The organism is Pseudomonas asiatica (genome assembly GCF_040214835.1).
Classification (GTDB): Bacteria; Pseudomonadota; Gammaproteobacteria; order Pseudomonadales; family Pseudomonadaceae; genus Aquipseudomonas; species Aquipseudomonas putida_Z.
Window position 1 is genome coordinate 4,482,441 of sequence record NZ_CP157874.1, and the last position, 57,671, is coordinate 4,540,111.

General features: G+C 64.5%; 47 protein-coding genes (2 of these 47 cut by a window edge). 23 read left to right on the forward strand and 24 right to left on the reverse strand.

From position 1 onward, the window contains the following. From ABNP31_RS20020 to tsaA, 4 genes are all read left to right on the forward strand, one after another. Nucleotides 1–141 carry the final stretch of a GNAT family N-acetyltransferase gene (locus ABNP31_RS20020; RefSeq protein ID WP_023663473.1) on the forward strand. The gene continues 312 nt to the left of window position 1, outside the view, so the window shows 141 of its 453 coding nt (coding positions 313–453); its start codon lies beyond the left edge, outside the window; it ends in the stop codon at nt 139–141. 77 nt (nt 142–218) lie between these two features. Next, on the forward strand, nt 219–929 hold the full coding sequence (locus ABNP31_RS20025) for an rRNA pseudouridine synthase (protein ID WP_085665248.1): 711 nt from the start codon (nt 219–221) through the stop codon (nt 927–929). A 48-nt stretch (nt 930–977) separates the two neighbouring features. Then, nucleotides 978–1,439, forward strand: coding sequence for a DUF1456 family protein (locus tag ABNP31_RS20030; protein ID WP_013973832.1), 462 nt, complete (start codon nt 978–980; stop codon nt 1,437–1,439). A 6-nt stretch (nt 1,440–1,445) separates the two neighbouring features. After that, nucleotides 1,446–2,138, forward strand: coding sequence for a tRNA (N6-threonylcarbamoyladenosine(37)-N6)-methyltransferase TrmO (tsaA, locus tag ABNP31_RS20035; RefSeq protein ID WP_350012690.1), 693 nt, complete (start codon nt 1,446–1,448; stop codon nt 2,136–2,138). Between the two features lie 204 nt (nt 2,139–2,342). On the opposite strand, the gene ABNP31_RS20040 is transcribed toward tsaA, so the two are convergent. From ABNP31_RS20040 to ABNP31_RS20055, 4 genes are all read right to left on the reverse strand, one after another. After that, the gene (locus tag ABNP31_RS20040; protein WP_025340279.1) at nt 2,343–3,665 is read right to left on the reverse strand and encodes a dicarboxylate/amino acid:cation symporter; all 1,323 of its coding nucleotides are present in this window, start codon (nt 3,663–3,665) and stop codon (nt 2,343–2,345) included. Nucleotides 3,666–4,074: 409 nt separating this feature from the next. Next, nucleotides 4,075–5,421, reverse strand: coding sequence for an ATP-binding protein (locus tag ABNP31_RS20045; protein ID WP_085665245.1), 1,347 nt, complete (start codon nt 5,419–5,421; stop codon nt 4,075–4,077). After that, the gene (locus tag ABNP31_RS20050) at nt 5,418–6,095 is read right to left on the reverse strand and encodes a response regulator (protein WP_025340281.1); all 678 of its coding nucleotides are present in this window, start codon (nt 6,093–6,095) and stop codon (nt 5,418–5,420) included. Before ABNP31_RS20050 ends, ABNP31_RS20045 begins: the two co-directional genes overlap by 4 nt. Nucleotides 6,096–6,245: 150 nt before the next feature. Continuing rightward, nucleotides 6,246–6,851 (reverse strand): outer membrane beta-barrel protein, encoded by a 606-nt coding sequence (locus ABNP31_RS20055; RefSeq protein ID WP_013973837.1) that lies wholly within the window; start codon nt 6,849–6,851, stop codon nt 6,246–6,248. Nucleotides 6,852–6,980: 129 nt separating this feature from the next. On the opposite strand from ABNP31_RS20055, the gene ABNP31_RS20060 reads away from it, so the two are divergent. Further along, nucleotides 6,981–7,772, forward strand: a complete 792-nt coding sequence (locus ABNP31_RS20060; protein ID WP_085665244.1) for a dienelactone hydrolase family protein — start codon at nt 6,981–6,983, stop codon at nt 7,770–7,772. 190 nt (nt 7,773–7,962) lie between these two features. Next, entirely contained in the window at nt 7,963–8,664 is a 702-nt protein-coding gene (locus tag ABNP31_RS20065) for a 4'-phosphopantetheinyl transferase family protein (protein ID WP_085619118.1), read from the forward strand. 3 nt (nt 8,665–8,667) lie between these two features. On the opposite strand, the gene ABNP31_RS20070 is transcribed toward ABNP31_RS20065, so the two are convergent. Together ABNP31_RS20070 and ABNP31_RS20075 are read right to left on the reverse strand one after the other, a co-directional pair. Further along, nucleotides 8,668–10,275 carry an ATP-binding protein gene (locus ABNP31_RS20070; protein ID WP_085590717.1) on the reverse strand — a complete coding sequence of 536 codons (1,608 nt, stop codon included), beginning with the start codon at nt 10,273–10,275 and terminating at the stop codon, nt 8,668–8,670. Continuing rightward, entirely contained in the window at nt 10,272–10,970 is a 699-nt protein-coding gene (locus ABNP31_RS20075; RefSeq protein WP_085590720.1) for a response regulator transcription factor, read from the reverse strand. The genes ABNP31_RS20070 and ABNP31_RS20075 overlap by 4 nt, the downstream gene beginning before the upstream one ends. 829 nt (nt 10,971–11,799) lie before the next feature. Here ABNP31_RS20075 and ABNP31_RS20080 point away from each other — a divergent pair. Both ABNP31_RS20080 and ABNP31_RS20085 read left to right on the forward strand, forming a co-directional pair. Continuing rightward, the gene (locus ABNP31_RS20080; protein ID WP_025340287.1) at nt 11,800–14,679 is read left to right on the forward strand and encodes a ribonucleoside-diphosphate reductase subunit alpha; all 2,880 of its coding nucleotides are present in this window, start codon (nt 11,800–11,802) and stop codon (nt 14,677–14,679) included. Nucleotides 14,680–14,925: 246 nt separating this feature from the next. Then, nucleotides 14,926–16,176 (forward strand): ribonucleotide-diphosphate reductase subunit beta, encoded by a 1,251-nt coding sequence (locus ABNP31_RS20085; RefSeq protein WP_024087598.1) that lies wholly within the window; start codon nt 14,926–14,928, stop codon nt 16,174–16,176. A 77-nt stretch (nt 16,177–16,253) separates the two neighbouring features. Here the strand turns inward: ABNP31_RS20085 and ABNP31_RS20090 are convergent, their stop codons facing one another. Both ABNP31_RS20090 and ABNP31_RS20095 read right to left on the reverse strand, forming a co-directional pair. Continuing rightward, nucleotides 16,254–16,934, reverse strand: a complete 681-nt coding sequence (locus tag ABNP31_RS20090) for a RelA/SpoT domain-containing protein (protein ID WP_350012691.1) — start codon at nt 16,932–16,934, stop codon at nt 16,254–16,256. Between the two features lie 10 nt (nt 16,935–16,944). After that, a complete protein-coding gene (locus ABNP31_RS20095) occupies nt 16,945–18,156 on the reverse strand; it encodes a ParA family protein (protein ID WP_350012692.1) in 1,212 nt (403 codons plus the stop codon). 357 nt (nt 18,157–18,513) lie between these two features. Between ABNP31_RS20095 and ABNP31_RS20100 the strand changes: the two genes are divergently transcribed. Continuing rightward, the gene (locus ABNP31_RS20100; protein ID WP_350012693.1) at nt 18,514–19,050 is read left to right on the forward strand and encodes a BRO-N domain-containing protein; all 537 of its coding nucleotides are present in this window, start codon (nt 18,514–18,516) and stop codon (nt 19,048–19,050) included. Between the two features lie 577 nt (nt 19,051–19,627). Here ABNP31_RS20100 and ABNP31_RS20105 read toward each other — a convergent pair. From ABNP31_RS20105 to tagH, 15 genes are all read right to left on the reverse strand, one after another. Next, the gene (locus tag ABNP31_RS20105; protein ID WP_350012694.1) at nt 19,628–20,089 is read right to left on the reverse strand and encodes a hypothetical protein; all 462 of its coding nucleotides are present in this window, start codon (nt 20,087–20,089) and stop codon (nt 19,628–19,630) included. 30 nt (nt 20,090–20,119) lie between these two features. After that, on the reverse strand, nt 20,120–20,560 hold the full coding sequence (locus ABNP31_RS20110) for a hypothetical protein (RefSeq protein ID WP_075046084.1): 441 nt from the start codon (nt 20,558–20,560) through the stop codon (nt 20,120–20,122). Continuing rightward, nucleotides 20,557–21,450 carry a hypothetical protein gene (locus tag ABNP31_RS20115; RefSeq protein ID WP_038408275.1) on the reverse strand — a complete coding sequence of 298 codons (894 nt, stop codon included), beginning with the start codon at nt 21,448–21,450 and terminating at the stop codon, nt 20,557–20,559. Before ABNP31_RS20115 ends, ABNP31_RS20110 begins: the two co-directional genes overlap by 4 nt. Before the next feature lie 125 nt (nt 21,451–21,575). Then, entirely contained in the window at nt 21,576–22,481 is a 906-nt protein-coding gene (gene tagQ / locus ABNP31_RS20120) for a type VI secretion system-associated lipoprotein TagQ (RefSeq protein ID WP_085665237.1), read from the reverse strand. Between the two features lie 71 nt (nt 22,482–22,552). Beyond that, nucleotides 22,553–24,349, reverse strand: a complete 1,797-nt coding sequence (locus ABNP31_RS20125; protein ID WP_238066839.1) for a formylglycine-generating enzyme family protein — start codon at nt 24,347–24,349, stop codon at nt 22,553–22,555. Next, entirely contained in the window at nt 24,342–25,544 is a 1,203-nt protein-coding gene (locus tag ABNP31_RS20130) for an FtsX-like permease family protein (protein ID WP_025340303.1), read from the reverse strand. Before ABNP31_RS20130 ends, ABNP31_RS20125 begins: the two co-directional genes overlap by 8 nt. Then, the gene (locus ABNP31_RS20135; RefSeq protein ID WP_085665234.1) at nt 25,544–26,248 is read right to left on the reverse strand and encodes an ATP-binding cassette domain-containing protein; all 705 of its coding nucleotides are present in this window, start codon (nt 26,246–26,248) and stop codon (nt 25,544–25,546) included. Before ABNP31_RS20135 ends, ABNP31_RS20130 begins: the two co-directional genes overlap by 1 nt. Further along, a complete protein-coding gene (locus tag ABNP31_RS20140; RefSeq protein WP_350012695.1) occupies nt 26,248–29,247 on the reverse strand; it encodes a serine/threonine-protein kinase in 3,000 nt (999 codons plus the stop codon). Before ABNP31_RS20140 ends, ABNP31_RS20135 begins: the two co-directional genes overlap by 1 nt. 14 nt (nt 29,248–29,261) lie before the next feature. After that, nucleotides 29,262–29,981, reverse strand: coding sequence for a PP2C family protein-serine/threonine phosphatase (locus ABNP31_RS20145; RefSeq protein WP_085665232.1), 720 nt, complete (start codon nt 29,979–29,981; stop codon nt 29,262–29,264). Continuing rightward, nucleotides 29,978–30,634 (reverse strand): type VI secretion system-associated protein TagF, encoded by a 657-nt coding sequence (tagF, locus tag ABNP31_RS20150; protein ID WP_350012696.1) that lies wholly within the window; start codon nt 30,632–30,634, stop codon nt 29,978–29,980. Before tagF ends, ABNP31_RS20145 begins: the two co-directional genes overlap by 4 nt. Next, nucleotides 30,631–34,140 carry a type VI secretion system membrane subunit TssM gene (gene tssM / locus ABNP31_RS20155; RefSeq protein ID WP_350012697.1) on the reverse strand — a complete coding sequence of 1,170 codons (3,510 nt, stop codon included), beginning with the start codon at nt 34,138–34,140 and terminating at the stop codon, nt 30,631–30,633. Before tssM ends, tagF begins: the two co-directional genes overlap by 4 nt. Further along, nucleotides 34,137–35,444, reverse strand: a complete 1,308-nt coding sequence (locus ABNP31_RS20160) for a DotU family type VI secretion system protein (RefSeq protein WP_085619145.1) — start codon at nt 35,442–35,444, stop codon at nt 34,137–34,139. Before ABNP31_RS20160 ends, tssM begins: the two co-directional genes overlap by 4 nt. Nucleotides 35,445–35,450: 6 nt before the next feature. Beyond that, a complete protein-coding gene (gene tssK / locus ABNP31_RS20165) occupies nt 35,451–36,785 on the reverse strand; it encodes a type VI secretion system baseplate subunit TssK (protein ID WP_025340310.1) in 1,335 nt (444 codons plus the stop codon). 15 nt (nt 36,786–36,800) lie between these two features. Then, on the reverse strand, nt 36,801–37,298 hold the full coding sequence (gene tssJ, locus ABNP31_RS20170) for a type VI secretion system lipoprotein TssJ (protein ID WP_350012698.1): 498 nt from the start codon (nt 37,296–37,298) through the stop codon (nt 36,801–36,803). Between the two features lie 39 nt (nt 37,299–37,337). Then, nucleotides 37,338–38,690 carry a type VI secretion system-associated FHA domain protein TagH gene (gene tagH, locus ABNP31_RS20175; RefSeq protein WP_350012699.1) on the reverse strand — a complete coding sequence of 451 codons (1,353 nt, stop codon included), beginning with the start codon at nt 38,688–38,690 and terminating at the stop codon, nt 37,338–37,340. Nucleotides 38,691–39,086: 396 nt separating this feature from the next. Here tagH and tssA point away from each other — a divergent pair, with 396 nt between their 5' ends. From tssA to ABNP31_RS20245, 14 genes are all read left to right on the forward strand, one after another. Next, nucleotides 39,087–40,124 carry a type VI secretion system protein TssA gene (gene tssA / locus ABNP31_RS20180; RefSeq protein WP_075046096.1) on the forward strand — a complete coding sequence of 346 codons (1,038 nt, stop codon included), beginning with the start codon at nt 39,087–39,089 and terminating at the stop codon, nt 40,122–40,124. Between the two features lie 72 nt (nt 40,125–40,196). Then, the gene (gene tssB, locus ABNP31_RS20185; protein ID WP_025340314.1) at nt 40,197–40,712 is read left to right on the forward strand and encodes a type VI secretion system contractile sheath small subunit; all 516 of its coding nucleotides are present in this window, start codon (nt 40,197–40,199) and stop codon (nt 40,710–40,712) included. Between the two features lie 11 nt (nt 40,713–40,723). Beyond that, the gene (gene tssC / locus ABNP31_RS20190; protein ID WP_025340315.1) at nt 40,724–42,220 is read left to right on the forward strand and encodes a type VI secretion system contractile sheath large subunit; all 1,497 of its coding nucleotides are present in this window, start codon (nt 40,724–40,726) and stop codon (nt 42,218–42,220) included. Between the two features lie 185 nt (nt 42,221–42,405). Further along, on the forward strand, nt 42,406–42,894 hold the full coding sequence (locus tag ABNP31_RS20195; RefSeq protein WP_025340316.1) for an Hcp family type VI secretion system effector: 489 nt from the start codon (nt 42,406–42,408) through the stop codon (nt 42,892–42,894). Between the two features lie 70 nt (nt 42,895–42,964). Then, entirely contained in the window at nt 42,965–43,405 is a 441-nt protein-coding gene (locus ABNP31_RS20200) for a type VI secretion system amidase effector protein Tae4 (RefSeq protein ID WP_025340317.1), read from the forward strand. Further along, complete coding sequence (locus tag ABNP31_RS20205) at nt 43,402–43,842, forward strand: hypothetical protein (RefSeq protein ID WP_075046098.1); 441 nt, start codon at nt 43,402–43,404, stop codon at nt 43,840–43,842. The genes ABNP31_RS20200 and ABNP31_RS20205 overlap by 4 nt, the downstream gene beginning before the upstream one ends. Then, nucleotides 43,836–44,351 (forward strand): type VI secretion system baseplate subunit TssE, encoded by a 516-nt coding sequence (gene tssE, locus ABNP31_RS20210; RefSeq protein ID WP_025340319.1) that lies wholly within the window; start codon nt 43,836–43,838, stop codon nt 44,349–44,351. Before ABNP31_RS20205 ends, tssE begins: the two co-directional genes overlap by 7 nt. Next, nucleotides 44,348–46,210: a type VI secretion system baseplate subunit TssF gene (gene tssF, locus ABNP31_RS20215; protein ID WP_025340320.1), complete on the forward strand. Its 1,863-nt coding sequence runs from the start codon at nt 44,348–44,350 to the stop codon at nt 46,208–46,210. The genes tssE and tssF overlap by 4 nt, the downstream gene beginning before the upstream one ends. Then, entirely contained in the window at nt 46,207–47,223 is a 1,017-nt protein-coding gene (gene tssG, locus ABNP31_RS20220) for a type VI secretion system baseplate subunit TssG (RefSeq protein WP_085706381.1), read from the forward strand. The genes tssF and tssG overlap by 4 nt, the downstream gene beginning before the upstream one ends. Further along, a complete protein-coding gene (gene tssH / locus ABNP31_RS20225) occupies nt 47,216–49,891 on the forward strand; it encodes a type VI secretion system ATPase TssH (RefSeq protein ID WP_317410298.1) in 2,676 nt (891 codons plus the stop codon). The genes tssG and tssH overlap by 8 nt, the downstream gene beginning before the upstream one ends. A gap of 11 nt (nt 49,892–49,902) precedes the next feature. Continuing rightward, complete coding sequence (locus ABNP31_RS20230) at nt 49,903–51,840, forward strand: type VI secretion system tip protein VgrG (RefSeq protein WP_085665227.1); 1,938 nt, start codon at nt 49,903–49,905, stop codon at nt 51,838–51,840. A gap of 11 nt (nt 51,841–51,851) precedes the next feature. Next, entirely contained in the window at nt 51,852–52,286 is a 435-nt protein-coding gene (locus ABNP31_RS20235; protein WP_238066845.1) for a DcrB-related protein, read from the forward strand. Nucleotides 52,287–52,295: 9 nt separating this feature from the next. Next, entirely contained in the window at nt 52,296–56,696 is a 4,401-nt protein-coding gene (locus ABNP31_RS20240; protein WP_350012700.1) for an RHS repeat-associated core domain-containing protein, read from the forward strand. Nucleotide 56,697: 1 nt separating this feature from the next. Further along, nucleotides 56,698–57,288 carry a hypothetical protein gene (locus tag ABNP31_RS20245; RefSeq protein ID WP_176240906.1) on the forward strand — a complete coding sequence of 197 codons (591 nt, stop codon included), beginning with the start codon at nt 56,698–56,700 and terminating at the stop codon, nt 57,286–57,288. A 1-nt stretch (nt 57,289) separates the two neighbouring features. On the opposite strand, the gene ABNP31_RS20250 is transcribed toward ABNP31_RS20245, so the two are convergent. Continuing rightward, nucleotides 57,290–57,671, reverse strand: partial view of a LysR family transcriptional regulator gene (locus tag ABNP31_RS20250; protein WP_350012701.1) — the 3' end only. The gene runs 515 nt beyond the window's last position; 382 of the gene's 897 nt are visible here — the last part of the coding sequence; its start codon lies off the right edge, out of view — the gene reads right to left on this strand; it ends in the stop codon at nt 57,290–57,292.

Sequence of the window (57,671 nt, forward strand, 5' to 3'; positions counted from 1 at the left end):
CGCCTGGACGTCAACGAACAGAACCCGCAAGCCTTGGGCTTCTACCTGCATGAGGGCTTCGAGGTGATCGGCCGTTCGGAAACCGACGGCCTGGGGCAACCCTACCCGCTGCTGCACATGCGCCTGCGCAAAACGGCGTAAATGACACAGATTCCCAGCCCCTCTGCCGCGCGGGCAGGTACAATGCAGGTCTTTCCCTGCCTTTGCGAATTGCCGTCATGTCCGAACCCGTCCGCCTGTCCAAACGCCTTATCGAGCAGCTTGGCTGCTCCCGCCGCGAGGCCGAGCTGTATATCGAGGGCGGCTGGGTCACGGTCGATGGCGTGGTGGTCGAGCAACCGCAGTTCAAGGTCGAGCAGCAGCGCGTCGAACTGCTGCCGGGTGCCCGTGCCGAAACGCTGGAACCGGTAACCCTGCTGCTGAACCAGCCGGCCAGCGTGGACAGCGAAACCGCCCGCGCCAGCATGAACATGAGCAGCCTCAGCGAAGCCCACCGCGAAGGCGTGCGCGCACTGCACGGGCATTTTGCCCGGCAGGCCTGCGTGGCGCCGCTGGAGCGCGGTGCCAGCGGCCTGCAGGTATTCACCCAGGACTGGCGGGTAACCCGCAAGATCGACGCCGACCTGCGCCGCCTGGAACAGGAATTCATCGTTGAAGTGCGCGGCGAGACCACGCCCCAGGCGCTGGAACGCCTGGCGCGTGGTGCCACCCGCAATGACCGCGAGCTGCCTAAAGCCAAGGCCAGCTGGCAGAACGAAACCCACCTGCGCATGGCCCTGAAAAACCCGCAGCCAGGGCAGATCGCCGAGCTGTGCGCCTACCTGCGCCTGGAGCTGGTAGGCATGCGCCGCATTCGCCTGGGTGGCGTGTCGATGGGCAAGCTGCCCCTGGGCCAGTGGCGCTACCTGGCCACTACCGAACGTTTCTAAGCAATACGCCGCGCCACAGGTGCGGCACCTGAACAGGATTCTGCAACAATGAACCACAACGACGTCCTGCGCAGCCTGCGCTACATGCTCAAGGTGAATGACGCCAAGATGGCCGAAATCATCGGGCTATCCGGCCTCGACGTGCATCCCCTGGTGCTGGCCACCTACCTGAAGAAGGAAGACGAGGAAGGCTTCGTGCGGTGCCCGGAACGGGTCATGGCGCACTTTCTCGACGGCCTGGTGATCCACCGCCGCGGCAAGGATGACAGCCGCCCGCCGCAGCCGATCGAGCTGCCGGTAACCAACAACCTCATCCTCAAGAAGCTGCGGGTGGCCTTCGAGCTCAAGGAAGATGACCTGCATGCGATCCTCAAGTCGGTCAACTTCCCGGTCAGCAAACCCGAGCTCAGCGCGCTGTTCCGCAAGGCCGGCCATGACAACTACCGCCCTTGCGGCGACCAGCTGCTGCGCAACTTCCTCAAGGGCCTGACCCTGCGCGTGCGCGGCTGATTGGCCATGCAGCATACGGTTACCCCGGTCGGCATCATCCGCTCCTGTTTCAAGGAGAAGTTCGCCATCCCGCGCCAGCCGCAACTGGCGCCCGCCGCACGCGGCGTGCTCGAGCTGCTGCCACCGTTCGACCAGAGCGATGCGGTCGAGGGGCTGGAGCAGGTCAGCCATGTCTGGCTGCTGTTCCTGTTCCACCAGGCACTGGAAGACAAACCCCGCCTGAAAGTGCGGCCACCGCGCCTGGGTGGCAACAAGAGCATGGGTGTGTTCGCTACCCGCGCCACTCACCGGCCCAATGGCATCGGCCAGTCGGTGGTACGCCTGGAAGGCGTGGAGCCAGGGCGCCTGCTGTTGTCTGGCATCGACCTGCTCGACGGTACGCCGGTGCTGGACATCAAGCCGTATGTGCCATACGCCGATAGCATCGCTGGCGCCAGCAACCAGATGGCCAGCCAAGCGCCCGCCGCGATCGCCGTGCAGTGGGGCGACAATGCCCTGCCCCAGGCTCGCGAACATGCACTGCGCCTGGGTGAACCGCTGGTGGAGCTGATCGAGCAGTGCCTGGCGCAGGACCCACGGCCGGCCTACCAGGTGCCGCCGGCCGAGCGGGTGTATGGGGTGAAGTTCTGGGATGTCCAGGTGCGCTGGCACTACCCGCAACCGGACGTGATCCGGGTGCTGGAGGTGGTGCTGGCCTGAAGGCTGCGCACTGGCCTTGTGGGAGCGGCCTTGCGTCGCGAAAGGGCTGCGCAGCAGCCCCGGCAACCTTGCAGGATGGCTGAGATCCTGGGGCCGCTACGCGCCCCTTTCGCGACACAAGGCCGCTCCCACAAGGAACCGTGCGCCGCACAGTCATGAAAAAGGCGACCCTGAGGTCGCCTTTTTCTTTTCACCATCCCGCGATCAGCGAGCCGGGCCTTCAGCCACGCCCAGGTCGTCGGTCGGACGGGTATCGACCAGCGGCGCACCACCGGAGGCCAGCTCCGATGCCAGCTTGTCGTTGTCCATTTCCTTCACCCACTTGGCCACGACCACGGTGGCAACGGCATTGCCAACCAGGTTGGTCAGGGCGCGGGCTTCGGACATGAAGCGGTCGATGCCGAGGATCAGCGCCAGGCCGGCAACCGGCAGGTGGCCAACGGCCGACAGGGTGGCGGCCAGTACGATGAAGCCCGAACCGGTAACACCGGCAGCACCCTTGGAGGCCACCAGCAGCACCAGCAGCAAGGTGATCTGGTGAGTGATGTCCATGGTGGTGTCGGTGGCCTGGGCAATGAACACCGCAGCCATGGTCAGGTAGATCGAGGTGCCATCGAGGTTGAACGAGTAACCGGTCGGGATCACCAGACCAACCACCGACTTCTTCGCACCCAGGCGCTCCATCTTGGCCAGCATGCGTGGCAGGGCCGACTCCGAGGAGGAAGTACCCAGCACGATCAGCAGTTCTTCACGGATGTAGCGGATCAGCTTGAGGACACTGAAACCGTGGGCGCGGCAGATACCGCCCAGCACCACCAGCACGAACAGCAGGCAGGTGATGTAGAAGCAGGCCATCAGGTAGCCCAGTTGCACCAGCGAGCCAACGCCGTACTGGCCGATGGTGAAGGCCATTGCACCGAAGGCACCGACCGGGGCCAGTTTCATGATCATGTTGATGATGTTGAACATGACATGGGCGAAGCGGTCGATCATGTCCAGCACCGGCTTGCCGTAGCTGCCCAGGCGGTGCAGGGCGAAGCCGAACAGCACGGAGAACATCAGCACTTGCAGGATGTCGCCGTTGGCGAAGGCGCCGACCACGGTGTTGGGGATGACGTTGAGCAGGAAGCCGACAGTGGTCTGCTGCGCGCCGGCGGCCGCGTAGGCAGCCACGCTGCTGGCGTTCAGGGTGCTGACGTCGATGTGCATGCCAGCGCCCGGCTTGACCACGTTGACGACGACGAGGCCGATGATCAGGGCGATGGTGGAGACGATTTCAAAGTACAGCAGCGCGTAGCCGCCGGTCTTGCCGACCGACTTCATGCTCTGCATGCCGGCGATGCCGCTGACCACGGTACAGAAGATGATCGGGGCGATGACCATCTTGATCAGTTTGACGAAGCCGTCACCCAAGGGTTTGAGGGCGACGCCGGTCTCTGGGTAGTAGTGGCCGAGCAGGATGCCGATGGTGATGGCGACCAACACCTGGACATACAGGGATTTGTACAGCGGCTGACGTGTCGTCATGGCTAATTTTCCTCAAGTGTGCCGGTTCACCCTTCCCAGGGCGATGGGGCACCTGAATCGCTAACCCTCCTGCACCTGGAGGGATTTGTCGTTGTGTTCGAGCTGCCTGGGCAGGCCTCTGCGAGGATCAATAGCAAGGGTGGTGCCAAAATGCCCACCAAGGGTGCAAAGGCTGTATTTGCGAGGGATAAACGCCCAACGACGGGGCGGTTTGCCTGAGGAAGGCTGGCGGATTTCCGCCCGATGGCGGGATTTGTACAGGGGCATTGGCGGGAATCCGCCCATTGTAGTTGCCTGTGCCGGCCTCTTCGCGGGTAAACCCGCTCCCACAGGAACCGCACAGGGTCGAGTGCAGTGCGCCCCCTGTGGGAGCGGGTTTACCCGCGAAGAGGCCGGCCAAGCCAGCAAATCACTCGAGGTTGAAGGTGATCCTGAACGCAGCGCCCCCCAGAGGAGAATCCCCCAGGCTCAGCTCGGCGTCATAGCTGTCGACGATATCCTTGACCACCGCCAGCCCGATCCCCTGCCCCGGGTGCTGGCTGTCCAGCCGCTCCCCACGCTCCAGAATCCGCTCACGCTGGTCCGCCGGCACCCCCGGCCCGTCGTCCTCGATGCACAAGGTCAACTGCCCAGGCGCCTGCTCCAGGCTTACGCGCACCTGGCCCAGGCTCAGGCGGTAGGCGTTCTCCAGCAGGTTGCCCAGCAGCTCCAGCAACGCGCCCTGCTCCATCGGCACCTGCGCCGCATCGGGCAGTTGCAGCGTCACATCCACCCGCTTGTCCCGGTACACCTTGGCCAAGGTGCTGCACAGGCTTTCGAGCAACGGCCGCAGCAACACGCTGTGGCGTACCAGGCCGCTCTTGCGCAGGCTGGCGCGTTGCAGCTGGTAGTCGATCTGCTGGCTCATGCGCTCGATCTGGCTCTGCAGCACGCGCGCCTGCTCGCGCTCGCCGCTACGCTGCTGCAGGCTTTCGCCCACCCCCTGCAACACCGCCAGCGGCGTCTTCAGGCTGTGCGCCAGGTCATCGAGCGAATCACGGTAGCGCTGACGCTGCTCGCGCTCGCTGCGCAACAGGCGGTTCAGCGAGCCGGTCAGGCGCAGCAGCTCCCGTGGGTGTTCGCCACTCAGGCCATCCCGCACGCCCGACTCCACGTCGTCCAGCTCGCGGCTGAGCCGGCGCAACGAACGCAGGCCCCAGGTCAGGCCGGCCCACAGCAGCACCAGCAGCGCCAGCAAGGCCGCGCCAAAACCCAGGTAGAGCTTTTCGCGCAGGCCATCGAGGGTGTGCTGGTATTCGCGCACCGGTTGCAGGGCAACGATGCTGTAGGCGGCGCTCTGGCCACCCAGCAGCTTGATCTCGACGTCATAGACGAAGAACTCTTCGCCATCGGCCTGGTGAATGCGGGCGAATTCGTTGCCTCGGCCGTCGTAGCGCGGGCGGTAGTTGACGTTCTGCGCGGCGGTTGCCCGCGACTGCCAGACCAGCTTGCCGTCGCGGTCGAAGATATAGCCGAGCAGGCCGGTGTACGGCAGGTTGTAACGCTCGTCCGGCAGCAGCGTAGGCATCTGCAGTTGGCCGTGCTCGATGCGCGCAGCGGAAATCAGCGTGGTCACATCCGAGGCCAGGCGTTGTTCGATCGACTCCTGCAGGGCCAGGCTGAAGGCCTTCTGCAAGGCCGGCAGCAGCGCCAGCATGAACAGCAGCGCCAGCACCGCGGCCGCCAGCATCAGGCGCACCCGCAGCGAACGGATCATCGGCAGCGCTCGGTGAACAGGTAGCCCAGGCCGCGCACGGTGTCGATCGGTTTGAAGCCGTGCTCGCCCTCGAGCTTGCGCCGCAGGCGGCCGACCAGCACTTCGATGACATTGGGGTCGCGTTCCTCGTCACCCGGGTACAGCTGCTCCATCAGGCGGTCCTTGGCCACCACCTGCTGGTGATGGCGCATGAGGTATTCGAGGATGCGGTATTCGTAGGCGGTCAGGGCCAGGGGCTGCTCGTCCAGCGTCGCCTGCTTGCGGTTGAGGTCGAGCACCAGCGGGCCGGCGGCAATGGTCGACTGTGTGAAGCCGCTGGAGCGGCGCAGCAGGGCGTTCAGGCGTGCCTCGAGTTCTTCGAACTGGAACGGCTTGACCAGGTAGTCGTCGGCACCGGCGGCCAGGCCCTCGACCTTGTCCTGCCAGTTGCCGCGGGCGGTGAGGATGAGAATGGGGAAGGTCTTGTCCTGGCTGCGCAGGCGCGTGATCAGCTCCAGCCCGCTGATGCCAGGCAGGCCCAGGTCGATGATGGCCAGGTCGAAGTGGTATTGCCCGGCCTGGTACAGCGCCTCCTCGGCATCGGCGACCGCCTCGACCACATGGCCGCTTTCGCCCAGGCGGGTGTAGAGGTGATGGCGAAGCAGGGCTTCGTCCTCGACCACCAGCAGTTTCATGTGCAGCTCCTTGATATGTATTGCCTGTACCGGCCCTTTCGCGGGTAAACCCGCTCCCACAGGTACTGCACAGGTTTGAAGAACTGCGCGATCCCTGTGGGAGCGGGTTTACCCGCGAAGAGGCCGGTACAGGATAACCCGGCTCGCCCGTCAGAACTTGTAGCTTGCAGCCAGGTAGGTCTGCGCGCTGCTGGTCAGGCGCAGGGTGCCGTCCTTCGGCCCGCCGTGCGCACCCACTTCGGTGGCGGCGTTGGTACGCAGGTAACGGTAGCCCAGTTCCACCGAAGCCTTGTCGGTGATGTCCTGGATCACGCCGGCCTGCAGGCCATACGCGTAACCGTAGTCGGTATCCCGGCTGGCACCCGGGGAGTCCTGGGTCAGCTTGGTCACGCCCAGGCTGCCGCCGCCGAACAGCTTGGTGGTGTCACCCACCGGCAGGAACAGGTCGTAGCTGCCCAGCAGGTTTTCCTGGCGCAGCTTCAGGCCGCTGTGGTCGCCCGAGACATTGTCGTAAGTCATGTAGTAGCGGCCCTGGTCATTGATCTTGCCCACGCGCACGCCCCAGGTGTCGTCCTTGCCGATGATGCCGTCGGCGTTGAGGTGGTCGGTGTTGCGCTGCAGCAGGCCGGACTTGCGAACCTTGTCGCTGGTCTGGCCGTAGGTCAGGCTGGCGAAGTTGTCGTCAGCGGCCTGGGCAGTGGTGATGCCAGCGGCGCAGACGGCCATGGCGGCAAGCAGGGTGTTGAAGGTTTTCATGGCTGGATACTCCAGTTGAGTGCGCTGTTTCGGTCTGGAAGCTAGAGTAAGCAGGGCACCCTGAACCGCGACTGAACCCTGGCTGAACCTCGGCTGAACGAACCGTTTGCAGAACAAGGAGTAGTGACCATGCGCGCCCTGCTGGCCTTGACCCTGATGTGCAGCGCCGCCCTCGCCCAAGCGGCGGTACAAACCCGCGAGATCCCCTACCAGGACGCCGACGGCAACCGCCTGGTCGGCTACTACGCCTATGACGACGCCATCGAAGGCAAGCGCCCCGGCATCGTCGTGGTGCATGAGTGGTGGGGGCTGAACGACTACGTCAAGCGCCGCGCCCGCGAGCTTGCGGCGCTGGGCTACAACGCGCTGGCCATCGACATGTATGGCGACGGCAAGCAAACCGAACACCCTGCCGACGCCAAGGCGTTCATGACAGCGGCGACGAAAGACCCCAAGGCCGCGGAGCGGCGCTTCGATGCCGGCCTGGAGCTGCTCAAGCTGCAGCCCAATACCAACAAGCACCAGTTGGGGGCAGTGGGTTACTGCTTTGGCGGCAAGGTAGCGCTGGATGCCGCGCGGCGAGGGGAAAAGCTCGATGGCGTGGTGAGCTTCCACGCCCCGCTGGGCACGCAGACACCGGCCAGGCCGGGCGTGGTGCGGGCCGATATCCTGGTGGAGCATGGTGCGGCGGACACCCTGGTGACCGAGCAGCAGGTGGAAGCGTTCAAGGCGGAAATGGATGCAGCCAAGGTCAATTACCAGTTCGTCAGTATTCCCGGGGCCAAGCACGGGTTCAGCAACCCGGATTCGGACCGCATGGGGCACGGTGAACATGGCGGGCCGGATATTGCCTATGACCAGGCGGCGGATGCCAGTTCCTGGGCGGATATGCAGGCGTTCTTCAAGAAGGTGTTCAAGTAAGGAGTGCCGGGGCCGATGTGGGAGCGGCCTTGCGTCGCGAAAGGGGCGCAAAGCGGCCCCAGGATCTCAGCAGTTCTGCAAAATCGCCGGGGGGCGCTGCGCGCCCCTTTCGCGACGCAAGGCCGCTCCCACAAGGATGCATTGCCACGCTGGCTCCCTTAGTGCCCGTACAGCTGGCACAATACCCCCCATGAACACACTCCCCGCCTGCTGCGCCCCGCTCCAGCACCACTGGCCCCTGCCCCGCCCACTACCCGGCGCGGTGCTGGTCAGTTGCTACTTCGACCCCGCCCGCCTGGCACCCGACGACTTCCAGCGCGCCGGCGTCGTGCCAGGCGCCAGCCTGCAGCGCTCGGTGGCCAAGCGTCAGGCCGAGTACCTGGCCGGCCGGGTATGTGCCCGCGCCGCGCTGCAGCGCCTGGACGGCCGTGACTACGTGCCCGGTACCCACGAGGACCGTTCGCCCATCTGGCCCGCCGGCATCCACGGCTCGATCACCCACGGCAAAGGCTGGGCTGCCGCCGTGGTTGCTGCCGAGGGCAGTTGCCAGGGCCTGGGCCTGGATCAGGAAGCACTGCTGGATGACCAGCGGGCCGAGCGGCTGATGGGCGAAATCCTCACCCCGCCCGAACTCGAGCGCCTGGACCGCCGCCAGCTCGGCCTTGCCGTCACCCTGACCTTCTCGCTGAAGGAAAGCCTGTTCAAGACGCTCTACCCGCTGACCCGCCAGCGCTTCTACTTCGAGCACGCCGAAGTGCTGGACTGGTCCGCCGAAGGCCTGGCCCGCCTGCGCCTGCTCACCGACCTGTCGCCGCAGTGGCGGCATGGCGCCGAACTGCAGGGCCAGTTCTGCCTGCAGGACGGCCACCTGCTCAGCCTGGTCAGCGTCTGACCGTCACAACGGTGCCTGCTGCCGTGGCCAGTTCAGGCTGAAGCAGGCACCGCCCAGCGCGGCGCTGCGCCCCACCGTGGCCCGCCCCGCGTGCCAGTAGATGATCCGCCGTACGATAGACAGGCCCAAGCCATGCCCGCCCGAGGCGCGGGTACGGCTGTCGTCGAGGCGGGTGAACGGTGTGAAGATACGGTCCCAGACGCCCTCGGGGATGCCCGGGCCGTCATCCTCCACATCGATGCGGCAGCGTTGCTGCCCCAACTGGTAGCTCAGGCGCACCTCGGCCTCTGCGTGGCGCATGGCGTTACCCACCAGGTTCTGCAGGGCCCGGTGCAGGTAGCGCGGTTCGGCTTCGACCCAGGCGCCTTCGCCATCGGCGCCCTGGCACTCACCGCGCACCACCCGTACCTCGGCACGCAGCGGCGCAAGCTCTTCGATCACCCGGTCGAGCAAGGCGTCCAGGTCTACCCGCTCGAACTTCAGCGCCGGTGCGCCCTGCTCCAGGCGGGCGTAGGTGAGCATCTCGTCGACCAACTTGTCGAGGTCCTGGATATCGCCGTCCATGCCCGCCAGGTGCTTGGCGCGGGCCTGCTCGGTGGTGGCACTTTCGATCATCTCCAGGCCAAAGCGCAGGCGTGCCACCGGCGTGCGCAGCTCGTGGGAAACCGCCCGCACCAGCTCGCGCTGCATGGTCAGCGAGCGCTGCAGGTGCTCGGCCATGCCGTTGAAGGCCGCGGCCAGGCGCCCCACCGAGTCGGCGTCGCCGGCCGGTACACGGGTGTCCAGGCTGCCCTGGGCGATGCGCGTGGCGGCAATCTCCAGGCCCGACACACGCCGCTCCAGTTGGCGCACCAGCAGGTAGACCACCAGGCCGATCAGGCACAGGCCAAGAAAGGTGATCAGGACCAGCAACTGCGGCGGATACGGGTTGAGCTGGTACAGCGGGCCGATTTCCAGCACCCAGGGCGAACCCGCCAGCCCGGCGAACACGCGGATCGAGTCACCATCCTTGCCCAGGGCCATGACCGTGTCGCCCTCCTCGACCCGGCGCCGCTGGTCATCGTCCAGGCTCACCCGCTCGATGCGCTGCAGGGCCACGCCAAAGCCGAAGCCCTTTTCTTTCTTGATCTGCGCCAGGCGCTGCTGCTGTTCGGTCACCGGGTAGCGCACCAGTTCGTCGGCCAGCAGATAGAGGGTGGCCCGCGCCAGTTGCTCGCTGATCTGTTTGATCTGCGCTACCAGCATCAGGTCTTCCTGGCCGACCTTGCGCAGCACCTGGGCCGCATGCGGGCCGGTCTTCTCGACCACCACCAGGCCGCGGTACAGGCGCGCCCGCTGGCCGCCATCGAGTGTGCGCGCGGTCATCGGTTGCAGCGCCAGCGGCACGCCGAGCAGGCGCTCCCAGATCAGCAGCGAGCGCTTGCGCTCGGTGTCGTTCTGCAGCGCCAGGTTGTCGGCCATCAGGCTGAAGGTACCCTGGGCCAGGCCCTCGCGGTGCTGGGCGGCACGTACTTCGTTGACCAGGTGCAGGCTGAGCACCCCGAGCAGGGCCACCAGCACCAGCACGGCCAGCATGCCGCCATAGATGCGCAGGAAGATCGAGTTGTTCATGGGGCCTCGCCGACGAACAGGTAGCCCTTGCTGCGCAGGGTCTTGATCAGCCTTGGCTGGAGCGGGTCGTCGCCGATCTTGGGGCGGATCCTGGAGATGCGTATGTCGATGGAGCGGTCCTGGCCGTCGTAGCCGACGCCACGTAGCGCGGTGAAGATCTGCTCGCGCGTCAGCACCCGCCCGGCGTTGCTGGCCAACAGCCAGAGCAGGTCGAATTCGGCGCCGGTCAGCTCGATCAGCTGTTCCCCCAGACGCGCCTCGCGCAGGCGATTGTCGATGCGCAGCGCGCCGAAGGCCAGGTCCTGGCGCTTGCTGTCCGGTGCTTCGCTGCGGCGCAGCAGGGCCTGAATGCGTGCCAGCAGCAGGCGTGGGCGTACGGGTTTGCAGACGTAGTCGTCGGCCCCCAGGTCCAGGCCCTGGACCTGGTCGAGTTCATCGCTGCGGGCGGTCAGCATGAGGATCGGGCCGGGGTACTGGCTGCGCACTCGGCGGCAGATGCTCAGGCCGTCCTCGCCGGGCAGCATCAGGTCGAGAATGACCAGGTCGGGCTGGCTGTCGACGATGCGCCGCGCGGCGCGCGCGCCATCGCCCTCGACGCTGACTTCGTAGCCGTTGGCCTGCAGGTACTCGGCGGTGAGCTCGGCCAGGCGCTGGTCGTCTTCGACGATGAGGATGCGGGGTGCGGGGTGGTCCATGGCTTGTGCCTTTGTTTGTTGTTTTTCTGTGGCCTGTGCCGGCCCCTTCGCGGGTGAACCCGCTCCCACAGGGACCGAGCCGCTTTCGAAGCCTGTGCAATACCTGTGGGAGCGGGTTCACCCGCGAAAGGGCCAGCACAGGCAACATAACCCTTTAACCAAAAAGCAACATCCCCTGGGAATACTACGGCTGCCATCCGGTACTGCCAACCTGCCAGCAGCCCCTAGACTGAACCGTTTTTTGTGATAGGGTTCGCGCCCGAAAAATTCTGCCCCGGGGCAGCAAGGCGCAGAAAAATACTGCAAACCACTTGGCACAAGGCCTACAGCGAATACCCACCATTCACTCACAAAGTACGCACAAGTTATCCACAGGCGCTCGCCTTGCAAAGCCCCCGATACCGCATTATCTTGTATCCCGATCGCAGCGAACCACTAGATATAGGGGTTCGTGCAAAATCACACACAAAAGTCAACCCGCAAAATCAAGCGATTTTTTCGGGTGAACTTCAAGTGATTCCAGCAGCCAAACCGCTCCTGCGGAGGCGACCGAGGCAAGCCCTTCCAGGGCCTTGTTCGGGTATGGGTGTTACAGGCCAGGCCTGGCATCCATCAGCAACAGTTTTTGGGCCCGGCCCAGAACCTTTGACTTCGGCCAGGGAGCGGCGAGCCAATTGCCCTTATTCCTGAGTCTGTCCCGAAGTTGGTACGCCCGCGCGGGCGGATGCGCATGCATTGCCCATCCCCGCCGGGCCATCGAGCAAGTGGACGGAACGGTGGGCGCCCAAAAGGCGCCTGAACAATATAGAAACTGTGGAGACACCCACCCATGCAAACCGACACAACTCGCGAGAACCCGCAGGCCAAGGTGCCGCAGGCCGCCGATTCCAACCAGGATCTGGCCGCCACCGCTCCCGGCCAACTGCGTGTGATCAAGCGTAACGGCACTGTCGTCCCCTACACCGACGACAAGATCACCGTGGCCATCACCAAGGCGTTCCTCGCAGTTGAAGGCGGCACCGCCGCCGCTTCGTCGCGCATCCACGACACCGTCGCGCGCCTGACCGAGCAGGTCACCGCCACGTTCAAGCGTCGCATGCCATCGGGTGGCACCATCCACATCGAAGAAATCCAGGACCAGGTCGAACTGGCCCTGATGCGCGCCGGCGAGCAGAAGGTCGCCCGTGACTACGTGATCTACCGCGAGCAGCGCGCCAAGGAGCGTGCCACCCGCGTCAACACCGAGTCCGTGGTCGAGCCGCACCCAAGCATCCGCATCACCCTGGCCGACGGCAGCCTGGCGCCGCTCGACATGGCCCGCCTGAACACCATCATCAGCGAAGCCTGCGAAGGCCTGGCCGAAGTCGATGGCGACCTGATCCAGCGCGACACCCTGAAGAACCTGTACGACGGCGTGGCCATCAAGGACGTCAACACCGCCCTGGTGATGACCGCCCGTACCCTGGTCGAGCGCGAGCCGAACTACTCGTTCGTTACCGCCCGCCTGCTGATGGACACCCTGCGCGCCGAAGGCCTGGGCTTCCTGAACGTGGCCGAGAGCGCCACCCACCACGAAATGGCCGACCTGTACGCCAAGGCCCTGCCGGCCTACATCGACAAAGGCGTCGAGTTCGAGCTGCTGGACCCGGCCCTGAAAGGCTACGATCTTGACCGCCTGGGCAAGGCCATCGACCACGAGCGTGACCAGCAATTCACCTACCTGGGCCTGCAGACCCTGTACGACCGCTACTTCATCCACAAGGATGGCGTGCGCTTCGAGCTGCCACAGGTGTTCTTCATGCGTGTGGCCATGGGCCTGGCGCTGGAAGAGAAAGACAAAGAAGCCCGTGCCATCGAGTTCTACAACCTGTTGTCGTCCTTCGACTACATGGCCTCGACCCCAACCCTGTTCAACGCCGGCACCCTGCGCCCGCAGCTGTCCAGCTGCTACCTGACCACCGTGCCGGACGACCTGTCGGGCATCTACCACGCGATCCACGACAACGCCATGCTGTCGAAATTCGCCGGTGGCCTGGGCAACGACTGGACCCCTGTGCGTGCACTGGGCTCCTACATCAAGGGCACCAACGGCAAGTCGCAGGGCGTGGTTCCGTTCCTGAAAGTGGTCAACGACACCGCCGTTGCCGTCAACCAGGGTGGCAAGCGCAAGGGCGCCGTGTGTGCCTACCTGGAAACCTGGCACCTGGACATCGAAGAATTCATCGAGCTGCGCAAGAACACCGGTGATGACCGTCGTCGTACCCACGACATGAACACCGCCAACTGGATCCCTGACCTGTTCATGAAGCGTGTCTTCGATGACGGCAAGTGGACCCTGTTCTCGCCTTCGGAAGTGCCAGACCTGCACGACCTGACCGGCAAGGCCTTCGAAGAGCGCTACGAGTACTACGAAGCCTTGACCGAGTACAACAAGATCAAGGTGTTCAAGACCATCCAGGCCAAAGACCTGTGGCGCAAGATGCTGTCGATGCTGTTCGAGACCGGCCACCCGTGGCTGACCTTCAAGGACCCGTGCAACCTGCGTTCGCCGCAGCAGCACGTGGGCGTGGTCCACAGCTCGAACCTGTGCACCGAGATCACCCTGAACACCAACAAGGACGAGATCGCGGTCTGCAACCTGGGCTCGATCAACCTGCCGAACCACATCGTCGACGGCAAGCTGGACACCGCCAAGCTGCAACGCACCGTGAACACCGCCGTGCGCATGCTCGACAACGTGATCGACATCAACTACTACTCGGTGCCGCAAGCGCGTAACTCGAACTTCAAGCACCGCCCGGTCGGCCTGGGCATCATGGGCTTCCAGGATGCGCTGTACCTGCAGCACATTCCGTACGGCTCCGATGCTGCCGTCGAGTTCGCCGACAAGTCGATGGAAGCGGTCAGCTTCTACGCCATCCAGGCGTCCTGCGACCTGGCCGACGAGCGCGGTGCGTACGAGACCTTCCAGGGTTCGCTGTGGTCCAAGGGCATCCTGCCGCTGGATTCGCAACAGATCCTGATCGAGGCCCGTGGCGCCAAGTACATCGACGTCAACCTGGAAGAGTCCCTGGACTGGGCCCCGGTGCGCGAGCGCGTCAAGAAAGGTATTCGTAACTCGAACATCATGGCCATCGCGCCGACCGCGACCATCGCCAACATCACCGGCGTGTCGCAGTCCATCGAGCCGACCTACCAGAACCTGTACGTGAAATCGAACCTGTCGGGCGAGTTCACCGTGATCAACCCGTACCTGGTCCGCGACCTGAAGGCCCGTGGCCTGTGGGACTCGGTAATGATCAACGACCTCAAGTACTACGACGGTTCGGTGCAGCAGATCGAGCGTATTCCGCAAGAGCTGAAGGACCTGTACGCCACCGCGTTCGAAGTCGAGACCAAGTGGATCGTCGATGCCGCCTCGCGTCGCCAGAAGTGGATCGACCAGGCCCAGTCGCTGAACCTGTACATCGCCGGCGCCTCGGGCAAAAAGCTGGACGTTACCTACCGCATGGCCTGGTACCGTGGTCTGAAGACCACCTACTACCTCCGTGCCCTGGCCGCGACCAGCACCGAGAAGTCGACCATCAACACCGGCAAGCTCAACGCCGTTTCCAGCGGTGGCGACAGCGCCCCGGTCCAGGCAGCCGGCCCTGCGCCAGTGCCGAAGGCCTGCGCGATCGACGAGCCTGACTGCGAAGCCTGCCAGTAAGGCCAGGCCGAGGCTTCCTGCGGGAAGCCTCAACGCGTTTTCCGCACCACTGCGGACCCTGTGGGAGCGGGTTCACCCGCGATGAGGCCGGCACTCCCGCCGCCTCTCCACAGCCAGACACAACAAGCCGTGGCTACAAAACCGCGGCCAGCCCTTTTCGGGCACCTCAGATTTGCGTGCACCGCACCGCAACCAAGATCCACCGGCCATACTTGATAGATGGCCCTCAAGCAGGAGCATCTCACCATGCTGAGTTGGGACGAATTCGATAAAGAAGACGGCGAAGTAGCCGCCAAAGGCAACACCCCTGCGCAGGCCGCTGCCGCCGCCACCCTCGACAAGCTCGACAGCGCCGGTGGTGCCGCCGCCCTGGAAGCCCGTGCCGCCACCGCTGACGACTCCGACGCCGTCAAGCGCGCCAAGGCTGCCCTGAACGACCTCGACATCGCCGAAGGCCTGGCCGAGCTGGAAGGCTCCGGCGCCCGCGTGCGTGTTGACGAAAAGCGCATGATCAACTGCCGCGCCGACCTCAACCAGCTGGTACCGTTCAAGTACGACTGGGCCTGGCAGAAGTACCTGGACGGCTGCGCCAACCACTGGATGCCGCAAGAGGTCAACATGACCGCCGACATCGCCCTGTGGAAGAGCATGGACGGCCTGACCGAAGACGAGCGCCGTATCGTCATGCGCAACCTCGGCTTCTTCTCCACCGCCGACTCGCTGGTAGCCAACAACCTGGCCCTGGCCGTGTACCGCCTGATCACCAACCCGGAGTGCCGCCAGTACATCCTGCGCCAGGCCTTCGAAGAGGCGATCCACACCCACGCCTACCAGTACTGCATCGAGTCGCTGGGCATGGATGAAGGCGAGATCTTCAACATGTACCACGAGATCCCATCGGTAGCGAAGAAAGCCGCCTGGGGCCTGAAGTACACCCGCGCCATCTCCGACCCGGAGTTCAACACCGGCACCGTCGAAACCGACAAAGAGCTGCTGCGCAACCTGATCGCCTACTACTGCGTACTGGAAGGCATCTTCTTCTACTGCGGCTTCACCCAGATCCTGTCCATGGGCCGCCGCAACAAGATGACCGGCGTGGCCGAGCAGTTCCAGTACATCCTGCGTGACGAGTCGATGCACCTGAACTTCGGTATCGACGTGATCAACCAGATCAAGATCGAGAACCCGCACCTGTGGGACGCGGCGATGAAGGAAGAAGCGACCCAGATGATCCTGCAAGGGACCCAGCTGGAGATCGAATACGCCCGTGACACCATGCCACGCGGCGTGCTGGGCATGAACGCAGCGATGATGGAAGACTACCTCAAGTTCATCGCCAACCGTCGCCTGACCCAGATTGGCCTGAAGGAAGAGTACCCAGGGACTACCAACCCGTTCCCGTGGATGAGCGAGATCATGGACTTGAAGAAAGAGAAGAACTTCTTCGAGACCCGCGTGATCGAGTATCAGACTGGTGGGGCGTTGAGCTGGGATTGATATCCGAGCGAGCATAGAGAAGGCTGCCGATTGGCAGCCTTTTTTTGTAAAAAAGAGCTGCCTCAAGGCGGCATTTTTTATTTAGCCTCATGAATTTTAAATATAGCATCTGCTAACCGCGACCCCGTTGACACAAGCTTAGATAAGACTCTTAATTGCTCAACGGTTGCCGCCTGATCAGTTTTATCTGGATAGTTAATTGAGTGATCGATCTCTCCCCAAGCCTCTTCAAACAATGTCCTGACCTGAATTTCACAGGAGATATTATTTTCATCATTTGCAGGCGATATCAAATAGTGCACACTCGTATAGTACGACGGCTTTATTGAGGTTCTAATCTTAAACGCTTTAAAAAACTCAACAGACTCAGGATCCCAAGTATAAGCTATGGGCTTTTCGAGCAATTTCCAGTGCTTTGAAGAGACCTTTTTCATTACAAACTTGTGTATACCTGAAAATTGATTCTGGTGAAGGTGCAGAATTCTAATTCCAGCGAAATCTGTAATCTCCGAAAACAAATTATCCTTGGTTATACTCCTACCTTCAGAAAGTTTCCGATAGATTTTTTTTGCAAGATGCCCCTCATCCTTCAAGCGAGTTTTAGTAGAGTGGATTACTGAGGGTACTCCAGTGTTCAAAGCTGGCGACGAAGCGAAATCAGCCTGAACATTAGTAAGAAATAGTTCAAATAGCCTCTTCTTCTCACGATACTGCTCGACCATCCCGTTAACCGTAGCTTTCCGCACCAAGTCATCCATAAACAACCTATTATCCAATCAACTCAATCCGCTCAATAAGCGAGTCGGAGAATTCTTTATATTTTTCTTTGGTGGCAAGAATATCAGGTTTCTGCCCGTTTACAGTGTTTTGATGTTCTTTATCCAACCGAGGGATTTTAGGTATCTTCCACATTGGAACACGATAATGCTGGGCTAGACTCGGAAAAGTATTATGCCCATGCATTACGGACTCGCCACCGATCGGCTCCGACAGAAGATCATCACTAATACCTTTACGAAGATCGGCACCAATATGCGTATTGATAATATCAGGAATCTGAAGAGCATATTTCAAATGCGCCTGTGCCAAATTCCACTTTGAACTGTGCTTCGTGTACTTCCTCGCATTATATATCGTATAGCCAAGAAACTTTACAAACTCAGCAGGGAAAAGTTTTCGTTTATCCTTTGAAATTAACTTATAGATTATGTCAAATTCCTCATGCCACTTCCTAAGACTACTACCAATGTTTCTGATACCGTACAGCGAGAACATGTCCGGCGCTGCAGGAACAAAAAAGCCATCCACAGTCGATATAATTGTCTTATTAAGCGAACCCAAGCTTGGTGAGGTATCAACAATCACAAAATCATATTTATTTTTCTTTGCGTATTCCTCTGAAAGGCTTCTAATCTTAGTGATGGTTCGAATTGCCAACGCATCGCCACGATAAGCATCACTCCATCGAGAGGATATCTTCTCTTCAAATTCGTGTATGGATAACCGCCCAGGGATTATATGAAGATTTCTTGTTATTTTATGCGGAGGCGGCAATCGCTCATAGTCACCAGTACCATCAATAGTTGGCTGAAGCAGATAGTGAAGCGATCGAGTTTCTGCCTCCAAATCATCAATTTCTTGAGCCGATTTATTCTTCCTAAACTCTTCAATCCCCAACTCTACACAACTATCCTCCTTTTCCCACATATCATGAATAGTTTCAACCGGCATTGAGTAGATAGTCAAATTACACTGAGGATCCGCATCTAAAAGTAAGACTTTGTACCCCGCCTCACTTAGAGAATGCGCCAAATGGTAAGTCAGAGTAGTTTTGCCGACTCCGCCCTTATTATTGAATACAGAAAGAATCTTCACACCATTAAATCCTTTACTTAGGAGGCCTAATAATGGCACATGGCCACTGAAAACGGTAGCCTGTATTTGAACACGCTGCTCCAGGGCCTTATCTATTGGCAACATAGAGAAAAATCCTACAGCCACCAGATTTGACCCATCTGCAAGGTAAGAGTACGGTAACCGCGGCGCCTAAGAAACGCCTCACGTAGCGGTCAATCCGCCCCGACAGATGCGGCTTTTTTGTGCCTGTGGTCTAATCCTGCACGCACAAAACGTGTTATGTCGGGAGCGGACTAATACAAGACCCGCAAGGGGAATACGTCCGGTCCGCTACGTGGGATTTCTTAGCTCCCGACACCCAGCCCTAAGAAAGCTGAAATCACGTAGAGGTAACGGAAATGCCTACCAAATCCAGCAATTTCAGGCTCTTCGCACATGCGTCTCGCCTGTTTAAATCTGAAAGGATCACGGAGGCCAGCCATGACTGACCTTCAAAATCCCACCCTCTTCACCCGCCACAACCGCCCCCTCCACACCCTCTGGCTCGAATCCCAAGCCTGGTTCTGCGCCCACGAACTCGGCCGGTTGAGCGGGCACTTCTACGACGAACACTGCATGCGCAAGCTCGACCCGGATCAGTACCGCTCCGTGCAGTTGCTGCGCTATGGCAAGTACCAGGAAACCACGATGGTCAGCGAATCCGGGGCCTATACCTTGTTGGCGCATCACCATGTACCGGAGAACCGGCATTTGCGCTGGTGGCTGACGCATGAGGTGGTGGCGGTGCTGCGTGATCGGCAGGAGGACGGGGTGGAGGATGTTCCGCGACTGGGGCAGATGTGCTGGCCTGGGGGGCGCAGCGCGACGTTGTTGTATTGGCAGAGTGAGCCTTGGGTGAGGATGCGGGATATGCCGGTGGTGCTGGCAGGGGAAGTGCAACAGCTGCCGCCGGTAGAGAAGCCGAAGTTGAGTTGGCGGGAGTGTGCGCAGCGGGCGCTGCGGTTGCATGGGGTTTAAGCGGCGGGTTTGCCTGGGCGGGCCTCTTCGCGGGTGAACCCGCTCCCACAGGTACTGCGCTGGCTTCGGGTTAATGCTGTACCTGTGGGAGCGGCCGTGGCCGCGAACACCGGCGCAGCCGGTGCCATGCACCGCGTCGCCTGCTTCGCGTGCTTGCCCGCTCCCACAGGTATTGCGCTGGCTTCGGGATCACGCTGTACCTGTGGGAGCGGCCGTGGCCGCGAACACCGGCGAAGCCGATGCCATCACCGCGTCGCCTGCTTCGCGGGCTTGCCCGCTCCCACAGGTACTGTGCTGGCTTCGGGATCACGCTGTACCTGTGGGAGCGGCCGTGGCCGCGAACACCGGCGCAGCCGGTGCCATGCACCGCGTCGCCTGCTTCGCGGGCTTGCCCGCTCCCACAGGTACTGCGCTGGCTTCAGGTTAACGCTGTAACTGTAGGAGCGGCTTTAGCCGCGAACACCGGCGCAGCCGGTGCCATCCACCGAGGCGCCTGCTTCGCGGGCTTGCCCGCTCCCACAAATGCCGGTGACATCCACAGCGAGTTCATTTGCTTGCCTACAACACCACTGCCCTGCTACTTCCCCTCCCCAACCGGCTCCACCCGCTGCACCACGATCTGCATATGGCTCGCCATGTCGCTCAGTATCACCTCCCCTTCCTTGTACTCCGGGGTGATCATCAGCAAGCGGACAAAATGCTCGTTGCCACCTTCGCGCTTTTGCACGTTCTCGAACGCCACGATGATCGTGTCGTTGCGCCAGTTGCTGATGTCGAAACCGCCCGCAGCAACGAACTCACTAATGTCGCGCTCGTCGTTGAACACATTGGCAGGCAGGATCAGCAGGCGGTCCTTGAGAAACACCTGATAATACTGGCGAGGCCCCACCGGCCAGTTCTGCTCCACCACGTGCTCGATGCGCCAGTGATGGACGTTATTCTCATAGACCACGACACGCTCGACCTTATGGCCATTGCAAGCAACGAGCAAGGGCAATAGCAAACCACCGAGCCAGGTACGCTTTCGGCGCAGATTCATCCCGATCCCCTCGTTACATCAGAGAAAGGTTCATTTAGAGGTTTTAGCCGCGCGACGGTTGAATTTACGGATGTCCCGATACTCCACCAGGCGCACGCGCATCTCGCGGTAACGCTGGCTGTTGATGATCAGCAGAGCCAGCAAACCGAACACCAGGACGGAAATGTACGCCCCCATGTGCGGGCGATAACCGTAGCTGGGCAATGCGGCGAGCAAGGCAACCACGAGGATGCCGATCACACCGCGCACGCCCCAGGCAAAGCCACGCACCATCGCGATATGCGAGGCGGCGCTCACTACACCGGCTGCCGCCAGCACCATCACCGAGAGTTCAGGGTCTGAGCTGCGCATATAGGTGGAGAACACCAGCGAGACGGTGCCGCCCAGCGCCATGCAGGAAAAGAAAAACTCGGCAATGAACACGCCGAAATAACGGGAAAGAAACGCTTGCAGCTCCTGGTCACGGGTCACTCGGTAATCTCCTCGTAAAGCCCAACGGCAACCGATTGCACGAAGCTACTGCTGCCAAAGCCCGACAAGCCGCCTATCGAGTCTTTGATCAAGGTACGCGTGGCATGCTGAATTTCGGTAGGGGTAAAACGTTTGATCGCAGTACCCGCCGCTTGCTTCAGCTTGAGCTGCTTGGCAGTGAGCGACGGATGCTTGATGAGCAGAAGCTCCTCGGCCAGCGCCTTGCGTTGCTGCCGCGACAGGCTATGGAACAGCTCCCTCCAGCCCTTGCCGGTAGCCGCTTTGCGAGCCTGCAGGAACCGCACGGTGTTCAGGCTCGATGCGCCCACACCTGCCAGCGCGACGCCGTCCAGTATGCTCATCACGGTCTGGACCGTGTCGTTACTGTCGAGCCAGTCGTTCTGCCCTGGGTCGAACACTTCGTTGAACACTCGGTACCCGCCCATCATGCACTGCCCGGTACCCGCAGCCGCGGCGGCATAACCGACCGCCGTCAACACCATGCTGGCGCCGCCAGTGAACGGTACGGCAATGGTGCCACTGAACATGACGACCCAACCAAGATAGGCCGAGAGGCAACCCAGACTGGCGTTCACGGCCTCTGCCATCACCTTGCGCTCACGCGCGCCGGTTTGCAGCTGGGTCATGAACTGTTCAGGTGACTTGTAAGGTGCTGCCTCCTGCAGAATCACACGCTTGGGCGCAATGCTGCAGATAGGCTTGAATTCGCGCAGCACGATCACGTTGTACTCGGCATCGATATAGACAACACCAGCACCCACGATACCCGGGTCGGCATCGATGGCCCTGAACAGCTTCTGCTGGTCGACGGTCAACAACAGCCGCTGACGCGCCATTTGCTGCCGGTAGCCGCCCAGGGCGCCGGACATCAGATCAGTCACGACAACTCTCCTTGATTCGAAAAGCCGCTGCGCCGGCCCACGCACGCCCCGTGCAGGTCAGGCGACCTGCCAGGGGCTGCACGTGCACCGGCGCGAGCGCAACGGAGCGTGGGTTACACGTTCGGGCAAGGCACCGGCGCCCAGTCACCCATGTCGGGGCTGCGGCACATCTTGTTGACCTGGTCGACGCCAGCATTGGCCACCTGCTGGGCTTCGGCTTTCTTGGTAGTGGCCTTCTGCAGGGTCTTCTCGGTGGCGACCGCCTCTTGCGGCACGTTCGTGTTCACCTTGACGGCCTGGGTCTTCTTCTTGCCAGTGGTGGTCTTGGGCGGTTCAGCCACGGTCGCTACCTCGGTACGGGCCACGCCAACCTGCTTGAGGTCCTGCTCGTAGGCCTGGGTGTAGTTGTCGAGGTTTTCCGCAACGCGGCCGTTGACGGTGGCCAGCAGCTTGTTCGACTCCTGCAGGCCCGAGACGATCTCGGCCAGGCGCTTGCGCCCTTCGGTGTCGTTGATGCGGTTGGCCTTGCGGCCGTCGATCAGGCTGGTGAACTCACGCTGGTAGCAGCTCTGCGAAGCCTTGGCATAGGCCGTGGTGCGGTCCAGGTCGGCAGCGCTCTTGTCGATGTCGGTGGCGTACGAGGCAATGCGCTGCTTGTCGTCACTGATCTGCTTCTGGCGCTCGGTGTAGTAACCGGCCGCACCGCCCACCAGGGCACCACCCGCCGCACCGATGGCGGCATTGCGGCCGCGGTTGTCGCCGTCGACCAGGGCGCCGGTCAAGGCACCGCCGAGGGCCCCGATGACGGCGCCTGTGGCAACCGAGCGGGTCATGTCACCGTCGGTGGAGCGCAGGTGCTGCACGGGCTCGTAGCAGCTCGGGTAGTACTCGACCTTGGTCGTGGCACCAACCTTGGACACCGGAGAGCTGGAGCAGCCTGCCAGCAGAACAGTGCTGAAACCGGCGGCGAGCAGCAGGGCGGAACGGGCATGGGTAGCCGTGAAGATGGTCTTGAACATGTCACTTTCTCACGTGGGTGGTTAAAACGGGGGGCTTCATGCCACCCCGCGGTTGCGTCAGGCAGAAGCCACTACGAAGGCCGCGCAGCGGCCGATGCCAGGAGCTCCTTGAGGATCGTTGCCGGGTCGGCCCGCCGGTTCTGGCGGTACTCCCCAACATGGCGAACGAACAGGGTCGCGCGGCTCACCAGGCTCTTGCCCAGGACCGGTTTGCGGTTGAGCTCTTCCTTGACCCGCTGGAACTGCGCCTGGATCACCGCATCGGTGTAGCGCGTACCACTGGCCAGGTTGTCGATGTAGATCGCCACGGCGCCATCGAGGGCGGCGCGGCCGTTGGCGATGGCTGCGGCGTACATGCTCACGGTGGTCTGGTCGCCACGCGCCTTGGCCTCGGCCTGGGTGTTGCGCAGGTTGGTCAGGCGAATGTTGTAGTTGTTGATGGTCTCGGCCACCAGCGCGGCGGACTGGATCAGGTTGCCGGCAGCCTCTTCGCGCTGGCGGCCGATCAGCGAAACGCTGCGCTTGAGTTCTTCGTTGACCAGCCCCAGCTCGGCCTGCTGGCGCGGGTCGGCGGTGGCGGCGATGATGCTGTCCAGGCGCTTGGTCGGGTCCTGCACGGCATCAATATCGTCGGTAAGGCTGGCCAGGCGCCCTTCCTTTTGCCACTGCTCGAACAGTTCCTGGTAACGCGAACGGGGTGCCGACAAGGCGCCGATGGCCACCCGGAAGCCCGTGGTCTCGTTGCGCTGTTCGGTACCGTCAGCGCCAAACAGCGGGTACTCGCGGCGCATGCCGGTAAACAGCGTGCCCTCGCCTTCCAGGTAGTTGCCGCCCTTGACCACGAAGCCGCCATAGGCGCCTTGCAAGCGGCCGGCATGCACCAGCTGGAACGACTCCTGAACCATTTCGGCGGCATTGCCGATCACATCGAACAGCCCCAGCGGGTTCGGCAGCCGGGTACCGATCGGCATCAGGCGTGCGGCCTGCCCGGTGCCGCCAGCCACCTGGTTGAACACTGCCCAGTCGCCAAGCGGCCCGTCGCTGTCACTACCCTGGACCTTGCGCGGGAACAGCCGCCCTTCCAGTTCCTGGCGGCTTACCGCAGAGCCGCCACGGGCAGCGAACTCCCACTCCACTTCGGTGGGCAGGCGCACAAAACCGACCCCGCCGTCCTCGGCCTTGCTGCCCCGGCCACTGATCGGCAGCAGGTCACGGTGATGCTTGAGCAGCCAGGCACTGTAGACCGCGGCAAAGCGCTCGGCCTCGAAACGCGACAGCTTGACCTTGGGCAGGCGCCCCGCCGCCGTGGTATCGGGCTGACAGGCCGGCGCCGCCTCGCCGCTGGCCAGCGACTGGGCCTGAGCCATCACCTGGGCATACTGCCGGGCGCTGACCTCGTACTTGCCGATGAAATACATCATCGGCTTGAGCGGGCCAGCCTGGTCGAGTACGGGCAGGTTGGGGGCGACAGCCTTCTGCCAGGCGGGCGAAAGGTCCTGGAGGCTGAACTGGCCATTGATGAAGTCACGCCGATAACCGGAAATGAACGACTGCTGGTAGCCGGCCTCGCCCTCGCTGAACGGGTAGCCGAGGTTGACCTCGCGGTCGTCCAGGCTGCCCTGGGCCAACACGTAGACGCTGCGCAGTACCAGTTCGCCGCCGCATGGCAGCGGCAGGCTGACGTCGCCCGGCAAGGGCTTGGGGTTGTCCAGCTTGCTGGTGTCGACCGGCTGTGCCGGGGTGCTGGCGGCAGCGGCGTTGGCCGGCTTGGCCGATTTGGCAGGCGGCTCGTCGGTACCCGGCGAACAGGCCGCCAGGCCCAGCGTGGTCAGAAGCAGGGCCGTAGCCCCGAGACGAAGTTCAGACATCACGGATTCCTTGACTGGCATCGATGCGCGTCACCCGCCAGCCACCCAGGGCAGCAGCGGCTGTGCTGGCCAGCAGCACCGCAGACAACGCAACGAAGTAATGCATGGGCAACAGATGGCTGGCGTATTCGCCTGGCACCTGCGTGAAGATCCGGTTGAGGCCCTGCTCGGCCAGCAGGTACAGGGCGCCGGCAACTGCGGCCGCCAGCACGCCGCTGTACAGCGCCTGCAGCACCACGAACAGCAGCAGCGCGGCCGTGCCGAACCCCAGCAGGCGCAGCACCGCCAGCTCACGCTGCTTGCGCTGTACCGCCGCCACCGCGCCAGCGGCGATGGCTGCCACGGCACCGGCCACGGCCAGGCTGGTGATGATCCAGAACACTAGGTCAAGGTTGCGGCTCAGCGCCTGCACCTGGGCGATCTGCGCTGCCTGGGTCGATACCAGCCACTTGCGTTCGGCAAAGTAGGCGCGCAGCGTCTCGACATCAGCCAGCCCACGGGCATACAGGCGAAACGCCGGGTATATCCGCTGCGCATCATTGCCTGCGGCCTCGCCCGGCCAGCCCAGCGCCGGCACGCCGCGCCCGTCGCGGTAGTCCTCGACCGCTTCGAGCAGGGCCAGGGAAGCAAACAGGCCATCGCGCTCGAACGCCGCCAACGGCAGCACGGCAGCTACCTGCAGGCGCGTCTGGCGCCATTGCACCTGGCCGGCCTGCTGCCGGCTGAAGCTGGCCTGCAGTTCATCACCGGCAGCGGCACCGAGCTTCTCGGCAGCGGTAAAGCTCAGTACTACCTGCTGCAGGCCCTGCGGCGGCGGCACCTGTTGCAACAAGGGGTCACCGGCAGCGGTCGGCAGCATCTCGACGGTTACCGCACGCCCCTTGGCAGGCAGCAGCAGTTCTGCAGTGGCGGCGATCTGCCGGGTCCGCGCGATGGCGAAGGCGACGTCCGGTCGCTGCCCCAGGGCATCGATGAAATCGGCGCGGAAACGGCCACCGCCCAAGGGAATGATCTCGCGTACGCTCGGGTCGCGTTGCAGCCGCTCGGTCAGGCTGCCGACCAGGCCGAACTTGAGCCCGAACAGCACCAGCAAGGGCGCGATCACCGCGACCAGCGCCAACACGCTGCACGCCGACAGCCGCGCATCGTTGCGGTAGTCCTGCCAGGCCAGGCCGGCGATCAGCCACGGGCGCATCAGACGGCCTGCGCCAAGGTGGCGGTGACGCCACCGTCGGCATCGCGCCGGCAGGCCATGCGCAGCACGCTCAACCCGGCCCGGCGCGCCAGCGCTTCGTCATGGGTGGCGAGCACGCAGGTCACCTGGCGCGCCTGTGCTTCACGCAGCAGCAACTGCATGACCCGCTCGGCGTTCACCGGGTCCAGCGCCGCGGTAGGCTCGTCGGCCAGCAACAATGCCGGCGCATGCGCCAGGGCCCGGGCGCAGCTGACCCGCTGACGTTGCCCCAGCGACAACGCGGCAGGTTTCTTGGCCAGCTGGTCACGCACGTCCAGCGCCTCGGCCAGGCGTTGGACGCTGCCGTCCTCGCCCAGCCCCAACAGCTGCCGTGGCAGGCTGATATTGCCACGCACATCGAGGAAACCGAGCAATCCGCCGGCCTGCAGCACATAGCCCAGCTGGCGGCTGCGCAGCGCCGCCAACTGATCGAGGCGGCGCTGGCGCCACAGGCCAGCCACATCGGTGCCGGCGAAGACGAAGCCCTCGGCGGCATCCGGCGCCAGCACCAACGCCAGCAGGTCGAGCAAGGTACTCTTGCCGCAGCCGCTGGGGCCGACCAGGGCGACCCGTGCCCCTGCCGCCAGCTGCAGCCGGTCGATCTGCAGGCTGTAGCGCTGGGCACCCTGGCCGCGCGTCTTGTGCACCGCGTGCAGGCTGATCATCACGGCAGCGTCGACAGCGGTACACGGTACAGGGCATCGCCCGGCTCGGCCTTGCCGAAGCGCACCCAGTTGGCCATGTCGTTGTGGAAGGTTTCGTACAGGCGGATCTTCGAGTCCAGCTCGTCGATGAAATCCTCCTGTTCGGCCACCGACAGCGACAGCCACAGGTCCTCGGTCATGCTCAGGGACTTGCTGCGGTACGGCAGGCCTTCGAGGTATTCCCCCAGTACCCCGCCCTGGGCCAGGTTTGCGCCCTTGCGCAGGGCACCCGGATCGCGGCTCATGTAGGCGCTCGCGCTGGCGATCTCGTTGAAGAAATCACCCGGCGAACTGCGGGTCTTGCGCGCGGCATCGACGATCAGCTTCAGCGACTGCTGCAGGTCATTGAGTTGCAGCTTGGTCAGCATCACGCACACCTGCAGGCTCGGCAACGCCGGGTTGGCCAGGTCATGGTCGGCGGCCCAGGCGCTGACCAGTTGCGGCGCCTGGCTGGCGCCGTTACGGCCGAGGAAGTCCATGTGCATGGCATAACCGATCGCCTGGGACTTCGCCGCCAGGCTCGCGCCCGAGCCCAACTGTGGCAACGGCTGTGGCTGCTGTTCACGCACCTGGTGCACCAGTTCGGCGAACGTCGAGCCGATCTCGCGCACGCGCTCGCCAAAGGCGCCCACATCGCCGCCCGGCACAGCCACGTACAAGTCACCGATCTGCGGGTTGCTGTCGGCGGTAAGCACGCGGTACTGGCTTTCGGCAGCGCCATGGTTTTTCGCACCGGCCGGGGTGCGCAGGTGCAGGGCGTATATCCTGATCTGCTTGCTCAACGCAGCCTGGCGAACCTCGGCCTCGTTCATCTGTGTGCTGCTGTAGGGGTCGTTCTTGCGCAGGGCACCGGCATCGCTGACCAGCAGGACGATACGCCCGCCATAGCCCGACCAGTCCATGCCCTCCACGGCCTGCATCACGCCGGCAAAGGCATCTTCGTTGAACGAATGGCTGGAGACGCTGGTGGCCTTGACCTGCGCGGCAGCCTTGAGGAAGCGCGCCGGGTCGCGGCCCTCCTCCAGGCTGACCAGGGTCTTGCTCAGGTAGTCCAGGCCCGGGGTGCGCTTGACGCTGTTGCGAAAGCCCACCAGGCCGAAGCTGACATTGCCCAGCTCGCCCCGTGCAGCCAGTTGCGCCTGCAGTTCGCTGACCACCTGGCGCACGCGGTCGATGTAGGGTTGCATCGACACCGACGTGTCGACCACCAGGACGATGCCGGTACGGAAGCGGTTGTCCGTTGCCACGGCCGCACCGGCAGCCGTGGCCGCCTGGCTGCGAACGCTGCTGCCGGGGTCGATGGAGGCGACATTGAGCAACTGCACCGGCTGGCCGTCGGCGCCGAAGCTTTCGCGGTAGTCGAAGATCGGCATCAGGTAGAACTGGTTCTGCGGCACCGCGCTGGCGGCGGGCTCCAGGGCCAGCACCTGGGGCACCTGGTCGGGCTCGTTCTGCGCCTTGAGCAGGTCGGCGCGGGCCTTGCCGGTGTCGTCGAGCAGTTGCTGCAGGTCATCGGCCTGGCGCATGAACATCACCGGTGAACGGCCGGAACGCTCGGTAAACTTCAGCACCAGGCTTTGCTTCCAGTCGCTGGTTTGCGCCGCAGGCAACCAGCCGTCGCGCTGGCCGCTGCTGGAGGCGCCAACTTCCAGCCAGGGCTGGCCGTCGATGTCCTTGCGCTGGTACACGTACAGCACCGAGAACGCCGGCAGCGGTTCACCCGCGCTGTCACCGGGCCGTGCGCGCAGTTGCGCTTCGGGCTTGCTCAGCACGCGTTGGAACAGGGTTTTCTTGCCCGGCATCAACAAAGGCCGGCCGTCTTCGCTGGCCGCTGGCGGTGGAGCGGTTGTCGTCAACGGTTCGCTCGCGGTTTGCGCCACGGGTGGCTGCACATCCGGTTGGTCGCTGCCACTGCGCAACCAGAACAAGGTCGCGCCCAGGCCAAGCGCCGCGGCTATGGCCACGGCCAGCATGGCCTTGGCCGGCATGGCCGAGGCTGGTTTCGGCGGCGCAACGGGCCTGGGCCGGGACGGCTCCTTTGCAGGCGTGGGTGAGGCGACCGGCTCGGCCGTGGCCTGCGGAATATCGATGGACACCGGCGTCAAGCCGCCAAGGTCTGCCTTGCCCGGCATCGCGACCGGCAACGGCCGGATCACTGTGCTGTCCTGGTCATCGGCAGGCAAGCGGTCGAGTGCGGCCAGCAACGCGTCGGCATCGGCGAAGCGTTGATCGGGGTCCTTGGCCAGCAGCCCGCGCAGGATGTCCTGGTAGCGCCCGTGCTCGATGGGCAGCTCCGGTAGTGGCTCGGTCAGGTGGGCCAGTGCGGTCGACAACGCATCGGTGCCACGGTAGGGCAGCTCGCCGACAAGGATCTCGTACAGCACCACCCCAAGCGCATACAGGTCGGCGCGGCCGTCGATGTCCATGCCCCGCGCCTGCTCCGGGCTCATGTAGCTCGGGGTGCCGACGGCGAAGCCAGCCTGGGTGAACTGGGTGCGGTCATCCAGCGACTTGGCGATGCCAAAGTCCGAGAGCACCGCCGTGCCGTCGGCGCGGAACAGGATGTTGGCCGGTTTCACGTCGCGGTGCACCAACCCCTGGCCGTGGGCATAACCCAGCGCCTGGGCGATCTGCCGCACGTACAGCAAGCCCTGCTCGGGTGCAAGCCCGGCGGCGATGCGCTCCTTGAGGGTGCCGCTGGGCAGGTACTCCATGGCCATGTAGTACAGCTCGCCGACGTTGCCGATGTCATGGATGGTGGCGATGTGCGGGTGCGCCAGCCGCGCCAGGGTGCGCCCTTCGCGCAGGAAGCGCTCGCAGAAGGTAGGGTCGGCGGCAAGGCTCGCGGCCATCACCTTCAGCGCCACCTTGCGCTGCAGCGAGCGCTGGGTGGCCAGGTAGACGCTGGCCATGGCGCCCTGGCCAATCTCGCTGTCGATGTCGAATCCGGGAATCTGCATGTTCGGGGTGCTCTTCATTTCGCCTTCACCACCACGGCGGTGATGTTGTCAGGGGCGCCACGGGTCAGCCCCAGGTGTACCAGGCTGCGGACCACCTGATAGGGGTCGGCGTGGCCGAGCACGTCGGCGATCTCGTGGTCTTCGGCGGTCTTGTTCAAGCCGTCGCTGCACAGCAGGTAGGTGTCGCCCGGCAGTACCTGCACATCCACCGCCTGGAGTTCGAGCTGGTCCTCGACGCCGATGGCGCGGGTGACGATGTTGCCGCGCGGGTGCACGCGGGCTTCGGCCTCGTTGAGCAGGCCGCTGTCCTGCAGTTCCTGGACATAGCTGTGGTCATGCGACAGGCGCTCGATGCGACCATCGCGCAGCCGATACAGGCGGCTGTCACCAGCCCACAGGCCTACCGCCCGGTCGCCGCGTGCGGCCAGGATCACCACCGTGCTGCCCATCATCGCCACGCCCCGGCGCAAGGTCTCCTCGCGTACGGCGCTGTTGACCTGGGCCAAGGTGTCGCGCAGGGCCTGGGTGAAATCCTCCAACCCATCGATGAGCGGCAACTGGCGCAGGCTGTCCACGGCCAGGCTGCTCACATAGTCGCCGGCGGCATGCCCACCCATGCCGTCGGCAACGGCCCACAGGCCATCCCAGGTCAGCTCCAGGCAGGCGTCTTCGTTGATCTTGCGGACCATGCCTACATGGCTGTAGCTGGCCGCGCTGTAGTGCACGCGGCTCATGCTGGTCTCGCCTCGCTGCCCAGCAGGAACGCGGCGAACTGCTCGCTGCGCGGCAGGCCCTGGCTACGCAGCAGGCCAGGTGCGATCCGCTCGCTGCCCAGGCCCCACCACAGGCTCATGCCTTCGCAGGCACATTCGGCCAGGGCCAACGCCCTGCCCTGCGGCGTGCTGCCGTCCAGCCGCTGCAACCCGCCCACGGCCACACGTGGCCCCTGCAGCAGCGGCCGGGGTTGGTCGAAAGGCTGCAAGGCTGCCTCGAAATGCTCGAAAGCCGCATCCGCTTCAAGCGTGCCCAGCAAAGCCGCCTCGACACCTTCGAACCACTCATCGGCCCCACCAACGATGCTTGCGATCGCCACCCCGGGCTCCAGCACCTGCGCCACGCTCAGCGGAAAATACCGCCCCACCCGGTCGATGCTCGGCATCAGCACGCCGACCACCGCGTCCGGGCCACACACCCCAGGCGCCAGGGCAAAGCGCCACAACGGGCTGACCAGGTAGGCCTGCAGCCAGGCCTCGCCAAGCGCCTGCTGGCTGGCCTGGATACCGGCGGCCAGCCACTGGTCCCAGGGCTGAATGAAGGTCTGCGGCAAGCCACGGCTGACGAAGTCGCCGCGGCAGGCCAGTTTTCCGTAGAAACCCACGTCGTTCACAGATGCTCCGGCAGGCTGAAACCGCTGACCACTCGGCTGCGGAACGGGTTGAAGGCGCTGCTGGCACGCAGCTCGTACGACACGCTGGCGCCATCCACGCGCAAACGCAGGTTGAAACGTTCCGGCGAGCTGCCAGCCACCAGGTCGGCCTGGTCGAGCAGGCGGAACCACGCCCATGGGCCTTCCACGGTCAGCCCCGAACGGCCGCTGGCCGATGGCGGCGCGATCGACAGGCGAACCACGCCGATGCTGTTCGGGTTGGGCCACTGCAACGCCACCGGGCGGCTCGGGCCGTGGTCGTAGCTGACTTGCTGGCCGTCGAGATCGAGCAGGAACTGGGTGATGCTCGCGTCCATCGCCACCGGCTTGAGCTCGAAACGCACGCTTGGCTGCAGGCCGTTACCGCTGCGGAAGAACGCATCGCGGATGGTCGCCGCGCGCTGGAAGGTGTACAGCACGTTGCCGCTGATCCCGAGCTTCTGCGCAGCGCCCGGCTGCCAGCTCCAGGGCGTGCTGGAAGTATTGACGTAGGGCTGCAGGTACTTGCGGAAGTAGTTGTCCATTACCCCACCGACCCCGAAGAACTGGCCGAAGTCTTCCAGGGTGGCGTCGCGCGAGCTGCCGGCCACCAGCGGGTAGCGGCCGCTGAGCGACTGGCGGTAGACATTCAGCACTTCGCTGGCCCAGGCGGCATTGAGCTGGTTGCGCACCCCGCCCATGACGATGCCATGGGTCGAGCCGAGTACCGAACTGACCAGGTTCTGCACCACCCTGGGCTGGCGCGCCGCGCCCAGGGCTACCCGTTGCGCCGCAGCCTGGGCCTGGTTCTTGGCCTCGCCGAGCAAGGCGTCGCCGCTGGCACCGACCATGGCGCTGACCTGCACGTACAGCGCATTGAGGTCGGTGAGCAAGCCGTCGATGGCGGCGGGCTGGCCTTCACCGCTGCCGACCAGCGTGGCCAGCTCGGCGAAATGCGCGGTCACCGGGTCCTGCGTGCGGGCCGCGGGGCTGTCGACGGGCAGCGGCGCGTCGCCGAGCAGCCCGCCAAGGCGCTGGCGCAGCTGGTCGACACCGGCCTGCTCGGCCTTGTCCTGGACCTTGTCGAGCGTGGTCGGCTGCGCCAGGTTGGTTTCACGGGCCACCGCCTGCAGCAGCTGCTTCATCGGCGAGGTCGGCCCGGACAGCACCCGCAGCACGTCGGCGGCTTGGCCAACGCTGGTGACAGGCACGACGTCCAGGTCGTCGAGCAGGGCATCCCAGTGGCGGATGTAATCCTGGTAGTAGAGTTGCTGCACATCGTCGGCCAGGCGTTTGGCATCGCCCGCTTCGCTCGGCGCGCGGCCCAGTACCCAGCGTTCCTCGGCCAGCGTGGTGCTCTGCGCCAGGCTGGCGGCTAGAAATGCCTGGCGGTAGCCCTGCACGGTGAACAGCCCCGGCAGCGGCTCGCTCAGCGGCTTGCCGCTCTTGAAGCGAAACACCAGGGCGGCATCACGCCCGGCAGCGTCGCTGACGCGGAAGTCTTCGACCCCACGTGGCAGCTTCTGGCGCTTGACCCGGTCGTAAACACGCTGGGCCACCGGCAACTGCTGCAGCTGGCGACGGGTGTCGTCGATCAGGCGCTGGTCCAGGCGTGCGTTCGGCGGACGTTTCTCGAACAGCGCCGCCAGGTGCTGCCCCAGGGCTTGGCGCAGGTCGGGCGCAAGGTCGCGGGGTAACTGGCGCTCCCAGTCGAGGGTGATCCAGGCCTTGATGAAGTCTGGGTCGTAGTGCTCGGCATCGGCCAGCATCAGGTAGGCCTTGAGCCCTTCGTAGAGGTAATCGGATGGCCCCCCGGCATACAGCTGTTCCTCGATGCGGGTGACCAGGCGCGGGGCGAAAATGGCGATCAGCAGCTTGCGGTACAGGCTCTGCGATTCGCTTTCGAGCATGTCGCCCTGGTACAGGCCCAAGCCCTCGGCCCAGTTGGGAGGGTCGTCCGCCAGGTGGCGGACGGCGTTGAGCAGCGGCAGCACGTCGACCACGTTGCGCTGCGCAGGGCTCAGGCCTTGCACGCTTTTGCCCAGTGGCTGAAGGCGGCTGTCGACTTCGGCGATGTATTGCTGGTTGGCCCGATAACTGAGGGCCCACAAGGTTCCGACCAGCAGCACCAGCGCCACGCTCACGGCCAGCGCACCACGGGCGATCCACCGGCGCCGCCGCTCCACCTTGGGGTTGCTGCCGACCAGGCCGCGCTCGGCAAAGGCCACGGCAGTGAACAACCGCTCGATGAAATAGCTGCGCCCGCTACCGCTCTGGCGTGCCAGGTGCGCACGGTCCAGGCCCATGCTCTGGGCCATGCTGCCGATCAGCCGGTCGATGGGGCTGCCTTCCTGGGTGCCGCTGGTGAAGTACACACCGCGCAGCAACGCCCGTGCCTCGAAGGCGTTGGGCTTGAAGATGCCGTCGAGGAAGGTTTTAAGGTTGCCACGCAGGGCGGCGAACTGTTGCACGAAGCCGTAGACAAGGTCGCGCCGGGCCGGGTCGCGCTCCTGTTGCAGGCGCTCGACCAGGCGCTCGCCGAGCCGCCGTTCGAGCAATGCGAACTCGTTGTCGAACTGCGCCAACGGGCCGTCAGCGCCCTGCTCGAGAGTATCCAGCGGGAAGGTCATGCCCCACACCTGGGCGCGTTCGTCCTTGCCCAGGTTGTCGAAGAACTCCATGAAGCCCGGCACCAGGTCGAGCTTGGTCAGCATCAGGTACACCGGGAAGCGCACGCCCAGCTGGCTGTACAGCTCCTGGATGCGCGCGCGGATCGCCGCGGCGTGGGCGGCGCGCTCGGCGTCGCTGCCCAGCAGCAGGTCGGACAGGCTGATGGCGATGAATGCACCGTCGATGGGGCGGCGCGAGCGCTGGGTCTTGAGCAGGTCGAGAAAGCCCAGCCAGGCCGCCTTGTCGACCTGGGCGTGGCTGTCCTGGGTGGTGTAGCGGCCGGCAGTGTCGAGCAGCACCGCCTGGTCGGTGAACCACCAGTCGCAGTTGCGCGTGCCGCCCACACCGCGGATGGCGCCCTCGCCCAGTTGCGCGGCCAGCGGGAAGTGCAGGCCGGAGTTGACCAGCGCGGTGGTCTTGCCAGAGCCGGGCGGGCCGATGATCACGTACCACGGCAGCTCGTAAAGGTTGCGACGCTCGTCACCGCCCAGGCGGGCCTTCTTCAACAGGGCCAGGGCCTCGTCCATACGCTGGCGCAGCGCCGCCAGCTCTTCGGTGGTGGCCACGCTGGCAGGGTCCGGGGCAGTTTCTGCGGCCAGGCTCTGCATGACCTTGGCCGCCTGCCGGCGCGCCTGCACGATGCGCCAGGCGCGGTAGCCGCCCCACAGGGCGAACAGCAGGACGATCAGCAGCCAGCGTGGCGTGGGCGACGCCAGCATTTCCAGCAACGGCCCGACGAACCAGATGATCAGGCTCAGGGCGATCAGGCCCAGCAGCGGGATCACCCAGCGAATGACAAAACTGAAAAACGCCTTCACTCGACGCCCTCCGCCAGAACGGTGATTTCAACCCGGCGATTCTTCGCCCGGCCCTGCGCGGTGTCGTTCGACGCCAGGGGCTCGGTGTCGCTCAGCCCTTGGGCGCTGAAGCGCTCGGGTTGCCCGGTGCGCGCGGCGAGGATGCCCTTGACCTCTTCGGCGCGCGCTTGCGACAACGCCCAGTTGGACGGGAAGCGCAACGTCGCGATGCGCTGGTTGTCGCTGTGCCCGGTGACCCGGACATTGCCCTTGACCTTGGCCACTGCCTCGGCGATGCGCAGCATCAGCGGCTGGAAATCGCCCTTGATGCTGGCGCTGGCGCTGGCGAACAGCTCGTCACCGCGAATGGTCACCACCGAGCGGTCGACCGCGTCTTCGACGGAAACCCGGCCGGCCTTGATGTCATCGGCGAGGAACCCGGCCAGGCGCGGGCGCTCCACGGGCTTGGGCTGCAGCACCGGGCGGTCCATGGCTTGTACCGGGATTTCGCCCAGCGCGTGGATACCCCGGAACACCGGCTCGGCATCGGCGGCCAGCTTCAGGCGCAGGCCGAACAACAGCAGCAACAGCAATGCCGCGGCCACCGCCAGGCCCACCCATGGCGGCACGAACTGGGCCAGGCGGTCACGGCTGACAGCCACCCCACGCCAGTGTGGCGAGAGTTCGCGCTCACGCTCGCCACGGGCACTGCGAATTGCCGCAGCGGTGCGCTCGCGCAGCGCTTCGAGCTGGGCGCGGCCATCGTTCATGACCCGGTAGCGGCCCTCGAAGCCGAGGCTGGTGCACAGGTACAACAGCTCCAGCAGGTTGAGGCGTTCGCGCGGGCTCTGCAGGCAATGCTCCATCAGCTGGAACACCTTCTCACCGCCCCAGGCCTCGTTGTGCACCGTGATCAGCAAGCTCTGCCGGCTCCAGTCGCTGGCACTGCCCCACGGCGTGCTGAGCACTGCCTCGTCCAGCGCGGTGCACAGCGCATAGCGCGCCAGCAGCACCTCGTTGCGCACCACCCCGGCGGCTTCGGCACGGGTCTCGAACTGGCGCAGATAGGCCAGCAACTGCGCCCGCAGGCTGGCCGGCGCCGAATGAGCGATGGTGTTGCGCAGGCGGGTAAGCAAGGCCAGCAACGGCCCGGCCGCCTGCTCGAGCGGGTTGACACCCACGCCCTGGCCAGGCGCCAGGGGCTCGGCCGGTACCTGCAACGGCGGCGGCTGCGGCGCTGGCGCGGCGGGTTGCGGGGCAGCACGGCCACCGGGGCGCGGCATGAACTGGGTACGGTCGTTGGCCTGCGGATCTTCCGGGTGCATCGCGGGTTATCCTCGAATGGCCCAGAAGGCCAGGCTCAGGCCGGGGAACTCGCCGGCAACGTAGAAGGCAAAGCCACCGGAGTGTTGCAACTGCTTCCAGTGCTCGCTGCCCCGGTCGAGCTCGAAGTAGGTGGAGCCGGCATGGAACGGGATCTGCCTGGGCGCCACCGGCAACGGCAGCAGGCCGATGCCCGGCAGTTGCAGGTTGACCAGGTCGCGGATGTGTTCCACCGAACCGATCTTACTCTGTTGGCCAAAGCGGCTACGCAGCGTCTCGCTGGGCACATCGGCACGCACCACCAGGACGAAACTGGCGCTGTCGAGCAGGCTGCGGTCGGCAAGCATGCCAACATGGATGCCGTAGGCCTTCTCGACGATGGGAATGGCCACCGCCTTGCTGTCGATCAGCGTCGACAAGGCCTCGCGCAAGGCGGCCATCACTGGCGCGAAGGTCGCCGCCAGGTCGTCGTGCTGATAGACCGGGAAGCTGTGCGGGCGGCGGCCATCGCGGGTGAAGGTGGCGAACTCGCCAGCCAGGGCCACCAGCTCGCTGTACAGCCGCTCGGGGTGCAGCGGGCTCAGCTGGTTGAGGTGTTCGACCAGCGGCTGGGCACGGTTGACCAGTTGCAGCAGCATGAAGTCGGCAATCTCCGACGCCCCGCCATTGGCCGAGGCGACCACCCTGCCCGCCAGCGCTTCGCCACGTTGGTGCAGCAGGCCCAGCAGCTCGCCGCAAAAGCCGGACAGTTGCTGGCTGGCCGCCACGTCGAGTACTGGCGGGATGTAGCTGTCATCCACCACCAGCGCGCGGTCGGCGCGCTTTTCGCGGATGCGCAGCATGCCGAGGGCGGCGTAGTCGCTCAGGCCGTCCTCGCTGCGCAGCAGGCGCAGGGCGCGGCTGCCGAGGGCCAGCGGGGCACGGTTTTCGAACGGCGCGTTGTCGTCGCGCACCTCGCTGACACGGCTGACATAGCGGGCGCCAGCGACGGCTTCGCCCTCGTCGACGGTGTCGCGGGCCCCCGCCCGCTTGAGTGGCAGCCCCAGGTGGACAACGCCATCGCGCAGATCGTCGGGCACTTCCAGCGGCGCAGGTGGCAGGTCGTCGCGGGGGATGTCGAACGGCGTGCCGTCGGGCAGCAAGCCGCGGGCGCTGAGAATCGCCACCTTGCCCTGGGCAAGCAGGCCCTGGTCGAGCAGCAGCTCGGAGAAACCCCACGCGGCCACGCTCAGCGGCCGGTTGCGGGCGTCGACCAGGTGTTCGAGGTAGCGATCATGCTGTTGGAAATGCTGGGTCGTGATGAACATGCCTTCCGACCACACCACGCGATTGTTCCAGGACATGGGGACTCCGATTGCCTAGCGGGCAGGTTCAGGTTGTGGGGTGGCCACGGCGCTGCGCACGGCACGCACATCGAGGCTGATCTGATAGTCCCGCGGCGGCACCGGCAGCACGCTGCGCCACTGGGCCTGGTCGATCTCGCGGTAACCGACCACCAGGCCGATGTGGCGAGTGGCAAGGTCGAGCGGACGTTCCAGGCGCAACTGGCCGCCGGGCTGCAACAGCACTTCGTCCTGGTCGATCAGGTCGGCGCCGAGGGTGGCCTGGGCGCGCTCGGCCAGGGCGAAGTAGTCGGCGCGGGCAAATGCGGCGCTGTTCTTCAGCTCGTACAGGCGCACCCGTACCGGCGCAGGCGTGCCGCCAGGGCCTGGGTTCAGCCCCTCGGCGGCACTGAAATACAGGGTCACGGCTGCGCTGTCCGGTGCACTGTCGGCAGCGGGGGCAACCGGCGTGTCCTTGCTGCAGGCAGCCAGCAGCACCAGGCTCAGGGCTGCGACCAGTCGTATTGCTTTCATCCTTGTCCTCTTGACGTACCGTGGTCTTCCTGGGTGCGCTCAACTACGTTGCAAACGGCTGCTGTGGGCCTCGTAGGCGCGGCTGAATTCGCGGCCGAACAGTTCCTGGAAATCGTCTTCGGCTTCACGGGAGATCTGCCCGTAAAGCTCGGTGAACTGCTGCCAGCAGTGGGCCTGGCGCGAGCCACCGAACAACTTGGCCAGCCCCGCCGCAGGTGCCAGGCGCTGCTCCAGGCGCGCCGGCTGGAAACACGCGAGCAGGTGCTTGATTGCGGCCTGCACGCCCGCCATCACCGCCAGCTGGTGGGCGCGCACATCATCGAAGCTTTCGCGCACGGCCTGGTCCGGCGCCATGAACGCCTGGTTACCGTGACGCAGCAACAGCAGCAACGCCTCGTCGGCATTGGGGGCGAACTTCAGCGGGTTGTTCTGCACCGGGGCGATGGTGGTCTGCTGCATGCGGAACTCGCCCTTCAGGCTGCTGCGTGCACGCAACACGTCGATCAGGCCCTCCACCATCAGGCGGTAGCTTTGGCCGATGGCCTCCATTTGCGCGGCGGCGTCGGCGGCGTCGATGCGCAGGTGCTCGATACCGGCGCCGCGCAGGAACGCCTGCAGCAACGCATCGCTGCTTGCAGCTGGCGCAGGTGCGGCGACTGGTTCGCTTGCAGCAGGCTGTGCAGGCACTGCAGGAACGGCTGGCGCAGGCGGCGCAGTCGGGGTCGGAGCCGGAGCCGGTGCCGGTACCGAGCCGAACAGGTTCCAGTCTTCCGGGATCATCCCCGGCGCAGCCGGTTCGGCGGCCGGGGCAGGCGCCACCACCGGGGTTGGCGGGCGGAAGTCGTGCTGCTGAGCCGGCACATGGTCGGGCTGGCTGACCGGCGGCACGCTCGAGGGGCCAAGGAAGTCGAACAGGTCAGGCAGCGTGTCGTGGTTCGACGCACCTTGCAGGAACGCAGCCGGCGCACCGGAAATCGGCGGGGCGGGAACGGCCGGGGCCGCCACCTGGTTGGCCATCAGCGCCTCGAAACTGTGTACCTGGGGTTCGCCCTCCAGGGCGCCAGGCAGGTTCGCGTCGATGCGCGCCTGTATCTCGTATTCCCCAATACGGATAACTTCGCCATCCAGCAACTGCTCACTGTTACCGCGACGCAAGCGAATACCGGCACGAACTAATTCCACACCGTTCGTACTGTCATCGGTCAAAAAATATCGCCCTTCCTTGAACTGGATCACACAATGCCGGGCCGATACCAATCGCTCGGGGTCAGGAAGTACCCAGTCATTTTCCGCCGCACGGCCAAGCGTGATGGCACCGGTTTCCAGCCGCATCTCCGGGCATTGCCCGGGAGTAATCTTGTGGTAACTAGTGATAGTTAGGCAAAGTGCCATCACGCCTCCATGCATCCATTTAAAACATCGATCCATCCATTTGAGTTGTTTTCCCACAACCACTCAAATACAGCTGTACCCCTTGATTCACGGGGGCTTCGTGCGCACAACCGAACGTACGACGGCTATTCAACGCTAATGCCGAGGCTAACCGAATGGAATCGGACGAGTGGTGCTCGGTAACTGCCAACGGATTCACAGCTGGCACTCGGGGGCGCGTAGCTTACCTTGACACTCGCGAATAAATAAACCATAAATGCGCAACTTCGAAGTGCCAAAATAATATCACCATGATATCACCCCGGCACTCTTTGGAAAGTTTGTGCGCCAGTTCACACTTGCAACTTCGCACAACAACACGCCCTCACCAAGGGCCGATATGGAGATCGAATTCTGGTGAACGCATCGCCGCTGCTCGCCGCTGTTTCCGCTGACTTTCCCTGCGGCGATGACCTCGAATATGACGCCGAGTTTCTGCAACTGGAGCGTGACGCCCAGGGCCGCCCCGAGCGCGTCATGGGCGACGCCGTCCAGCCTGCCGAGCCACCACAGTGGCGCGATATCGAGCAGGCAAGCACGACCTTGCTGCAACGCAGCAAGGACCTGCGCATCACCCATTTCCTGCTTCAGGCCAACCTGGCCCTGCACGGCCTCCCAGGGCTTGCCGCCAGCCTGGAACTGATCCGCGATCTGCTCGGCGAGTACTGGCTGCACCTGCACCCACAACTGGACGCCGCCGACGACAACGACCCTACGGTACGGGTCAACGCCCTCGCCGGCCTGGCCTGCGACACCAACATCGCGCTGCTGCGTGATGCCGTGCTGGTGCGCTCCCGTGCCTTTGGCCCGGTCACCCTGCGCGCGGCACTGCACGCCGCAGGCGTGCAGCATTTCGCCAGCGAACAGCTCAGCGCCGAGGAACTGGCCGCCGCCCTGCGTGACGCCGACCCCGACCAGCTGCAGCAATGCCAAGAGGCGCTGCGGCTGGCCCGCGAGGCGGTGGACGCCATCGAGAGCCGGGTCAACGACCAGGTCGGTTCGGCCAGCGGTATCGATTTGTCAGCCTTGCGCCAGCCGCTGCGCCAGGTGCAGCAGGTACTGGCTGACTACTGCCCCGACGGGGCGGGCCCAGCCCCGCAAGCCGATGACACGCCGGCTGCCGAGCGCGATGACGAGCGGCAGGCGACCGCCAGTGCCGCCCCGGGCACACGGCCGGCTGCCCGCCCTGGTGAAGTCAACAGCCGCGAAGACGTGCAGCAGAGCCTTGACCGCCTGCTGCAGTACTACGCCCGCCACGAACCATCAAGCCCGCTGCCGGTACTGCTGCACCGGGCGAAGAAGCTGGTCCATGCCGATTTCGCAACCATTGTGCGCGACCTGATCCCCGATGGCTGGTCGCAATTCGAGAACCTGCGCGGCCCCGAGGACAACTGACGTCCTCGGCCCGCATCAACACCGACGCCCGCAACGAACAGCGCCGCCGTACCGGCGACCAGGAGGAACAACGTGGCGAAAGACAGCTCCCAGAAATTCATCGCGCGCAACCGTGCGCCGCGGGTGCAGATCGAATATGACGTCGAGCTCTACGGCGCCGAGAAGAAAGTCCAGTTGCCGTTCGTCATGGGCGTGCTGTCGGACCTTGCCGGCAAGCCGGCCGAACCGCTGCCAGCGGTGGCCGAGCGCAAGTTCCTGGAAATCGACGTTGACAACTTCGACTCGCGCCTGAAGGCGATGAAGCCACGCGTGGCCTTCAACGTGCCCAACGAACTGACCGGCGAAGGCAACCTGAGCCTGGACATCACCTTCGAGAGCATGGACGACTTCAGCCCGGCCGCCGTGGCGCGCAAGGTCGACGCCCTCAACCAGCTGCTCGAGGCCCGCACCCAATTGGCCAACCTGCTGACCTACATGGACGGCAAGACCGGTGCCGAGGACATCATCCTCAAGGCCATCAAGGACCCGGCCCTGCTGCAAGCCCTGGCCAGTGCACCGAAACCCGTCGACAACGAGCCCAAGGCCTGAGGAGACAGCCCATGAACGATCCATTGCGCGACGCCCAGGCCCAGCCGGGAGCTGCCACCCAGGACCCGAGCGAGTTCGCCGCCCTGCTGCTGCAGGAATTCAAGCCCAAGACCGAACGTGCCAAGGAAGCGGTCGAAAGCGCCGTGCGTACCTTGGCCGAGCAGGCCCTGGCGCAGACCAGCCTGGTGTCCAACGATGCCATCGGCTCGATCGAGCAGATCATTGCCGCCATCGACGCCAAGCTGACCGCACAGGTCAACCAGATCATCCATCACGATGACTTCCAGCAGCTGGAAAGCGCCTGGCGTGGCCTGCACTACCTGGTCAACAACACCGAGAGCGACGAGCAGCTGAAGATCCGCGTGCTCAACGTCTCGAAGACCGAGCTGCACAAGACCTTGAAGAAATTCAAGGGCACTGCCTGGGACCAGAGCCCGGTGTTCAAGAAGCTGTACGAGGAAGAGTACGGCCAGTTCGGCGGCGAACCTTATGGCTGCCTGGTCGGCGACTACTACTTCGACCAGTCGCCACCCGACGTCGAGCTGCTGGGCGAGATGTCGAAGGTCTGCGCCTCGATGCACGCACCGTTCATTGCCGCCGCCTCGCCGACCGTGATGGGCATGGGCTCCTGGCAGGAGCTGAGCAACCCGCGCGACCTGACCAAGATCTTCACCACCCCGGAATACGCCGGCTGGCGCTCGCTGCGTGAGTCCGAAGACTCGCGCTACATCGGCCTGACCATGCCGCGCTTCCTGGCGCGTCTGCCTTATGGCGCCAAGACCGACCCGGTCGAAGCATTTGCCTTCGAAGAAGACACCGACGGCGCCGACAGCAGCAAGTACACCTGGGCCAACGCCGCCTATGCCATGGCCGTGAACATCAACCGCTCGTTCAAGTACTACGGCTGGTGCTCGCGCATTCGTGGCGTGGAGTCGGGTGGCGAAGTGCAGGGCCTGCCGGCGCACACCTTCCCCACCGACGACGGTGGCGTGGACATGAAGTGCCCGACCGAAATCGCCATTTCCGACCGCCGCGAAGCGGAGCTGGCCAAGAACGGGTTCATGCCGCTGTTGCACAAGAAGAACACCGACTTCGCTGCCTTCATTGGTGCCCAGTCGCTGCAGAAGCCGGCCGAATACGACGACCCGGACGCCACCGCCAACGCCAACCTGGCCGCGCGCCTGCCGTACCTGTTCGCCACCTGCCGCTTCGCTCACTACCTCAAGTGCATCGTTCGCGACAAGATCGGCTCGTTCAAGGAGAAGGACGAGATGCAGCGCTGGCTGCAGGACTGGATCCTCAACTACGTCGACGGCGACCCGGCGCACTCCACCGAGACCACCAAGGCCCAGCACCCGCTGGCAGCAGCCGAGGTTGTGGTCGAGGACGTCGAAGGCAACCCGGGTTACTACAACTCGCGCTTCTACCTGCGCCCGCACTACCAGCTCGAAGGGCTGACCGTGTCGCTGCGCCTGGTATCGAAGCTGCCTTCGGCCAAAGGGGCCTGACAGACTTCGGGGCCGCTTCGCGGCCCTTTCGCGACGCAAGGCCGCTCCTGCACAGAGGGCCGACGTCGTGTGTTGAGTGAGAGACCGACGCAGCTTCTGTAGGAGCGGCCTTGCGTCGCGAAAGGGCTGCGCAGCAGCCCCAACTGCACCAAACCGCCAACCTGACGCGTAATACCGAGGACACCATGGCTGTAGACATTTTCATCAAGATCGGCGACATCAAGGGCGAGTCCCACGACAAGGCCCACAAGGACGAAATCGACGTGCTCAACTGGAGCTGGGGCATGTCCCAGTCCGGCAACATGCACATGGGCAGCGGCGGCGGCTCGGGCAAGGTCAACATCCAGGACCTGTCGATCACCAAGTACATCGACAAGGCCAGCCCCAACCTGATGGCCCACTGCTCCAGCGGCAAGCACATCGACAAGGTCAAGCTGACCGTGCGCAAGGCCGGGGGCGAGAGCCAGGTCGAGTACCTGATCATCAACCTTGAAGAAGTCATCATCAGTTCGCTGAGCACTGGTGGCTCGGGCAGCGACGACCGCCTGACCGAGCACGTGACCCTGAACTTCGCCAAGGTCACCGTCGACTATCAGCCGCAGAAAGCCGACGGCACCAAGGAAGGCGGCCCGATCAAGTACGGCTGGAACATCCGCTCCAACGTCAAGATCTGACCGACCGCGCCCGCGCCGCCTTGGCTGGCGCGGGCGCCTTCCCCCACCTCACCCGCTCACGGTGAACCCCATGGCCAAGCCTTCTTTCATCAACCTCTGGAATGCCTACCCGACCGACTCCTCGCCTTGCGACGGCGGCTGGGACAACCAGTGCGCCATCCGCATGAGTATCGCGCTCAACGGCGAGCACACCATCAAGGTGAACGCCGGTACCTACAGCGAACCACGTTGTGCCCATGGCCATGCCCGGGGTGCCGAATCGCTGGCCAACTGGCTGTGGAAGCACCATCTTGGCGCCCCGCTGCAACTGAGCGGCAGCGCAAGCGACCGCCTCAAGCTCGGCGAAAAGCGCGGCATCATCTTCTTCAAGGACTGCTTCGCCCGTGCCGGGCAGGCATTCGAAAACCGTACCGGCGATCACATCGATTTGTGGGACAGAGGCCGGGTCACGGGCTATTTCGCCGACCAGGCCCATCGTTCCAAGGCCGTCTGGTTCTGGGAGCTGAAATGAAACGTGCGCCCAAAGCCATGCCGGCCCTGCTGGTCGCGTTCGCCCTGAATGCCTGTGCACAGCCCCCCGCTCCCTCGTCGAACGCGGCGCCAGAGGTCAGCCTTGCCGGGAAAAAGCTCGTGCTGGTGAACCACGAAGGCCGCTGCGCGCTGCGCAAGGCCGATGCCTCGCTGTTGCAGCTGGAGATGCCCTGGCCCTGCCAGCTCAGCCCGGAGCGAGATGGCGGCAAGCCTCGCGTGGAGCAGTTCAATGGCGCGCAGATCATCATTGTCAGCCATGTGCAGCCAGACCCGTCACAACCCGGCCGTTGCGAAAGCCAGTACCAGGCGGTTCGCCAGCTGGGCGAGCGCCTGGAGCCTTCCATCCTGGCACGTGGCGCCAGCTGCTCGAACGGCCCTGTAGACCAGAAGAACTTCGTGGGGCTGTTCGAGTGGTAGCCGAAATCGCCGCCCGCGACCGTCTGCAGCCCTCGCTGCTGGACCGCCTGACCGACGACGACCCGGGCAACCCGCAGGAAGCGCCGGACAAGCGCGTGCTCAGCCTGCACCAGCTCAAGGCCTCGGTACTGCGCGACCTCGCCTGGTTGCTCAACACCACTTCGCTGCTCGACAGCGCCGCGACCCTGGGCACCCCGGCCGGGGCTTCGGTGATCAACTACGGCCTGCCGGCCCTGGCCGGCAACAGCGCCTCGAACATCGACCTGGCCGCCCTGGAGCGCATCATCCACCAGGCCATCGCCACCTACGAGCCGCGCATCCTCGCCCATACCCTGAAGGTGCGTGCCCAGGCCGCACCCGGCGAGATGAATGCCAACGCCCTGAGTTTCGAAATCGAAGGTGACCTGTGGGCCCAGCCGGCGGCCTTGCCGTTGCTGCTGCAGACCGAGGTGGACCTTGAGTCCGGCCATGTGCGCGTGGCCCCTGCCGAACGCCGGAGGCGTGCATGAACCCGCGCCTGCTCGAGCTGTACAACCAGGAGCTGCAGCACATCCGCGAAAGTGCGGCGGAGTTCGCCCGGGAATACCCGAAGATCGCCGGGCGCCTGACGCTGTCCGGGATCGAGTGTGCCGACCCCTATGTCGAGCGCCTGCTCGAAGGCTTCGCCTACCTCACCGCGCGGGTGCAACTGAAGCTGGATGCCGAGTACCCGACCTTCACCCATAACCTGCTGGAGATCGCCTACCCGCACTACCTGGCGCCGACCCCGTCGATGACCGTGGTGCAACTGCAGACCGACCCCGACGAGGGTTCACTGGCCGCCGGGTTCCGCCTGCCGCGTGACAGCGTGCTGCGCGCCAACCTGGGGCGCAACTCGCAAACCCCGTGCGAGTTCCGCAGCACCCAGGACGTCACCCTCTGGCCCTTGCAGGTAGCCCGCGCCGAGTACTTCGGCAACCCCGGCGCGGTGCTCGGGCGCCTGGCCAGCAGCGTGCCACAAGCCCGCGCCGGCCTGCGCCTGACCCTGCGCAGTGGCGCCGAGGTGCCGTTCGCCAGCTTGCCGCTCAGCCATCTGCCGCTGTACCTCAACGGCGCCGACGAAACCCCGTTCCGCCTCTACGAGCAACTGCTGGGCAGCGCCTGTGCGGTGTTCGTGCGCCAACCCGGCGCCGATTGGGTGGAACGTATTCCGGTCGAACAGGCCCTGCGCCCGTGTGGCTTCGATGACCGTGAAGCGGCGTTGCCGGTGGTGCCCCAGGCCTTCCAGGGCTACCGCCTGCTGCAGGAGTACTTCGCCCTGCCGCAGCGCTTCCTGTTCGTCGATTTTGCCGGGCTGGAGCAGGCCGTACAGCGCTGCACCGGCCAGACGCTGGAAGTGCTGGTATTGTTCGAACGCTTCGACCAGAGCCTGGAGAGCAGCGTCGGCGCGAGCCAGTTCGTGCCGTTCTGCACTCCGGCGATCAACCTGTTCCCGCGCCGTGTCGACCGCCTGCACCTTTCCGATCGAGTGCATGAGCACCACGTGATCGCCGACCGCACCCGGCCCACCGATTTCGAGATCCATTCCCTGCAGCGGGTCACCGGCCACGGCACCGGGCCGGATCAGGAATTCCTGCCGTTCTATGCGGTGCGCGACCCGTCGCGCTACGGCCGCGACCAGGCCTACTACATCGTGCGCCGGGAGCCGCGGGTGCTGTCCAGCGACCAGCGACGCAATGGCACCCGCTCCAGCTACATGGGCAGCGAAACGTTCATCAGCCTGGTCGACGGCCAGCAGGCACCCTACCGTCACGACCTGCGCCAGCTGGGTATCAGCGCCCTGTGCAGCAACCGCGACCTGCCACTGTTCATGAGTGTTGGCGACGGGCGCAGCGACTTCAGCCTGGCCGACAGCGCACCGGTTGCCGGCGTGCGTTGCCTGGCCGGCCCGAGCCGGCCCAAGGCCAGCCATGCCCACGACAACCGCGCCTGGCGCCTGATCAGCCAGCTGTCGCTGAACTACCTGTCGCTGGCCGAGCACGGCCAGGGCGCCGCCGCCCTGCGCGAATTGCTGCGCCTGTATGGCGACCCGCAGGACAGCGCCCTGAATCTGCAGATCGACGGCCTGCGCGACGTCAGCAGCAAGCCCTGCACCCGACGCCTGCCGATGCCCGGGCCGATCGTTTTCGGGCGTGGCCTGGAGATCACCCTGACCTTCGACGAAAACGCCTTCCGCGGGACCGGCGTGTTCCTGCTCGGCGCGGTGTTCGAGCGTTTCCTGACCCGCTACGTGTCGATCAACAGCTTCACCGAAACGGTACTGCGCACCAGCGAACGCGGCGAGATCATGCGCTGGTCGGCCAAACCGGGGCGCAGGCCAACCTTATGAACACCTTGCAGGCCATGCAGGACGAGCCCTGGGCGTACGACTTCTTCCAGGCGCTGCGCCGCCTCGAAGCGCAATACCCCGAGCTGCCACGCTTCGGTCATTCCCTGCGCCTGGCCGACGAGCCTGTGCGCCTGGGCCAGCGCCTGGACTGCGGGTTCGCCCCGTCGACCCTGGCCTCGGTCAGCGCCGACGGCAACCAGCCGGCGCGCCTGGAGCAGTTTTTCTTCGGCCTCGGTGGCCCCAACGGGCCGCTGCCACTGCACCTGACCGAATACATGCGCGAGCGCCAGCGCAACCATGCCGATTCGACCAGCAAGGCGTTCCTCGACGTCTTCCATCACCGCCTGCTGAGCCTGTTCTACCGTGCCTGGGCCGAAGCCCGACCGACCGTCAGCCACGATCGCCCGGGTGATGACTACTGGGCCGCGCGCCTGGCGGCGCTCAGTGGCCGTGGCCAACCCGAACTGCAAGGCCAGGGCGCGCTGGCCGACACCGCCAAACTGCACTGGTCCGGCCACCTGAGCGCGCAAACGCGCTACCCGGACGGCCTGTGCAGCATCCTCAGCGGGTATTTCGGCGTGCCTGTGACACTGGAAGAGTACGTCGGCCAGTGGCTTGAGCTGCCCGAACGCAGCCAGCTCGGCGTGCGCGCCAACCGCCTGGGCGTGGACCTGTGCCTGGGCCGCTACGCCTGGGACCGCCAGCACAAGTTCCGGCTGTGCCTCGGCCCGCTCAGCCTCGACCAGTACCACGCCCTGCTGCCCGGCGGACAGGCCTTCGTCGAACTGGCGGCATGGGTCGCCGAATACCTGGGCCAGGAACTGGACTGGGACCTCAACCTGATCCTCGCGCAGGACCAGGTGCCTGCACTGCAACTCAATGCCGGCCTACGCCTGGGCTTCGATACCTGGCTCGGCCGCCCTCCGCACGATGCACGCGACCTGAAGCTGGCCCGGTACTACGCCGACCAGCCGGCCGCCGCCCACCATACAAGGAACCAGGACCATGGGTGAAATCAGCCGCGCCGCGCTGTTCGGCAAACTCAACAGCGTCGCCTACAAGGCCATCGAGGCCGCAACGGTGTTCTGCAAGCTGCGGGGCAACCCCTATGTCGAACTGGTGCACTGGCTGCACCAGTTGCTGCAACTGCAGGACAGCGACCTGCACCGTATCGTGCGCCAGTTCGATATCGAGCCGGCGCGCCTGGCCCGCGACCTGACCGATGCACTGGACCGGCTGCCACGCGGTTCAACCTCGATCACCGACCTTTCCTCGCAGGTGGAAGAAGCCGTCGAGCGCGGCTGGGTATACGGCAGCCTGATGTTCGGCGAGAGCCAGGTGCGCAGCGGCTACCTGCTGGTCGGCATCCTCAAGACACCTGGCCTGCGCCATGCCCTGCTGGGGCTGTCGAACGAGTTCGCCAAGCTGAAGATCGAGGCGTTGAGCGAACGCTTCGACGAGTACGTGGGAGACTCACCGGAAAACCACCTGGCCGCCACCGACGGCTTCAGCGCTGGGCAGCCTGGCGAGGCCAGCGGCGCCGTGGCGCCTGCGGCGATGGGCAAGCAGGAGGCGCTCAAGCGCTTTACCGTCGACCTTACCGAACAGGCCCGAAGCGGCAAGCTCGACCCTATCGTCGGCCGTGACGAAGAGATCCGCCAGCTGGTCGATATCCTCATGCGACGCCGGCAAAACAACCCGATCCTTACCGGTGAAGCCGGTGTCGGCAAGACCGCCGTGGTCGAAGGGTTCGCCTTGCGCATCGTCGCTGGCGACGTGCCGCCAGCGCTCAAGGACGTCGAGCTGCGCAGCCTGGACGTCGGCCTGCTGCAGGCCGGCGCCAGCATGAAAGGCGAGTTCGAACAGCGCCTGCGCCAGGTGATCGAGGATGTGCAGGCCTCGCCCAAACCGATCATTCTGTTCATCGATGAAGCCCATACCCTGGTCGGTGCCGGTGGCGCCGCCGGCACCGGCGATGCCGCCAACCTGCTCAAGCCGGCACTGGCCCGTGGCAGCCTGCGCACGGTGGCGGCTACCACCTGGGCCGAGTACAAGAAGCACATCGAGAAGGACCCGGCCCTGACCCGCCGCTTCCAGGTGGTGCAGGTGGACGAGCCGAGCGAAGCCAAGGCGCTGCTGATGATGCGTGGGGTGGCATCGACCATGGAGCAGCACCACCAGGTGCAGATCCTCGACGAAGCACTCGAAGCCGCGGTCAAGCTGTCGCACCGCTACATCCCGGCGCGCCAGCTGCCGGACAAATCGGTGAGCCTGCTCGATACCGCCTGCGCGCGCGTGGCCATCAGCCTGCACGCGGTGCCAGCCGAGGTCGACGACAGCCGCCGGCGTATCGAGGCGCTGGAGGTCGAGCAGGCGATCATCGCCCGTGAAGCCGCCATCGGTGTGCCTACCGGGCAGCGCCAGGCTCAGGCCGACACCCTGCTGGCCGAAGAGCGCCAACGCCTGGCCACGCTGGAAAGCCGCTGGGCCGAAGAAAAGGCCCTGGTCGACCAATTGCTGGCCACCCGCGCCCAGCTGCGCGACCAGGCCGGGGTGGTCGACCAGGACGCGCAGGTGCCAGGCAACCCTGAACTGCGCGAAACGCTGGCCGACCTGCAACGGCGCCTGAGCGCCCTGCAAGGCGAGAGCCCGTTGATCCTGCCGACCGTGGATTACCAGGCAGTCGCCTCGGTGGTGGCCGACTGGACCGGGATTCCGGTGGGACGCATGGCGCGCAACGAGATCGAGACCGTGCTCAACCTCGACAGCCTGCTGGCCAGGCGCATCATTGGCCAGGACCACGCGCTTGAAATGATCGCCAAGCGCATCCAGACCTCCCGCGCCGGCCTCGACAACCCGAACAAGCCGATTGGCGTGTTCATGCTCGCCGGCACCTCTGGCGTGGGCAAGACCGAGACCGCACTGGCCCTGGCCGAGGCGCTGTACGGCGGTGAACAGAACCTGATCACCATCAACATGAGCGAGTTCCAGGAGGCCCATACCGTCTCGACCCTCAAGGGCGCCCCGCCTGGCTACGTCGGCTACGGCGAAGGCGGTGTGCTGACCGAGGCCGTGCGCCGCCGGCCGTACAGCGTGGTGCTGTTGGACGAGGTGGAAAAAGCCCACCCGGACGTGCACGAGATCTTCTTCCAGGTGTTCGACAAGGGCGTGATGGAGGACGGCGAAGGCCGCCAGATCGATTTCCGCAACACGCTGATTCTGCTCACCACCAACGCCGGTACCGAGCTCATTGCGCGCACTTGCAGCGACCCACAGGCCCTGCCCGACCCGGACGCGGTGGCCAGCCAGCTGCGCAAGCCGCTGCTGGAAATCTTCCCGCCGGCGCTGCTCGGCCGCCTGGTGACCATCCCCTACTACCCGCTCAGCGACGCCATGCTCAAGGCCATCACCCGCCTGCAACTGGAGCGCATCCGCAAGCGCGTCGAAGGCACGCACAAGGTCGGCTTCGCCTACGACGAAGGGGTGGTGGAGCTGATCGTCTCGCGCTGTACCGAAACCGAAAGCGGTGGCCGCATGATCGACGCCATCCTCACCAACGGCCTGCTGCCGGACATGAGCCGCGAGTTCCTCACCCGCATGCTCGAAGGCAAGCCGCTGGCGAGCGTGCGCATCAGCCGCCGCGACAACGACTTGCACTATGACTTCGGCGCAGCCGACTGACAGGACGGACCATGCTGTTCACGCAGTTCACGCGCCTGGCGCAGATCAACAGCCCGTTGGGGCCGGACAAGCTGATCCTGGCCGAAATGGGTGGCAGCGACGAGCTCGGCCGCCTGTTCGACTATGAGCTGCAGCTGACCAGCGACGACCCGGCCATCGACCTCAATGCCCTGCTGGGCAAGCCGATGAGCCTGAGCGTGCAGCAGGGCCTCGGCACGTCACGTTACTTCCATGGCATCGTCGCCCGCTGCAGCCAGTCGGTGGACCAGGGCCAGTTCGCCAGCTACCGGGTCACCCTGCGCCCGTGGCTGTGGCTGCTGACCCGCACCAGCGACTGCCGCATCTTCCAGCACCTGAGCGCGCCACAGATCATTAAGCAGGTGTTTCGCGACCTGGGCTTTTCCGACTTCGAGGATGCCCTGAGCCGCAGCTACCGCGAACGCGAATACTGCGTGCAGTACCGCGAGACCAGCTTCGACTTCGTCAGCCGGTTGATGGAAGAGGAAGGCATCTACTACTTCTTCCGCCACGAAGCGCAGCGCCACGTGCTGGTGCTGGCCGACGCCTATGGCGCGCACCCGCAGGTGCCTGGCTACGAAAGCGTGCCCTTCTACCCGCCGGACGGGCAGCACCGCGAGCGTGACCACATCAACGACTGGCACCTGGCCCAGGAAGTCCAGCCAGGTTCCCTGGAGCTCAACGACTACGACTTCCAGCGCCCCAGCGCGCGCATCGACGTGCGCTCGGCCATGCCACGCCCGCACCAGGCCGGTGACTACCCACTGTACGACTACCCCGGCGCCTACCAGCAAAGCCAGGATGGCGAACACTACGCGCGTACTCGCCTGGAGTCGCTGCAGAGCCTGCACGAGCGGGTCGAGCTGCGCGGCAACGCCCGCGGCCTGGGCAGTGGCCACCTGTTCAGCCTCAGCGGGTTCACCCGCCAGGACCAGAACCGCGAGTACCTGATCGTCGGCGCACGCTACTACGTGCATCAGGAGCGCCTGGAAAGCGGCACCGGCAGCAGCGCAGCGCAATTCGAAAGCAACCTCAGCTGCATCGACGCACAGCAGAGCTTCCGCCCGCAGGGCAGCACCGTGCGGCCGATCGTCAAGGGCCCGCAAACCGCCGTGGTGGTCGGGCCCGCCGGCGAGGAAATCTGGACCGACCAATATGGCCGGGTGAAGGTGCACTTCCACTGGGACCGCCACGACCAGTCCAACGAGAACAGCTCCTGCTGGATCCGCGTATCGCAGGCCTGGGCCGGCAAGAACTGGGGCTCGATGCAGATCCCGCGCATCGGCCAGGAGGTGATCGTCAGCTTCCTCGAAGGCGACCCCGACCGGCCCATCATCACTGGCCGCGTCTACAACGCCGAACAGAGCGTGCCCTACGACTTGCCCGCCAATGCTACGCAAAGCGGCATGAAGAGCCGCTCGAGCAAAGGCGGCAGCCCGGCCAATTTCAATGAAATCCGCATGGAAGACAAAAAGGGCGCCGAGCAGATCTACGTGCATGCCGAGCGCAACATGGACACCGTGGTCGAGCAGAGCGAGACGCTGGCGGTCGGCATCAACCGTACCCAGACGGTGGGCATGCTGGAAACCATCACCATCGGCCAGGACCGCATCCGCGCCGTGCGCCGTGACGACATGTTGCTGGTCGGCGCCAGCAAGACCGATAGCGTCAGCACCAGCTACCTGATCGAAGTGGGCGAAAACCTGCGCCTGGTGTGCGGCAAGAGCGTGATCGAGCTCAACGCCAGCGGCCAGATCAATATCAGCTGCGAGCAGTTCAGCTTCCATGCCAGGCAGAACGGCGAGATCAATACCGACGGCACCCTCGACTTGAACGTCGGCAGCGGTGCGCAGACCGCGCCCGACAACCAGGGTGTGAAAAAGACCATCGACGACTCGGTGAAGGCGATCTTCTCCGGCTCCGACCAGTAACGAGACCTGTCATGAGTTATCGCATCAACGAATTCCGCCTGGCCCTGCCCGATGCCGCCGTGCAGGACAGCAGTATCAACATCCTGCGTTTCGAGGCGCTGGCCACCTCGCTGATCATCAGCCGCAGCCTGCTGGCCGAAGGCGAGACCTTGCAGAGCAATTTCGACGGCCAGTTGCAGCGCCTGCAGCAGCAGGTCAAGGACCTGCGCATGCAGCCCGCCCAGGCGGTGCAGGTAGGCGCCGGGCAGGCGATCGCCGCCATCGAGCTGAGCAGCCAGTTCAGCAAGGGCCAGGAGAAGGTCTATCAGTACCAGCTGGCCCTGGTGCTGCCCGGCACGCGCAAGATGTTTGCCCTGAGCTACGTCAAGGCCAGCCCGCTGGGCGCGGCCGAAGCGGCGCACTGGGCAAGCATCAAGCAGTCGCTCGACTTCGACAGCCTGGGCTGATCGCGCACCATGTCCGACGCACTGTGGGCCGCCCGCGAAGGCGACGCGCTGATGCACACCTCGATGCTGGCCGACATCGTCGGGGGTGTGCTGGAAATCGCCGCCACGGTGGCCATCGGCGCCCTGGCCACTGCCGCAGTGGCGGCGGCATTCGGCCTGACCGTGGCCACTGGCGGCCTTGGCTGCTTCGTGCTGGGCGCGGTGGTCGGCCTGGTGGTCGGTGTGGTCATGGCCAAGACCGGCGCCGATACAGGCCTTAGCCGATTATGCGAGGGCATCGGCAATTTCCTGTTCCCGCCGTCGGTGCAGGCCAACATCATCAGTGGCTCGTCGAACACTCGCACCAACGGCAAGCGCGCGGCACGTGCTGCCGGCGTCGTCACCGGCCCGCCGGCACCGTTGGAGCAGGCCGGGGCCGAGGCTGGCGAGGCGAAGGAAGAAACCTTCCTCGACATGGCCAAGGGCTTCTTCTCGCAAATGTGGCGGCCGACCGTGGCCACGCCCGCCGCCAATACCTTGCCGGCCCCGGACGACAAGGTGCTGTGCAGCAAGCACCCGCCGATGCCACCGCAGTACCTGGCCGAGGGGTCCAGCAAGGTGCTGATCAATGGCCACCCGGCCTGCCGCAGCGGTGACCGCAGCACCTGCGAAGCGGTGATCGTCGATGGCGGCCTTGTGTCGAACAACGTGCGCATCGGCGGCGAGCCGATCGTGGTGCGCGAGATTCGCAGCGGCAAGACGCCGGGCATCGGCCTGGCAGTGACCGCGTTGATGCTGCTACGCGGGCGTGGCGGCAAGTTCTACAGCAAGTTCGGCTGCATGTTGCTGGGTGGGGTGAGCAGTTTCGTCTCCGGGCAGGTTACCAATGCCATCGTTCAGGCAACGTCCGGCTCACCCAACCCGGTGCACGCGTCTACCGGGGCAAAGATCCTGTGCGGGCCCGACGAGCTGGATTTCAGCCTGCAGGCGCTGCTGCCCCTGGACTGGCAACGGCTCTACAACAGCCGCGACGAGCGCCGTGAAGGGCTGTTCGGCGCAGGTTGGAGCATCGAGTACGAGGTGTTCGTGCAACTGCACCTGGACGCCGATGGCAGCGAGCGCTTGTCGTTTACCGATGAACAGGCTCGAGTCATCGACATGGGCTACATTGCCCGCGCCGATGCCGTGTTCAGCGCCGGTGAAGGGTTGAGCGTACGCCGCTCGCAACAGGACGAAATCCTGATCGAGGATATCGACAAAGGGCTGTACCGCCTGTTCCAGCCCTCCCCTGGAAAACCGGGCCACTGGCGCCTGAGCGCCATGGGTGACCGCAACGACAACCGCATCTATCTGGACTATGACGAAAGCGGGCGCCTGATCCGGCTGCGTGACACGTTCGACCTTGTACAGGTCGAGTTGCACTATGCGCCACAGTGGCCACAACGGGTCGCCCGCCTGGAACGTCGCCATGCCGATGGCGACCTGCAGTTGCTGGTCAGTTACCAGTACGACGCCTGTGGCGACCTGGCGGCAGTGTACGACAGCCAGGGCAGGCTGCGCCGCCGCTTTGTCTACGACGAACAACGGCGCCTGGTCGAGCATGAGAACGCTGCTGGTCTGCGCTGCTTCTACGAATGGGCATTGACCGAAGACGACTGGCGGGTGGTGCATTACAGGAGCAGTGGCGGTGATGAGTACCAGTTCGAGTACGACATCCCTGCACGCACGACCCGGATCACCGATGGCTTGCAACGTGTCAGCACGCGACGCTGGAATGCCCAGTACCAGATCACCGAATACATTGATGCAGTCGGCGCGACCTGGCAGTTTGAATGGGACGACGAGCGTCAGTTGCTCGCAGCGGTCGATCCGATGGAAGGGCGCTGGCAATACTTTTACGATGCTTCGGGCAACCTGACCCAGACCGTCGACCCGCTGGGGCGCAGCGAATCGACGCAGTGGCTGGAGCATTGGTCGCTGCCGCGCTCGACGATGGACCCGGCCGGCAACAGCTGGCAGTACCGCTATGATCCGCGCGGCAACTGTATCGGCGAAACCGACCCGCAAGGTAACGTCACGCAGTACCGCTACGACCACCGTGGCCAGCCGACCGAGATCATCGACCCCGCAGGGCATTCGCGAACCCTGCGCTGGAGCGACCTGGGACTGCTTCTGCAGGAAACCGACTGCTCCGGCCACATCACACGCTATCGTTATGACCGCAACGGCCATTTGCTGTCAGTGACCGATGCGTTGAGCGAACGTACCGAGTTCGAGTACGACAGCGATGGCCTTCTGCTTGGCGTGACACGGCCAGACGGTACCCGTGAAGGTTATCGCTACGATGAGGCAGGAAGGCTGACGCAAGCGATCGACCCCGCTGGTGGTATCACCGCGTACCGCTTCGATGCCCGTGGTGTCCTGCTCCAGTCCATCGACCCGCAAGGACGCACGCTTGGCTACCAGGTCGACCCCTACGGTCGACTGCTGTCGCTGACCAACGAAAACGGCGAGCACTTTTACTTCCGGTGGGATGCCGCCAATCGCCTGGTCCGCGAGCAGTTTCTCGATGGAACCGCCAGGGAGTACCGTCACGACCCGTTGCACAATGTGGTGCAGGTGGCCTACACCCCGACGCCCGGTAACAGCTCGGTCGAGCCGATCGTCCACCGCCTGGAACGTGATGCCCTGGGTCGTCTGATTACCAAGACGACCGCGGATGGCGTTACCACCTATGGCTACGATGAGCTCGACAACCTTACCGAGGTTCATTTCGACGATGCTGCCGGCAACAGCGAAACCCTGCAATTGTGCTTTGACGCGCTGGGACAGCTGGTCGAGGAGCACAGTGGCAACGGCGTACTGCGCCATCGCTACGATGAGTTGGGCAACCTGTGCCGCACCCAGTTGTTCGATGGCCGCTGGATCAACCGCATGTACTACGGAAGCGGTCACCTGCACCAGATCAACCTGGACGGACATGTCATCAACGACTACGAACGCGATCGCCTGCACCGGGAAGTGCAGCGTACCCAGGGCGCGTTGCTCACACACCAGGAATATGACCGCAACGGACGTTTGCGCACCCGCAGATGCAGGCCCGCCAGCCAACCCGTGCAATTACCCGCACCTTTCCAGCAGCGCTTCGAATACGACCCGCGCGATGACCTGAACCGGCGCGTGCGGCAGGTAGCCGGCCGGGTGCAGCATGACCAGATCATCCAGCTTGATGCGGGTGGGCGCCTGATGGGCAGTCATGACATTGCCAACGGCAATCATGAAACCTACCGCTACGATGCCGCCGGCAACCTGCTGGATGCCACGGCCAATGCCCCAGTTCTGCACGACAGGTTGCTGGCGTACCAGGACAAGCGCTACCGCTACGACGCCTTTGGCCGCCTGGTGGAAAAGCGCAGCAGCCGGCGCGGCATACAGCATTTCAGCTACGACGCAGAGCACCGCCTGGTAGAGGTACGCACTCGCCAGGCAGGGCGGGAACGCAGTGTACGCATGCGTTACGATCCGCTCGGGCGGCGGGTGGAAAAAAGCGAACATGATGGTGCCGGGCAGCTGCTCGGCCAGACGCGCTTTGCCTGGGACGGATTACGCCTGTTGCAGGAACAGCGCCATGGCCAGGTAAGCCTGTACCTGTACGAGGGTGACGGCTATGAGCCGCTGGCACGCATCGACGGCAGCGGGCCGAACCAGCAGGTGCTGCACTTCCATAATGACCTCGGGGGGCTCCCGGAGTGGCTGACCGATGAACAGGGACGCGTGGTATGGCAGGCCAGCTATCTGGGCTGGGGTTCTACCCTCGATGAGTCCCGCCAGGCCAGTTGCCTGCAGGAACAGAATCTGCGCTTCCAGGGGCAATACCTGGATCGGGAGACCGGGTTGCATTACAACACCTTCAGGTTCTATGACCCGGAGGTAGGCCGCTTTACCCAGCCTGACCCGATTGGCCTGTCTGGTGGTCACCAACTGTACCGGTATGCGCCAAACCCGGTGACATGGGTCGATCCACTAGGTTGGCTGACCTTGACCGGTTATACCAAGGGCGGTATCAAGCGAACCACCGAAGCCTGGCGCAGCAGGCATGGTCCGGCGTCAATGCGTGACCACCACATGATCCCGCAAGAAATGTGGCGGGAAGACCGCGATTTCCGTAACCAGATGAAAGCTGCCGGAATTCGCAACCCCAAACGCTACATCGACCAGCAGATCTCGCGCATTCCGAATGCATTTCACGCCGACATTCACGCCAAAGGTTGGAACGAGGACTGGAAGAAGTGGTTCAACAACAACGCGAACTTCACCAAGAAGGACCTGCAAAAGCAGATCAAGGTGATGATGCGCCAATACAATGTGCCCAAGGCGACGAGGAACCATGTGCGTCGCTACGGCAAGAATGGCAAGGGCTGCGGAGGCTGACATGAACATCTATCACTTGGACAACGCGCCGACTCCCTGGGGAGACTGGGGCGCGGTACTGCTCCAGGGCATGATCGCCTGGGACGAAGATACCGATGTAGACAGCATCGAGCGGGCCGGCCCGTACACCCCGGCCGCCTACATACGTTCGGGTTCGCTGGTGCTCACCCAGCCGGTCAAGGAAGCCCTGGAAAAAAGCGGCCTGAAGGGGATCGGGCGTTACGAGCATCTGGAGAAGACCCATATCGTTCACATCGACTGGCTGCACTGGGACACCAGCAAGCCCATTACCGATTACCTCGATCTGGAAGGCGGGCCGAGCTCGATCATCGACTCCCTGCCGCATGACCCTGAGCTTGCCGCGCGTATGCCGGAGTACTGGCAGGCATTCGTGATGGGCAAGCTCAACCTGCTCAAGGACCCGCAGCATGACCCTGCCGACCTCGGCCAGTATCTCAAGGTGCTCAAGGCCGACGAGCAAGCCGACTTCTTCAAAGGGGATGTCTATCGCGGGTACTTCCTGAGCGAACGGGCCAAGGAGTGGCTGGAACAGCAGTGCCCAGGTTGCTTTACATTCACCCTGCTCGGTTGAATCAGTCCAGCTGCCGAGCCCTCAGTTCCTGCGCCAGCATGTCAATGAATGCGCGGACCTTGGTCGAACCGTACTTGCTCTCCCGGTGCAGTATATGGATTGGCCACGGCGCCTCTTCGTATTCGGCAAGGATCACCTGCAACTGCCCACTGGCCACCTCATCCGCGACCTGATACGACAGCAGGCGGGCAATGCCCAACCCGCCGCTGGCAGCGGCGATTGCCCCGTCATTGCTGGTCACCGTCAAGCGAGGCTTCATGCGCACCAGAGTCGGCTCATCGGTCACCCCAAAGCGCCAACCGGCTCGCGGCGACAGGTTGGTGGTGCCGATCACCGCATGCTCCGCCAGGTCGGACGGGTGCTTCGGCACGCCATGGCGCGCC

What these genes read in the sequence shown, in the direction of transcription:
- ABNP31_RS20230 (WP_085665227.1), top strand. Translation starts at nt 49,903, where the DNA reads ATGCTGTTCACGCAGTTCACGCGCCTGGCGCAGATCAACAGCCCGTTG.
- ABNP31_RS20070 (WP_085590717.1), bottom strand. Translation starts at nt 10,275, where the DNA reads ATGAACAACTCGATCTTCCTGCGCATCTATGGCGGCATGCTGGCCGTG.
- tagQ (WP_085665237.1), bottom strand. Translation starts at nt 22,481, where the DNA reads ATGTTCAAGACCATCTTCACGGCTACCCATGCCCGTTCCGCCCTGCTG.
- ABNP31_RS20050 (WP_025340281.1), bottom strand. Translation starts at nt 6,095, where the DNA reads ATGAAACTGCTGGTGGTCGAGGACGAAGCCCTGCTTCGCCATCACCTC.
- ABNP31_RS20200 (WP_025340317.1), top strand. Translation starts at nt 42,965, where the DNA reads ATGGCCAAGCCTTCTTTCATCAACCTCTGGAATGCCTACCCGACCGAC.
- ABNP31_RS20160 (WP_085619145.1), bottom strand. Translation starts at nt 35,444, where the DNA reads ATGCACCCGGAAGATCCGCAGGCCAACGACCGTACCCAGTTCATGCCG.
- tssF (WP_025340320.1), top strand. Translation starts at nt 44,348, where the DNA reads ATGAACCCGCGCCTGCTCGAGCTGTACAACCAGGAGCTGCAGCACATC.
- ABNP31_RS20235 (WP_238066845.1), top strand. Translation starts at nt 51,852, where the DNA reads ATGAGTTATCGCATCAACGAATTCCGCCTGGCCCTGCCCGATGCCGCC.
- ABNP31_RS20075 (WP_085590720.1), bottom strand. Translation starts at nt 10,970, where the DNA reads ATGGACCACCCCGCACCCCGCATCCTCATCGTCGAAGACGACCAGCGC.
- ABNP31_RS20125 (WP_238066839.1), bottom strand. Translation starts at nt 24,349, where the DNA reads ATGTCTGAACTTCGTCTCGGGGCTACGGCCCTGCTTCTGACCACGCTG.
- ABNP31_RS20130 (WP_025340303.1), bottom strand. Translation starts at nt 25,544, where the DNA reads ATGCGCCCGTGGCTGATCGCCGGCCTGGCCTGGCAGGACTACCGCAAC.
- tagH (WP_350012699.1), bottom strand. Translation starts at nt 38,690, where the DNA reads ATGGCACTTTGCCTAACTATCACTAGTTACCACAAGATTACTCCCGGG.
- tssJ (WP_350012698.1), bottom strand. Translation starts at nt 37,298, where the DNA reads ATGAAAGCAATACGACTGGTCGCAGCCCTGAGCCTGGTGCTGCTGGCT.
- ABNP31_RS20245 (WP_176240906.1), top strand. Translation starts at nt 56,698, where the DNA reads ATGAACATCTATCACTTGGACAACGCGCCGACTCCCTGGGGAGACTGG.
- ABNP31_RS20105 (WP_350012694.1), bottom strand. Translation starts at nt 20,089, where the DNA reads ATGAATCTGCGCCGAAAGCGTACCTGGCTCGGTGGTTTGCTATTGCCC.
- ABNP31_RS20195 (WP_025340316.1), top strand. Translation starts at nt 42,406, where the DNA reads ATGGCTGTAGACATTTTCATCAAGATCGGCGACATCAAGGGCGAGTCC.
- tssK (WP_025340310.1), bottom strand. Translation starts at nt 36,785, where the DNA reads ATGTCCTGGAACAATCGCGTGGTGTGGTCGGAAGGCATGTTCATCACG.
- ABNP31_RS20045 (WP_085665245.1), bottom strand. Translation starts at nt 5,421, where the DNA reads ATGATCCGTTCGCTGCGGGTGCGCCTGATGCTGGCGGCCGCGGTGCTG.
- ABNP31_RS20055 (WP_013973837.1), bottom strand. Translation starts at nt 6,851, where the DNA reads ATGAAAACCTTCAACACCCTGCTTGCCGCCATGGCCGTCTGCGCCGCT.
- ABNP31_RS20030 (WP_013973832.1), top strand. Translation starts at nt 978, where the DNA reads ATGAACCACAACGACGTCCTGCGCAGCCTGCGCTACATGCTCAAGGTG.
- ABNP31_RS20065 (WP_085619118.1), top strand. Translation starts at nt 7,963, where the DNA reads ATGAACACACTCCCCGCCTGCTGCGCCCCGCTCCAGCACCACTGGCCC.
- tssH (WP_317410298.1), top strand. Translation starts at nt 47,216, where the DNA reads ATGGGTGAAATCAGCCGCGCCGCGCTGTTCGGCAAACTCAACAGCGTC.
- ABNP31_RS20140 (WP_350012695.1), bottom strand. Translation starts at nt 29,247, where the DNA reads ATGCAGATTCCCGGATTCGACATCGACAGCGAGATTGGCCAGGGCGCC.
- tssC (WP_025340315.1), top strand. Translation starts at nt 40,724, where the DNA reads ATGAACGATCCATTGCGCGACGCCCAGGCCCAGCCGGGAGCTGCCACC.
- ABNP31_RS20025 (WP_085665248.1), top strand. Translation starts at nt 219, where the DNA reads ATGTCCGAACCCGTCCGCCTGTCCAAACGCCTTATCGAGCAGCTTGGC.
- tsaA (WP_350012690.1), top strand. Translation starts at nt 1,446, where the DNA reads ATGCAGCATACGGTTACCCCGGTCGGCATCATCCGCTCCTGTTTCAAG.
- ABNP31_RS20205 (WP_075046098.1), top strand. Translation starts at nt 43,402, where the DNA reads ATGAAACGTGCGCCCAAAGCCATGCCGGCCCTGCTGGTCGCGTTCGCC.
- tssG (WP_085706381.1), top strand. Translation starts at nt 46,207, where the DNA reads ATGAACACCTTGCAGGCCATGCAGGACGAGCCCTGGGCGTACGACTTC.
- ABNP31_RS20095 (WP_350012692.1), bottom strand. Translation starts at nt 18,156, where the DNA reads ATGTTGCCAATAGATAAGGCCCTGGAGCAGCGTGTTCAAATACAGGCT.
- ABNP31_RS20040 (WP_025340279.1), bottom strand. Translation starts at nt 3,665, where the DNA reads ATGACGACACGTCAGCCGCTGTACAAATCCCTGTATGTCCAGGTGTTG.
- ABNP31_RS20135 (WP_085665234.1), bottom strand. Translation starts at nt 26,248, where the DNA reads ATGATCAGCCTGCACGCGGTGCACAAGACGCGCGGCCAGGGTGCCCAG.
- ABNP31_RS20115 (WP_038408275.1), bottom strand. Translation starts at nt 21,450, where the DNA reads ATGTCCGGCGCCCTGGGCGGCTACCGGCAGCAAATGGCGCGTCAGCGG.
- ABNP31_RS20060 (WP_085665244.1), top strand. Translation starts at nt 6,981, where the DNA reads ATGCGCGCCCTGCTGGCCTTGACCCTGATGTGCAGCGCCGCCCTCGCC.
- ABNP31_RS20085 (WP_024087598.1), top strand. Translation starts at nt 14,926, where the DNA reads ATGCTGAGTTGGGACGAATTCGATAAAGAAGACGGCGAAGTAGCCGCC.
- ABNP31_RS20080 (WP_025340287.1), top strand. Translation starts at nt 11,800, where the DNA reads ATGCAAACCGACACAACTCGCGAGAACCCGCAGGCCAAGGTGCCGCAG.
- ABNP31_RS20090 (WP_350012691.1), bottom strand. Translation starts at nt 16,934, where the DNA reads ATGGATGACTTGGTGCGGAAAGCTACGGTTAACGGGATGGTCGAGCAG.
- ABNP31_RS20240 (WP_350012700.1), top strand. Translation starts at nt 52,296, where the DNA reads ATGTCCGACGCACTGTGGGCCGCCCGCGAAGGCGACGCGCTGATGCAC.
- ABNP31_RS20145 (WP_085665232.1), bottom strand. Translation starts at nt 29,981, where the DNA reads ATGAGCCGCGTGCACTACAGCGCGGCCAGCTACAGCCATGTAGGCATG.
- ABNP31_RS20100 (WP_350012693.1), top strand. Translation starts at nt 18,514, where the DNA reads ATGACTGACCTTCAAAATCCCACCCTCTTCACCCGCCACAACCGCCCC.